Below are 55,921 nucleotides of genomic sequence, written 5' to 3'. Positions count from 1 at the left end.
CGGCGTCGACACCGAGGATTTTTGCCAGATCGTTGCAATAGTCGACGTCAAAGCCGGCTGGCTTGTTGGCTTCGTCACGAAAGCCCATCGGTGGAAAGTCGAGGGTGACGGCGCAGCGCAGCTTGCCGGAGCCAATAATATCGTCGAGCTTGTCGGCCTGGGCGTTGGCGATACAGGCAGTACTGAGAACAGCGCTGAGGGCTACGGCAAATGTGCGGTTTTTCATAGATGCCTCGTGGTCTGGGGGGTGCTGTTAGATATCGTATTGGTAATTTCGTATACGATATTTTCTTAGCAATGGGCGTGCCTGTTTTTGTCCGGAACCAGCAATTGGCCGGCAGCCCGTGAGTTAGGGCGCCTGTAGGAAAGTGGAGTTTTGTAGGGTGGTTTCAGTGCGGCGGGTCGGCTGCAGGACGGGTGTTACGTATGGGAGCACCGCCCTTACGCGGCGCCCCATTTAGGAACACTCAGCGTTGGCCGTCGCGGTACTGGCTCGGCGAAAGGCCGGTGAGCGCGCGGAATTGGCGGCTGAAGGCACTGTGGTCGGTGTAACCGCAGCGCAAAGCGATTTCGGTAATGGGCAACTCGGGGTCTTGCAGCAAGCGTGAGGCTTCTTCCAGCCGTGCCTTGTGGATCAACTGACGCGGCGTGAGCTGGAAGATGCGTTTACAGTGACGCTCCAGTTGCGCCACGGAAAGCCCGGCGATTGCGGTCAGTTCGGCGAGACTGATCGGGCGGGTGAAATGGTGACGAATGTGCGCATCGACGGCGGCGAGCTTCTGGAACGCCGGGTGGTTGGATTGTGGTAACTGCAAGTCGCGGGAGATACCGGCCAGCCCCACGACATTGCCTTGGGCATCCTTGAGCGGGCGTTTGTGGGTCAGGCACCAGATCGACTGGTTGCCGAAATACAGGTGCAGCTCAAGCTGGTCGGCCAACTCCCGGCCACTGCTCAATACTCGCCGATCTTGTTCGGTATACAGAGGCCCGAAGCGCTCGGGGAAGACATTTTCGGCGGTCAGTCCGAGTAGGTCATCGCTGTGTTTGCGCCCGCAACGGCGTGCCAGGGTCTGGTTGACGAAAACGTAGCGCGCTTGCAGGTCCTTGATGAAGAACACCACGTCGTTCAGCGTATCGAGCAGGGGCGCAATGGGCTGTAGGCTGTCGAGCAACGTAGGCAAATCGCAGGGGGCGAGGCTGTTGAGTGTGGCGTGCATGGCGCTGACGGTCCGTGGGCGACCGTCGGGATCATAGTGCGCCCCCGCTATTTACCTCAAGCACCGGGCGTTTCGTCCAGGCACAGCAAGGTCTCGATGCGCGCCGGGCTGAACGGTGGGCGGGGTGCCGAAGGCTGCCAACCGAACAGGTATTCGGCGGCCGCACCGCATACTCGACCTTGGCAGGCGCCCATGCCGCAGCGGCTGGCCAGTTTGGCTTCACGCCAGTTGGCATGCCCGACAAGGGCCGCGTAAGGCACGTCCTCGCAGCGGCACACCAGGGTGTCGGCGCTGGCCAGCGACTTCAGCGTCGGGTCGAGGGCGAAGGCTTTGTTCAAGGCTGCAGCAAAACCATGCCAGCGCGCGCGGCGAGACAACAATGCCTGCGCCGCCGGACGGTCACCAACCGCCGCATGGCCGGCAATGGCACCCTCGACCAGGGCCCGTTCACTGCCACCGAAACCGGTGCATTCGCCCGCGGCGTAAATGTCGGGTTGTGAGGTGGCTTGCCAGGTGTTCACGGCTATTGCTTGCTGGCGCACTTCACAGCCCAAGGCTTGACCTAGTTGGCTATTGGCAATCAGACCGAAGCCGCAGGCGAGTCTATCGCAGGCTACTTCCACGATTTTGCCGTTTTGCTTCAGACGCACACCTTCCAGGCGATCGCTGCCCAAGGCAGCAAGCACATGGCTGCCCGTACGGTAACTGCGGTCGAACAGGGTGAAGGATTGCAGCAACTTGTGCGGCCAGCGCGGCAATTGCGCGGCAAAGCCGGCAACTGCTGCCAGCGATGCCTGCTCGGCAATGGCCAGCAGCTTGGCGCCGTTGTCTTTGGCTGTCGCAGCGCTGGCCAACAGCAATGGCCCGCTCCCAGCGATCACCAGGCGCTGGTCGCGCACCGGCAAGCCAGCTTTGATCAGCGCTTGCAAACCACCGGCACCGGTGACACCGGGCAGCGTCCAGCCGGGGAAGGGCAGGAGCAATTCGCGAGCGCCGGTGCAGAGGATCAGTTTGTCGTAACGAATCTGCCAACCACGCTCTGCATCCTCAACCAGCAGGGTCTTCGGGCCGGGGCAGGCAATTACCCGTGTACCGCTGTGGTAGCGCACATTGGTACAGGCCAATACGCGTTCACGCAGTTGACGCGCCTGGGCGGGAACCTTGGCGTGCGGACCGTCGCGCCAGATTTGCCCGCCCGGAAGCGGGTTGTCGTCAAGCAGCACGATGCGTGCGGTGGTAGACGCGGCGGCCAAGGCGGCCGCCAAACCGGCAGGGCCGGCGCCGATAATCAGCAGAGGGGTGTATTCGCTCATGCCCGGGTCTCCACGTGCATACCCTCGCGGCACAGGGTTTGGCAGGCCAGGCGCCGGCGGCCGTCGATGTTTACGCGGCACTCCTGGCAAATGCCCATGCCGCATAGCGGCGCGCGGCGGTGACCACCAACGGCGGTGCGCGAGCAGCCATCGCCGCCCAGTGCCAGGGCCGCGGCCACGCTGGTACCTTCGGCCACAGACAGTGGACGGCCATCGAGGATCAAGTCAGGCATGCATGTGTGCTCCCAGGAAGCGGTGGGGCAGATAGGGTTGAGCGGCCAGGGGCGGGGTTTCGTCGAACAGTTGCGCGACCAGCAGGTCCGCCGTCGCCGGCGCCGTAGTGACGCCCAACCCTTCATGGCCGACGGCCAGCCACAGGCCGTCCTGCTGCGGATGCCGGCCCACCAGTGGCAGGCCGTCGGGGCTGGCGGCGCGAAAGCCGGTCCAGGCGCGAATGCCGTTCAACTGCGCAAGGCCGGGCATGTACTCGGTGGCGCGCTTGAGCATGCGTGCCAGCATCCAGCCTTCCACGCCCGGATCGGTGGTGCCGAACTGACGTGAGGCACCGATGAACAGTTGCCCGGTCGGACGCGGCTGGATATTGCAGGCGGTAGAAGGTCCGCTGGCATTGTGGGCACTGGTGACATAACCCAGTTCCACCAAGGTATGGGTGACGCTACCGGGGTAGCGGTCGGTGATTAGCAAATGGCCTTTCTTCGGTTCAATGGGCAGCTCCGGGCACAGATCGGTGGCCTGGATGCCGTTGGCCAGCACCACTGCCTCGGCGCTGAGCCACTGACCGTCCTCCAGGCGCACACTGTTACCCTGTACCGCCGTGACGTGCGCACGGCGCTGCTCGATCCGGGGCGACTGCAACATCCAACGTGCGGTAGCGGGGGCGTAGAGAATGCCATCGCCATTGATCAACAGACCTCCCTCCAAGCCTTCACGCAGGGCTGGTTCACGTTGGCGCAAGCCGCGCCCGCTAACGCGTTCGCAGACAATGCCTTGTGCGTGCAGCACACCGTATTTGTGTTCGGCCACGGCCATTTCTTCGGCATTGGCCGCTAGCCAGAGGGTGCCATTACTACGATAGGCGCAAGCGTCGGGCAGTTGCCTTGCCAATTCACGCCAGCGTTGCAACGAGTACTGGCTCAACGCTAATTCCGCGGCGTTGTCATCGAGCACCAGCAGATGGCCCATGCCGGCTGCCGTGGCGCCATGCAGCCCGGCATCCAGGACCAGCACGCGCAGGCCGCGCGCAGCCAGCGCCTGGGCACAAGCTGCGCCGATAATTCCGGCACCAATCACGATCACATCGGCCACGGCAGCGCCGCTCACGGGCGAATGCCCCAGGCGAACGGGTCGTCTTCCTGAAGGATGAGCGTAGCCTCGGCACTGATATGGGCGCGACCGCGAATGGTGGGAATGATGCGCTCGCCAGCCGTTTCGAACGAACCTTCGAAGACACTGCCAATCACGCTGGCCTGCTGCCAGGGCTGGCCGGGTTGGAGTTTGCCGTCGGCGGCCAGGCAAGCAAGCTTGGCGCTGGTACCGGTGCCACAGGGCGAACGGTCGTAGGCTTTGCCGGGGCAGAGTACAAAGTTGCGGCTATCTGCGTGAGGGTCGTCGGCAAACAGTTCGATATGGTCGATCAGGCCACCGTCTTCGCCGCGAATGCCTTGCTCATCCAGTGCCTGCTGTACTGCATAGGTGTAGGCGGTCAGCGCCTCGATGTTGTCGCCCGCGACTTGCAGGCCGTGATCGGCAATAAGAAAGAACCAGTTGCCGCCCCAGGCCACGTCGCCGACCACCAGACCAATGCCCGGCACCTCCAGCGAGAGGTCCTTGCGGTAGCGGTAGGCGGGTACATTGCGCACGCTGACAGAGTGGTCTTCATGCAGCGTTGCCTGCACGGTACCCACGGGGGTTTCGATGCTGTGCACACCCGGTCCGATACGCCCCAGGTGCGCGAGGGATACTACCAGGCCGATGGTGCCGTGGCCGCACATGCCCAGGTAGCCGGTGTTGTTGAAGAAAATCACCCCGGCGCAGGCACTCGGATCAACTGGCTCGCACAGCAGGGCGCCAACCAGTACATCGCTGCCACGCGGTTCGAGCATGCAGGCGCTGCGCCATTGGTCGTGTTGTTGGGCAAGAAGCTGGCGGCGCTCGGCCATGCTGCCTTTGCCCAGGGCAGGGAAGCCGTCGGTGACCAGGCGGGTCGGTTCACCGCCGGTGTGGGAGTCGATCACGGTAATGCGTTTCATGGGGAGGCCGCGTCCGTTCTGGGGGAGTGATCGACAGAGTGGCTTGTTGTCGGGGGCGCCGGCTTGATGCCTTTGAATCAGCTGAACGACGAAATCGGCACAGTAATGACGCTGGGTCTTTTTGGAGGGTGTGGCTTGGGTGTCGATGGGCATATCCGTTTGATGGGGTGGCGCTATTGACTGGTTTCGCCTTTACGTGGAGGGCGCAAAGGTGACTCCAAACCGCCCACGCCAATGGATCAGCGTCTGGCTGTATGCGTCACTGAGCGGGTGAGCACCGAAAATGTGGCTCGAGTGGCGATGGGCATATCCGTTTGACGCAGTGGCACCACTGGCTGGTTTCGCCTTTACGGCGACCCACTTTTGTCGGGGCAAAAGTAGGCAAAACCCCTTGTCCCTGCATCCGGCCCTACGCTGCGCTCCGGGTTCCCTCATTCCACCCTTGCTCCCGTGGGGACCGCGCCGAAGGGCCGTCCCTGGCCCTGCGTCGCTCGCCGGCCATCCATGGCCGTCGCCCCACTCCGCAAGGGTTCCATTCGGCCTGCTGAAGGGACGATTTGTGGCGTCTGCACGATTTGTGTAGGGAGAAGCACAGCAACAGCAACAGCAACAGCGCCGCGCTGGTGTTCAGCTTTTGTTGTTGATCTGGCTCTTCGTACATCGTCAGCCCAGACACCTGGATCGTCCCTTCAGTAGGCTGAGCGTAGGTATTGCGTAGTCGGGTGCAGGCCATGGATGGCCTGCGAGCACCGTAGGGCCAGGACGGCCCTTCGGTGCGGTCCCGACGGGAGCAATGCCGGAGCGAAGGGACCCGGAGCGCAGCGTAGGGCCGAATGCAGGGACACACGGTTTTGATTCCTTTTGCCAAGACAAAAGGGATGCGCCGTAAGGGCGCAAAGGTGACTCCAAACCGCCCATGCCAATGGATCAGCGTCTGGCTGTATGCGTCACTGACTACGCATCGGGCCTGTTAGCGGGTGAGCACCGAAAATGTGGCTCGAGTGGCGATGGGCATATCCGTTTGATGCAGTGGCACCACTGGCTGGTTTCGCCTTTACGGCGACCCACTTTTGTCGGGGCAAAAGTGGGCAAAACCCCCTGTCCCTGCATCCGGCCCTGCGCTGCGCTCCGGGTTCCCTCATTCCACCCTTGCTCCCGTGGGGACCGCGCCGAAGGGCCGTCCTGGCCCTGCGGCGCTCGCCGGCCATCCATGGCCGTCGCCCCACTACGCAAGGGTTCCATTCGGCCTGCTGAAGGGACGATTTGTGGCGTCTGCACGATTTGAGTAGGTAGAAGCACGGCAACAGCAACAGCAACAGCAACAGCAACAGCAACAGCAACAGCAACAGCAACAGCAACGGCAACGGCAACGGCAACAGCGAGGCGCTGGTGTTCAGCCTTTGATGTTGATCTGGCGCTTCGTACGCCAGCCCGGATACCTTGGGTCATCCCTTCAGTGGAGTAGGGTGTGCAACATTCGGGGTCGGTTCATTCGCGAGTGAGTGAACGCATTTACCGGTTATGTCGGGGTTTGCGGCAGGTGCTCGAACAGTGTCCTGCATACACCTGCAATGTGCTCATCGAGCAACGTCACCGCGCGTTCGACATCTTTGGCGCGGCAGGCGTCGAGGATTTCACGGTGCTCGTGATCGGCGCGCTCCTTGCCCGCGGACAGGCTCATCTGCATGCGCAGGTAACGTTCAAGCTTGTCGTTCACCGAACGAATCATATTCACCAGAAATGGCCGCTGCGCCGGTTCGTACAGGCAGGCGTGCAGCTCCCAGTTCAGTTCAGCCCAGCGCCCGACGTCGTTCTCGCCGACGAATTCCTGGCAGATGCGCTCGGCGCGTGTGAAGGTGTCCTCGGTCATGTTCGGGATGGCCAGGCGCAGCGCCTTGTCTTCAAGCAGCATGCGCACCTCGAACATCTGCGCCAGTTCAGGCTCCGACATACGTGTGACCATTGCCCCGCGATTGCGCTGGAACATGACCAGACCCTCGGCCTCAAGGCGTTTGAGTGCCTCGCGCACGGGGATCTTGCTGACGTTGAACTGGCGGGCGATGTCGTCTTGGCGAATCGGCTCGTCCTCGCCGAAATGCCCGGCGATGATCGCATCGCGCAGATGACGAGTGATAATTTCCGAAGTCGAAGGCGTATTGCCCAAGTCCGGGGCGTTGAGGCGAGGTACGGTCACGGTGGCGTCGTCCGAAGTTCTTTCTGGATATGGTATACGAATTTATTCGAACTCGGTGTCGCACACGCCCGACGGCGAACGTCGTGATCCCGCCACCTTTGGATTCAGCGGATGAAATGCACTTTACCGGTGTCGTCGTTGCCCATGTAGATCCCATAGACCCCAGCTTGGCGCTCCTCGATATAGCGTTCGAGAATCTGCCTGATGGCCGGGTAGTAGATCTCGTCCCAAGGAATATCCTCCGGGGCGAAGAATCGGTAATCCAGGGTCTCCGGACCATATTTTCCGGTAATTTCCAGGGCGATGGCGCGAAAGATGATGTACACCTCGCTGATCGTCGGCACGCTGAAAATAGAATACGGCGAGACAATTTCACCGCGTACGCCACTTTCTTCCCAGACTTCGCGCAGCGCCGCCTGTTCGGTGGTCTCGCCGCTTTCCATGAAGCCTGCAGGCAAAGTCCAGGTGCCGGGGCGCGGCGGTATGGCGCGCTGGCACAGCAGGTACTTGCCATCCTGCTCGATGATGCAGCCAGCGATGATTTTGGGGTTCAGGTAATGGACGTAGCCACAAGCGCTGCACAGCAAGCGTTCGTGAGTATCGCCGCTGGGCCGTCCCTGGTGTAGCGCGGCAGTACAGTGCGGGCAGTAACGTGGGACGGCGGGCATGATCAGCGACCTATGCGGGGTTCTTTGAGTGCAATGGGCGCAGCGATGTCGCGCACCTTGCTGTTGTCATTCTGTTTCAGCCGTAGGTACTCCAGGGCCACCTTGGCCGCGGCACGTACGTGATCGACCGATGCCTGGTGGGCAGCCAGAGGGTCGCCGCTCTTGATCGCTTCAACGATCTTGACCATTTCCTGGTTGCTCGCCCCGCGACGGTTTTCCTGGGAGACCGAGGTAGCACGCAGGTAGCTGATACGTGCCTGCAATTGGCGCAATTGCGTGGCTGCTACATGGTTGCCGGAGCCTTCGAGCAGCACATCGTAGAAACCCTGTACCGAGTCGATCACCTGTTGCAGTTCACCTTCTTCGAGGGCTTGGCGGTTCACGTCCAAGGCTTTTTCCAGGGCGCGGATGTCCTTGGCCTTGGCGTTCAGGGTGAACAGCTGGACGATCAGCCCTTCGAGTACGCAACGCAGTTCGTAGATATCTCGGGCGTCTTCCAGGGTGATGATGGCCACGCGTGGCCCCTTGGCGTCGGCGAACTCCACCAGGCCTTCGGATTCCAGGTGACGCAGCGCTTCACGCACCGAAGTGCGGCTGACACCAAGACGGTCGCACAGGTCGCGTTCCACCAGGCGGTCGCCCGGCAAGAGCTGGAAGCTCATGATCGCCCCGCGCAATTTGTCGAGCACGATTTCACGCAGGGTTACAGGGTTGCGGTTGACCTTGAAGCTGTCGTCGAGGGGCTGGCGTTTCATCATCTGTGCTCTGAAATTGGCTGTTGTCACAAGCGTCGCCGAGCACCTCGAATCGCGGTGCTCCGTGCGGCGGTTTCGAACAGCCAGTCGTTAACTGGTTGCCTCCAAATCGGCTTCGGCGAACGCCTCGCGGGCCAGACGGAAACTGTCCACGGCCGCAGGCACACCGCAGTAAATGCCGACTTGAAGCAAAATTTCACGTATTTGCTCACGACTCAGACCGTTACGCAAGGCGCCGCGTATGTGCAGCTTGAGTTCGTGAGGGCGGTTGAGTGCCGAAATCATCGCCAGGTTGATCATGCTGCGCTCTTTGAGCGACAAACCGTCGCGACCCCAGACGTGGCCCCAGCAGTATTCGGTGACCAGTTCCTGCAGCGGGCGGGTGAAGTCATCGGCGTTCTCGATCGATTTGTTGACGTATGCTTCGCCGAGCACCTGGGTGCGGATTTGCAGGCCTTTTTGATACTTCTCGTTGCTCATGATCAGCTCCGAAAAAATGGGGGCGCAACCGAGGGTATGGCGCACGCCCCCCAAGGGAAATCAGCACAGCGGCGGCAGGGCGCCGAGCTTGCCTTTGTGGTAGACCATTGGTGTTGCGGGCTGCTCGGGCAGAATCAGGTTCATCACCGAGCCGACGATGATGGCGTGGTCGCCACCGTCGTATTCGCGCCACAGCTCACACTCGATGACTGCCGTGGCATTGCCCAATAGCGGATTGCCCAGCTCGCTCAAGTGCCAGTCGATGCCTTTGGCCTTGTCCTTGCCTTTGCCGGCAAAGGCATAGGCTTCGGCGGTTTGCCCGGCCGCCAGCAAGTGAATGGCAAATTGCTTGCTGTCACGCAGAATCGGATACGTGTCGGAGGCGTAGTTGGGGCAGAACAGCACCAGCGCCGGCTCGATCGACAGCGCGCTGAAGGCGCTGGCGGTGATCCCGACGATGCCACCTTCGGCGTCCAGGGTGGTAACCACCGTAACACCGGAAGGAAAGGAGCCCATCACGTCTTTGTAGATGCCAGGTTCAATCATGGCGCAGGTCTCCTAACGCATGACAAAGGGGTCGGGCATGGGCGCGGTCGAGAGGTTGATCCACACCGTTTTCAATTCGGTGTAGGCCAGTACCGAGTCGATGCCGCTCTCGCGTCCGTAGCCGCTGTTCTTGAATCCGCCAATGGGCGCCATGGCTGACACCGCGCGGTAGGTGTTGACCCAAATGATCCCTGAACGTACATCCCGGGCCAGACGATGGGCGCGGCCCAGGTCACGGGTCCAGATGCCGGCTGCCAGGCCAAATTGCGAGTCGTTGGCCATGGCCAGCGCCTCGGCCTCGGTCTTGAAGCGGATGACTGCCGCCACCGGGCCAAAGACTTCTTCCTGCATGATGGTCATCGAGTTGCTGTCGCACTCGAACAGGGTTGGCTCGTAGAACCAGCCCTCGCTGTCGATCTGGGCACGCTTGCCACCCAGGCGCAGCTTGGCACCTTCGGCTTGAGCGGCGGCAACCAGGTGTTCGACCACCGCCAATTGCTGAGCAGTCGCCATCGGCCCCATTTCGCTGGCATCATCCTGCGGGTTGCCAATCTTGATGCGCTTGGCACGTTCAACCAGGCGCTCGACGAACGCGTCGTAGATTTCGTCTTGCACCAGCAGGCGTGAGCCGGCAACGCAGCTCTGGCCGGAGGCGGCGTAGATCCCGGCGACCGCGCCGTTGATGGCGCTGTCCAGGTCGGCATCGGCGAAGATGATGTTCGGCGATTTGCCGCCTAGCTCCAGCGAGAGCTTGGCGAAGTTCTCGGCACTGCTGCGCACTACATGGCGTGCGGTGGCGGCGCCGCCAGTGAAGGCGATCTTGCGCACCAGCGGATGGCGGGTGAGGGCTGCGCCAGTGCTTGGGCCGTAACCGGTAACGACGTTGACCACACCCGCCGGAAACCCGGCTTCAAGGGCCAGGCGGGCAAGCTCCAGAATGGTTGCCGAGGCGTGTTCCGAAGGCTTGAGAACAATCGTGTTGCCCGCCGCCAGCGCGGGCGCGAGCTTGATTGCGGTAAGGTACAGCGGACTGTTCCAGGGAATGATCCCGGCGACCACGCCAATCGGCTCATGCACCGTGTAGGCAAACAGGTCGGGCTTGTCCAGCGGCAAGGTACCGCCTTCGAGCTTGTCAGCCAGGCCTGCGGTGTAGTGGAAGAATTCTGGCAGGTAGCCCACCTGACCGCGGGTTTCACGGATCAGCTTGCCGTTGTCGCGGCTTTCGAGCTGCGCCAGGCGCTCCTTGTTGTCGCTGATAAGGTCGCCCAGACGGCGCAGCAGCTTGCCTCGGGCGGTGGCGGTCAGGCTGCGCCAGGCCGGATTGTCGAAGGCGCGCTGTGCAGCCTGGACGGCAAGTTCGACATCAGCTTCATCGGCATCGGGCAGTTGTGCCCAGGCGCGCGCCGTGGAAGGGTCGAGGCTGTCGAAGGTCTTGCCGCTGACGGCACCGAGCCATTGGCCGTCGATGCACATCTGAAAACTTGCGAGTGTCATGCAACGATCCCCTTGGCTGAGTCGGAGAGGGTTCGGGCGTGCCCGAGGAAGTCCAGCAGCATTTGGTTGACCAGGCGCGGCGACTCCACTGGCATCATATGCCGTTGTTCGGCAAGTACCATGCTCTGTGCCCCGGGGATGCGCCGGGCCAACTGATGGGTCATGTCCGGTGTCGAACCCAGGTCCCATTCACCGGTGGCGATCAGGCTGGGTGCCTGGATACTGCCCAGGTCTTCGGCGCGGTACATATCCTGGGTGGCGAATAATTCGTAGGTGGTCAGGTAGCCCTGCGGATCGTTGCTCGCCAGCGTCTGGCGCAGCGCAGCGATCTGTGCGGGGTTGGCCGCCTGGTACTCGCGGCTGAACCAACGAGCCAATGCTGCTTCAGCGTTGGCATCCGGACCATGTTCGGCCGCTTGGGCTGTGCGTGCGATGACCCCGGCGCGTTGTTCGACGCTGCGGTTGAACACGCTGTTGAGCACCACCAGCGCGGACAGTCGCTGCGGGTAGTGCAGGGCGAAGGCACGCGCCACCAGCCCGCCCATGGAAAAACCGATGATGGTCGCCTGGGGCAATTGCAGGTGATCGAGCAATTCGGCCAGTTGCTCGGCATAGCCGGGCAGGCCGCAGCCGGGTTGCGGGCGCGGGCTCTGACCATGGCCGAGCATGTCGTAGGCGATCACCCGGTAATCGTTGGCCAGGCCAACGATCTGCCCGCCCCACATTTCTTTGTTCAGGCCCACCCCGTGGATCAGTACCACGGGGTGGCCTTGGCCGGTCGCCAGATAACTGGTGCCGGCCGGGGTGCGTTCAGCAGCAGGCTGAATCATCGGTCGCTCCTAGGCGTACTTATTGTTATTGGGCCTTTTCGGCTGCCAGTTCTTCCAGGTCGATGTAGCGGTTGCCAATGCGTGGATGCAGGCGGCCACCATCGGCGCAACCCAGAACCACGACGATTTCGTCGGCGCGGGGGGCGTCTTCGATTTTCATCTCCAGGGTGATGTAGTGCGAGCGCAGGCCTTCATCATCCTTGTGCATCATCGGGATCTGGATCGAAGTGCCAGGGCCGCCGCGCTTGTTGGTGAAGCTGAGGTAGCTCTTGGCGTTGACTGCTTCGCGGTAGTGGTTGCCGAAGCGCAGGGTGTGGATGACTGCGGAGGCGTGTTCGATTTCGCCGTCGGCGCCGACCACGGCGGCCTTGCCATAGGCTTCGATTTTGTCTGCACCGCCAATCGCGGCGCACAGGCGTTCGACCATTTGTGCACCGAGCTCAGAGCAGTTGGCGCGGATTTCCGGCTTGAGATCCTCGACAAAGCCGCGGCCCAACCATGGGTTTTTCATGACGACGGCCAAGCCCACCATGGTCACCGGGGTGTCGGTAGCCTTGCCACCTTCTATCAAGGTTTCTTCGGCGTAGGTGACGATTTTGCGGATTTCAAAACTCATGGGTGGCTCCTGTGGAAGGGGATGCTTTGTCTTGTTGTCTGATGGTATACCATAATACTTTGCGTGCAAGTGCTTCTTGCAAATTTCTCTGCAAGGGCGACGGACGTGGAGAGGGGCTGTTCTGACGGTAGGTTGCTGAAACGCGGAGTTGGTGCGGATTTGAATTCAACCGGTGGGCGTGTGCTTGCCCTAGCTCAGCGTGCCTGCCCCGAAGCGCGCTCACGCAGGTCTTTGCTGACCTGGGCCTGGATTTCATAGGCGGGTGCTTCCACGGCATTGAAGTCGCGCGAGTAGCGCCTGGCAAACTCCGTCACGCCCCACTGTTGATACTGCTGCACATGATGCAACTCGTGAGCCCAGAGGGCGACATTGTCCTGGGCATCGACTTCGTTGCGAAAGATGATGATGTCGATCAGGGTCACGGCATTGACATCGGGGTTCTGCAACAGCGCGTTGGCGCTGTTCAGGGCTTGCTGGTCACCGACCTTGTAGCGCGCCGCGTCCAGCACCTGAAAGTCATAGTAAGGCTCAAGCTGAGCTCGGATATGCAGGGGGATCGGCAGTACGTTGCTGCTGGCGGCGCTGTCGCGAGCCTGTTGCAGGGCTGCTGCCAGGGTGCTGCTGGCGATGCGGCCGAGGTCGTCGAGCATGATTCCGGCCTGGCCAGGGTCGAAAGGTGAACAAATACAGCTGCCCAGGCAAACTTCATACTGTCCGGCGGGGCAAGCGCCAAACGCATGAAACGGTGCGACCAGGGCAAGGCCAAGCAGCAGGTCAGCGGCTCTCATGCAGGGCCCCGGCGAGAAACTCACGGGAGGCGTTGAGCACTTCGTGTTGGCTGGATTCATTGGCCAGCATGCGTGCGATCACCAGTGCCCCTACGCACTGGCTAAGCAGGGCCCAGGCCAGGTCCGGGTCTTCCAGGGTGTCGGCCCAGGCTTGTTGCAAGGTGCGCAACCAGTGCTCGGCTTCCTCGCGCACGGGCAGCGGTGCCTGGGCGATTTCAGCGCCAAGGGCAGGGATGGCGCAGCCACCTTCGGCATTGTGCACATGGGCCAGGCTCAGGTAGTGGTCCAGGCAACGCTCTAGCCGCTGACGGTTCATCGGTTGCTGGGCCATGGGGCTTAGCGACAATTCACGGCGCACCACCTCGGTAAACAGATCGTCCTTGGACGGGAAATGATTGTAGAAGGCCCCGCCAGTCAGGCCGATAGCCTTCATCAGGCCCGCCACGCCGGTAGCGTTAAAGCCCCCGCGTTTGGCCAGGGCACCGCTGCTTTGCAGCAGTCTCTGCCGGGTTTGCTCTTTGTGGTGGGTGGAGTAGCGCACGCCGATCTTCTCCAAATCATTGGCTTGACGAAGGTTGAATCATAGCATAGCGTTCGTTTACTAAATGATCGTTTACTAATGGGGCGATGAATGAGTCAGGGCAAGAAAGTGGTGTTGGTGGTGGGGGCCGGTGATGCTACCGGTGGTGCAATTGCCAAGCGTTTTGCCCGGGAAGGCTACATCGCCTGTGTCACCCGGCGCAGCGCCGAGAAGTTGCAACCGCTGGTCGATGAGATTCGTGCCGAGGGCGGACAGGCTCATGGCTTTGCTTCCGATGCGCGCAAGGAAGAGGAGGTCACGGCATTGGTCGAGCAGATTGAAAGCACCCTGGGGCCGATCGAGGCCTTTATCTTCAATATTGGCGCCAATGTGCCCTGTAGCATTCTCGACGAGACGGCGCGAAAGTACTTCAAAATCTGGGAAATGGCTTGCTTCGCCGGCTTTCTCACCGGCCAGGCGGTGGCGCGGCGAATGGTCACCCGTGAGCGCGGGACTATCCTGTTTACCGGTGCAACTGCCGGTTTGCGGGGCGCGGCGGGGTTCGCAGCGTTCGCTGCTGCCAAGCATGGCATTCGTGCGCTGGCCCAGAGCATGGCGCGGGAGCTTGGCCCACGTAATATTCATGTCGCGCATGTGGTGGTGGATGGTGCCATCGACACGGCGTTTATCCGCGACAGCTTTCCGGAGCGTTATGCACTGAAGGACCAGGACGGCATCCTCGATCCTGCGCATATTGCCGACAGCTATTGGTTCTTGCATGCCCAGCCGCGTGATGCCTGGACATTTGAGCTGGATCTGCGGCCCTGGATGGAACGCTGGTAACACTAACCACAACAATAAGGACACCGTGCAATGAGCAAAAGCGTAGAGTTTTTCTTTGATCTGGGCAGCCCGGCCAGCTACCTGGCCTGGACCCAACTGCCGGCGCTGTGCGCCAGCCACGATGCGCAATTGGTGTATCGGCCGATGTTGCTGGGCGGGGTGTTTCAAGCAACTGGCAATGCGTCGCCGGCGATGGTGCCGGCCAAGGCACGCTATGTGTTCGCCGACTTTCAACGGTTTGCCAAGCGCTATGGCGTGACTCTGGCCTTTCCCCCGGGCTTTCCGATCAATACCTTGGGGCTGATGCGCGGGACCATTGCCGTGCAACGCTATCAACCTGAACGCTTCGAGGCCTACCTGACAGCCTTGTTCCAGGCAATGTGGGTACAACAACGCAATGTCGCCGACCCGTACGTGCTGGCAGCGGTACTGCAAGAGGCAGGCTTGGATCCCGAGCAGATCCAGGCTTGGACAACCGAACCCGAGGTCAAGGCAGCGCTCAAGCAAGCCACCGATGACGCTGTTGCCCGCGGTGTCTTCGGCGCACCGACCTGCTTTGTGGACGAACAGATGTTCTTTGGCCAGGACCGTCTGGAATTTGTCGCCCAGGCGCTGGGCTGAGGCGGTATAGCCAAGTGTAGTGGCGTTATTTTTGGCAACTGTATAGTCGACGTGGATCAGTACTCCGTTAGTGTCAGTGCAGCCAATAAAAAACTGGATGCCTGCCATGCTCAGTTCACTCGACCTGATCACCGCCTTCGTGCTGTTTGCCTTCGTCTCATCGATCACCCCTGGGCCCAACAACACCATGCTATTGGCTTCGGGGGTGAACTTTGGCGTGCGCCGCTCGATTCCGCATGCCATTGGGATCAGTGTCGGTTTCATGATCATGGTGTTGGCAGTGGGTTTCGGCCTTGGCGAGGTGTTCAAGGCGTATCCGCCGATCTACACCGTACTGCGCTACGTGGGCGCGACCTATCTGCTTTATCTGGCGTGGAAAATCGCCACTTCCGGCCCGTTATCGGTAAGCAACCCGCAGAGTCGCAAGCCATTGGGCTTCTGGGGGGCGGCGGCGTTCCAGTGGGTCAACCCTAAAGCGTGGGTCATGGCAGTGGGAGCGATCACTACCTACACACCGGCCCAAGGCTACGTCACCAATGTGATCGTGATTGCTGCGTTGTTTGCCTTGGTCAACCTACCGAGTGTGTGCGTCTGGGTCATGTTTGGCAGTGCCTTGCGCACGGTACTGCAGAACCCGCGCTGGCTGATGCTGTTCAATTTGCTGATGGCGGCGCTATTGGTGATATCGCTTTACCCGCTGCTGTTTGTAGAATCGAGCTTTTCTTGAATGAGTACGCTGGCACATGCAGTTGAATCCCTGGTCCCACGACACAAGTGCCGGCTTTACCTTGCGCGGCTGGCGGTCACCTGCCAGCGGCAAACCGCTGCTGCATTTTCTTCACGGTAATGGTTTTTGCTGCCTGGCTTACCAGCCCATGCTGGCACGTCTGGCCGAGCACTTCGATTTGTGGTTGTGCGATGTCCAGGGCCATGGCGACAGTGATCATGGCGGCGTCTTCCAGGGTTGGAACCGCACTGCAGAACTTGCCATCGAGGCTTTTGACGCCGGACGTGGCGACTATGCCGATGTGCCGCGCTTTGCCGTCGGCCACAGTTTTGGCGGAGTATTGACCGCGCTGATGCTGGCGCAACAGCCGCAGTTGTTCAAACGCGCAGTGTTGCTCGACCCGGTGCTGTTCAGCCGTTCGATGATGGGCATCATGGGGGCGGCGGCATTGGTTGGCCTGCACCGCCGCCATGCCTTGGCGCGTAAGGCCGCCACTCGGCGCAGTCATTGGCCGGATCGCACCGCCGCGCGCGCCTCGCTGGAGGGTAGGGGCATTTTCAAGGGCTGGAGCGAATCGGCGCTGCAAGCGTATATCGAGCATGCAATCGGTGACTGTGGCGAGGGCGTAGTTCTCAAGTGCCGGCCGAGCCGCGAGGTGGAGATTTTCAGCTCGTTCCCGCGGCGAATGTGGGCGTCCTTGACCAAAGTACAAACGCCAGCACTGGTGCTGTATGGCGAGCATACCTATCCCTTCGTGCCTCAATCCGTGCAGCGCTGGGCACAGGACAATCGCCATGTCACGGCAGTTCAGGTAACCGGCGGCCATTGTTTCATGCAGGAAGATCCGGCAGACGGCAGTGAGCGCGTCCAGGCTTTTCTGCTGCAACAGTAAGCGCATGGCTCGCCCTGGTTGAGGTCAGGAAATATCGCTGGCCTCGAACTCGGTAGCGAGAAAGTCCAGCAAACTGCGCACGCCCGGCAGCAACCCGCGGCGCGAGGCGAATACCGCGTGCACCACGCCACATTCCGGCGCCCAGTCAGGAGTGACCTTCACCAGTTTGCCGCTGGCAAGTTCGTCTCTCACCACCACCAGCGGTACATGCACCACACCCACGCCGGCCACTGCCGCCTGACGTAACACCAGTAGATCGTCAGTGACCAGCCGCGGCTGATAGCGCAGGCTGGCGTGCACCGCGTCTGGGCCCACCAATTCCCAGTGATAATCCCGTTGCGGCCTGCCCCAGTGCAGGCTTGGCAAGGCGTTGAGGTCTGCGGGCACCGGCCGGGCCGGCAACTGCTCGAGCAGTGTCGGCGCGGCCACCAGGCATTGGGTACTGTGGGCCAGGGTCTTCATCACCAGATCACTGCTTTCCAGTGGTGGAAAGCGCACGCGCAAGGCGATGTCGATGCCTTCTTGAATCAGATCGACCTGGCGGTTGGTACTTTCAATGTGCAGTTGCACCAAGGGGCACTGCACCATGAAGCGGGCCAACATTTCGCCTACCCAGAAGTTCAGCAGGGCGGTTGGGCAACTCAGGCGCACGATGCCCTGGGGTTCTGCGCGGTTGCGCTCGATGAGCTCGGCGGCGCCCTCGGCTTCTACCAGCATGGCCACGCAATGACGGTAATAGGCCTGGCCGATCTCGGTGACTGAAAAGTGTCGGGTCGAGCGCTGAATCAAACGGACGCCGAGGCGCTCTTCCAGCCCGGCAATGCGCCGGCTGAGTTTGGATTTGGGCATGTCCAGGGCTCGGCCAGCAGGGGCAAAGCCGCCGTGATCGACTACCTGGGCAAAATAGTAAAGGTCGTTGAGGTCTTCCACCAGTGTTCTCCATATGGAACGCTGAAGTCAGTTTAACTGATCTACCGCCAATGTCGTCTCGCTCCTATTGTTATAGCCATACACGAGAGGAGACCATCTCATGAAAAAGATCCAAGGCGTCTACAGCAGTCCCAACCCGCATTGGGTCGGCGACGGCTTCCCGGTACGCAGTTTGTTTACCTACGACAACCTGGCCCAGCACATCAGCCCGTTCCTGTTGCTCGATTATGCCGGTCCCCATGACTTCACCCCGACCACGGCGCGTCGCGGTGTCGGCCAACACCCGCATCGCGGCTTCGAAACGGTGACCATTGTCTACGAGGGCGAGCTGGAACACCGGGACTCCACGGGTGCCGGTGGCCTGATCGGTCCTGGCGATGTGCAATGGATGACGGCGGCCAACGGCATCCTCCACGAAGAGTTTCACTCCCCGGCGTTCGCCGCCAAGGGCGGTACGCTGGAGATGGTGCAACTGTGGGTCAACTTGCCGGCCAAGGACAAATCGGCACCTGCCGGTTATCAGACCCTGTTGAGCCGTGACATTCCCGTGGTGCCCCTGGGTGCCGGTAGCGGCAGCCTGCGGGTTATCGCCGGTGAGTACCGTGGTCATCGTGGCCCGGCGCAGACCTTCACCCCGATGGATGTTTGGGACATGCAGCTCAAGGCTGGCGCGCACATCCGCTTGCCCAGTGCCGCAGGACGCAGCACTGCGTTGGTGGTTCTGCGCGGCAAGGTCCTGGTCAATGGCGAGCGCGCGGTAGGTCCGGCGCAGTTGGTGCTGTTCGACCGTGCTGGCGACGAGTTGCTGCTCGAAGCGCAGACCGATGCATTGGTATTGCTGCTCAGCGGTGAACCACTGAACGAACCCATCGTGGGTTATGGCCCGTTCGTGATGAACAGCGAAGCAGAGATTGCCGAGGCATTCGAAGACTTTCGCGCCGGTCGTTTTGGCCAGATGAGTGGCCCAAGCGGATCTCGCCACGACAACTAGTATCAATAACCCGAAGGCTACCCCTCGGGTGGCCTTCGACCCTGGCTGCAGGCACAACCTGCAGCCAACCCTCAAGGAGAATGTGTCATGAGTACATTTGCCAACGTTGCCAATTTCAATGGCCAGGTCCCGCGTATCGATCCTGATAACGCCGCAATGCTGCTGATCGATCACCAGAGCGGTCTGTTCCAGACGGTCAAGGACATGCCGATGACCGAGCTGCGCGCCAACGCCATCACCCTGGCCAAGGTCGCAAGCCTGGCCAAGATTCCGGTGATTACCACTGCTTCCGTACCACAAGGCCCGAACGGTCCGCTGATTCCGGAAATTCACGAAGCCGCGCCACACGCCAAGTATGTCGCTCGCAAAGGTGAAATCAACGCCTGGGACAATGAGGAATTCGTCAAGGCGGTCGAGGCCACGGGCAAGAAGCAATTGATCATTGCCGGCACCATCACCAGCGTCTGCATGGCCTTCCCAAGCATCAGTGCGGTCAATGCCGGCTATCAGGTTTTCGCCGTGATCGACGCCAGCGGCACTTATTCGAAGATGGCCCAGGAAGTCACCCTGGCGCGCATCATGCAGGCCGGTGTGGTGCCAATGGACACCGCTGCCGTCTGCTCGGAAGTACAGCGCACCTGGAACCGTCCGGACGCGCAACAGTGGGCCGAGGCCTATAGCGCAGTGTTCCCGCACTACCAATTGTTGATCGAGAGCTACCTCAAGGCGCAACAGGTAGTTAAAGAGAACGAACAGCTCGATTCCGAACGCTGATCCCTGAGGCCCGGTGTCGAAGATGCCGGCCTACCACGCTAGGAGTAAGACCATGAGCAAACCTTACGTTCGTCTGGACAAGAACAACGCTGCTGTGCTGCTGGTGGATCACCAGACCGGGCTGCTTTCTCTGGTGCGCGATATTGATCCTGACAAGTTCAAGAACAACGTATTGGCCGTGGGCGATCTGGCCAAGTATTTCAACCTGCCCACTATTCTGACTACCAGCTTTGAAACCGGTCCTAATGGTCCTCTGGTGCCAGAGCTCAAGGAGCAGTTCCCCGAGGCGCCGTACATTGCGCGCCCCGGCCAGATCAATGCCTGGGACAACGAGGACTTCGTCAAAGCAGTCAAGGCTACCGGCAAGAAGCAGCTGATCATTGCTGGCGTGGTCACTGAAGTGTGTGTGGCTTTTCCGGCGCTGTCGGCACTGGCAGAAGGCTTTGATGTGTTCGTGGTTACCGATGCATCCGGTACCTTCAACGCCTTGACCCGCGACTCGGCGTGGGATCGCATGTCCCAGGCCGGTGCCCAATTGATGACCTGGTTCGGCCTGGCTTGCGAGCTACACCGTGACTGGCGCAACGATGTCGAAGGCCTTGGCACCCTGTTCTCCAACCACATTCCTGACTACCGTAACCTGATCACCAGTTACAACACCCTTACCAACGGCAAATAAGGTCATTGATCAATCGTCGGCCGGGCGCTCACGCAGCCCGGCCGTCGTCTTTTCTGGTTCCTGTTCAGGGGCGTCACCGTTGGCAGCAATGTCCTTGTATTCCTGTAACAGGCTCTTCAATTGACGTGCATCCAGGTCGTCGAGGTTGAGCATGGCGTTGTGTGCAGCCTTGGTCGCCCGCAGTAGCTCATCGATTTTCAAGTGCAACACATCGTTGTCGCGGTTCTGGGTGTTCTGGATCACAAAGACCATCAGGAAGGTAATGATCGTGGTCGAGGTGTTGATTACCAACTGCCAGGTATCGTTGTAGTGGAACCATGGGCCGCTGGCTGCCCAGATAACGATCAGCATCAGCGCGAGCATGAAGGTATGTGAACTGCCAGCGCGTTTAGCCAGGTATTGGGCGAAACGTTCGAATTTCATGGTAGGGCTCCAGCGTGGCGGTAATAAATAGACCACGGGAGCTTGTTGAAATTCTTTGAAACATCATCGCCGGTGCTGGCGTCGAATCGGCGAGTCAGGCGATGATCTGTCTATGAGCCCATTCCCTGCTAGGTACGGTTACCAGCGTAGTGTGCGCACGTACGGTGCGATAACGCTCTGGCTGCGCTATCAGCCGCCTTTTCATTGGCCGTCGTTGCTGGGGTTTCTGTCTGCCCGCTGTATTGGTGGTATCGAGACCGTGGTCAACGGTGTGTACACCCGAACCGCCGAATTCAATGGCAGGCATGCGCTGATCCAGGTAAGCGCCGGGCGGGGCCACCATTTGGTATTGACTGTTCGCGGTCTGCCCCCAGCGGTATTGCCTGTGTTAGTCGCCAAGGTACGGCGGGTTTTTGCCCTGAATGCGCAAATTGCCGAGGTAGAAGCGCAACTGGGAGACGATCCATTGATGGCCAGGCTCATAGCGGCGCGTCCGGGTTTGCGTGTGCCGCAGGGGTGGGATAGCTTCGAGCAGGCCATGCGCACGGTGCTTGGCCAGCAGATCAGTGTTGCCGGGGCCATGACCCTTGCCGGACGCCTGGTGGCTCGTTATGGCCAGGCACTATCGCTGCCGCTTCAAGGCATCGGACTTACCCATGTATTCCCGCAACCCATCGCTATCGTCGAGCAAGACCTGAGTGCTCTGGGGATGCCGCGGTCGCGCGCCGCGACTTTGTCGACTCTGGCCAGGGCCGTGCTCGACGAACCGCGGCTGTTACATCCTCAGGCCGATCTGGAGCAGTGGCTGCGACGTTTATGCCAACTGCGGGGTATTGGCCCCTGGAGTGCCCAGTACCTGGCGCTACGTCAGCTAGGCGCAGCCGATGCCTTGCCGCTGGGAGACGTCGCCTTGATCAAAGCATTACGCCTGTTGGAAGGTCCGGACGCACAGTTGGCGGATCGAGCCCAGGCCTGGAGTCCTTGGCGCGCTTACGCTGCCCAGCACTTGTGGGCCTCATTGAGCTGAATCAGCTGGACTGGCGCCATTTGACTTGGGTAATGCCATAGCGCTCTGCCATCGGTTTGCTGACTTTATTGACTTTCTCACGACCGAAGCGACCGATTCGACCAACCCCGGCATCGCAGCAAGCCCAATGCCAGGCTTCGGCGCTGTCCATCATTTCGGCGCGGATGATGAAGGACTTGGGCTCACCGTGCTGCACATAGTCGATGATGAAATATTTGCCGTTGTTCATGGGCCTTTAACGTTCCTTTCCAAGCAGTGACGAGAAAATCCATTCAATGCCTTTAGTGAGTCCCGCAAGGCTGGAAAAATTCCATTTGATTTGGCCCTAGTGCGAACCTTTGATCGTCAAATGACGGGCATCCCGCTCGAACACCACTTGTTCCAGGCGATGGGCAATACCGCAAGCCAAGGAGTCGTACGCAGGAATGACTTTTTCTTCTGCCGAGAGGCAATGGAAGATGTCCAGTTTGCGTTCGGCGTGATTGGTTTCCAGTTCAAAGATGCGCACATAGCGCTCCAGATCGTTATTCAAACTGGAGAGGTATTCACGCAGGCGTGAATGGTCCACCGCGCTCTGACTGAAGTGCCAGGTCATGGGGTGGATCAGAAAGCGCGAGTGGGGCGCGGCGATGCGCTCGGCCGCGGCCAGGTACATGATGATGCCCATTGACTCGATATTGCCGGCGTTCACCGAGCACACCGGCACCGGCAAGGATTTTAAAAAGCTGTAGATCGAGAAACCGAAGTTGGTACTGCCGCCTGTGGTCGACAAAAACAGCAGCAACGATGTAGCCCCTTCATCCAGGGCTTGCAGGCACCGGTCGCGAAAGCGCTCGGTAGTGTCCTGATCGATCTGGCAATGAAAGTGGATCACCTGTTGGCTCATTGCATTGGCCTCAGGACCGACGCACATTGAGTGCGCCGGTCTTTTCTCCGTTAGCTACGGCCGCCACCACTTGGCTTGCGGGTCTGGTCCTTATCCATTTCAGGTTTGCGGGTCTGGCCCCCAGATTGGCCTCCGGAAGCCTGGCCGCCTTTTTTGCCGGCGTCGGAGGCTTTCTGTTTGTCGTTGGCGAAATTCCCGGGATTCGAAGTGTCTTTATTAGCCATGATTCTCTTCCTCTTCTGGATATTCGCAGGGCGTATGCCCTACACAAGGTGGGAGACAGGCGAGGTGGGCAAAGTTTGAAAAATCTGCAGCGCTTGGGACGAACGGTCGGACGCTGCCGTCCATCTGCACGTTATGAGTTTGCTTTGAACTTGGCGACAGGCTTGAGGCTCCTCTGAGAACCGCATTGCCTACTGTCGCGCTTCATGGAGTAAACGGCGGGGCATGAGGATTTTCAATTGGTAGCGAAGGCTCGCCAGGTAGTTACTGTCGGTCGGGCCCTCCGAGATGAGGATCGAAACATGTCTTTGATTGGCGTTTCCAACCTGGAGTTGCGCCTGCTTATTGAACAGGCGTTTTTACCTGACCGTTGTGTCGTGTCCTGCACCGATAATGAACACCTTACGATCCAACTGGGGCAGGGTGACAGCCTTGATGATTGCATCATCGTCACCGGGGTTCGGGTACACAGCCTCACCAGTTGCCAGGAACTGGCCGCACTCGTCGCTCAAGTGCGTGAGCAGCAGCGCCTGGGACGAAGCCCGGATCGGGCCAGGCCCCAGGGTGTCTACTGAATCAATGCTTCGCCCGGTTCAACCAAGCGTAGCCGGGCGAAGATATTCAGGTCCCAGTACGTTGAACCAGAACAGGATCATCGATACCAGAATGGTCACCAGCACCAACAGTCCTACAGCCCAGACGCTGGTCGAGTACAGCAGGCCGGCTTCCTTGCGCAGGCGCAGGAATGTCGGCAACCCCACGTACAACAAGAACGTTGCATAGGCCGAGGCTGTCAGTAACACGATCAGCGCCAGCCAGCGCCCGGGGTACAGACCCGCAACACCGGCGACGAAATAGGGCGTAGCGGTATAGGCTGCAAAACCTATGCACTGGTTGAGGGAGGGACGAGCATCGAACGTGCGCGACATCCAGCGAATGAACACCCCCATCAACGCCACGCCCAGCACGCTGGTGGCGTAGAGCAGCACGCCCAGTTCGGCTGCACTGGCAATGCTCAGGCGTACTCTTTCCGTGTCCACCAGGCTCCAGCCGACACTGGTGGTGCCAATGAACAAGCACAGGGCGGGAATCAATGCCATCAGCAGCAGATGCGGTAAATAGTGGCGGGGGTGCTGCTCTTCTTCCTGGCGGATTTGCATCCAGGCATCGTCGGGGTGGGTGAAGAGTTGGACCAGATGCGAACTCATGGTGACCTCCGGGTGCAGGGTGATAAACACATGTCCCTGTCTTATGGAGGCTTGCGCAACGCCGGGGTTTCATTTTTTTGAACCATCCCTGGCGCCGCTGAGTCACTGACATGTGACGACCACAACCCAAGGAGTCAAATGCCATGAATGAGCAAACCTGTGCCTGCCCTGGCTGCAACTGCAGCGTTGGCGATCATCCGGTAATGAGGGAAGACAAGGCGTATTGCTGTCAGGCCTGTGCCGAGCATCACCCATCTGGTAAACCCTGCAACAGCAGCGGCTGTGGTTGCGCGGGCGAAGCAACTTCGCCGCGCGACCCGGCCTGATTTCAGGCCACATCCATCAGCACGATCTCGCTGTCCTGCAGGGCCGTAACCCTGAGTACCTGCTCATCTTCAATGGCAACGCCGTCGCGGGCTTCGGCCCGCAGGCCATTGACTTCAATCAGGCCCTTGGCAGGCACCAGATAACCGCGCCGACCGCTATCGAACTGATACTCGGCGCTTTCCCCTGCGTGCAGGGTAGCCGCAACCAGACGGGCATCGGCGCGAATACGCAGGCTGTCTTCATCTGCATCACGACCACTGGCCAGGGTTACGAAACCTTCGCCGCGTTCACCTGTGGGGAAGGGGCGAGTGCCCCATGAGGGCGCCTGACCCACGCGCTCGGGCACAACCCAGATCTGAAAGATGCGCGTGTCAACCTTCTCCAGGTTGTATTCACTGTGGGTGATGCCGGTGCCGGCGCTCATGACTTGAACGTCACCGGCTTCGGTGCGGCCCTTGTTGCCCAGATTGTCCTGGTGACTGATGGCACCTTCGCGCACATAGGTGATGATCTCCATGTCGCGGTGTGGATGCGGTGGGAAGCCACTACCGGCTGCAATAAGATCGTCATTCCAGACCCGCAAGTTGCCCCAGTGCATGCGTTGTGGGTCGTAGTATTGGGCGAAGGAAAAATGATGGTGGGCGTCGAGCCAGCCGTGGTTGGCGTGGCCAAGGCTCTTGAATGGGCGCAGTTGCAGCATGATTGGCTCTCCAGGTGAGTCGGTTGATGGGGTGATCATCACTGAATCTATTATCGAAAATAAGCGTAAATTTTGGCTTTAAATAATCTGGTAATTCGATGATTAAGCTAGGGTGATTTATGCGTTTCATCGTCTAATTCACTGATCTGCAAGCATTCAGCTGGCGATTTGTGGCGGTTGGAGCGAACATGTGCGCAGATTATTTTTTGTTGGAGTCTGTGTGTCTGAAGAGCGTCCTAAGCTACCCCTGGAGTTGACTCCGCCTGCGCAGATGCCGTGGATCAGGCGCCTAGTGGCGCGCATGCTTGGCCGAGGTTTGAGCCGCTTGCAGGCTCAGCATCGTGACTCGTGGTTTCAAGGCCATGCCAGCGGGCAACGCACCGGGCATGCTGACGGCCTGCGGGAAGGTTACGAGGAAGGGCGGGTCGACGGTTATGAAGCCGGACGTCAGGTTCTGGTGATCCGCGATAGCCGTGCACCGGGACATGCTGTACCGGGTCAGGACGACCATCTGTTTGACGACTGGCGCCTGCCTCTTACTCCTGAATTGAAAAAGCGCTTCAAGGCGGACGTCGCCTTGCGCCTGCCTGCGCATGCCCAGCCAAGTACAGCGCAATGGAAGATGATCTTCAGCGATACACCGTCCACCTGCGTGATTGCAGGCGCCGGGGCGGGCAAGTCGACCTCGCTGGTGTTGCGTATCCTACTGTTGCGCCATTACCTGGGCTATGAGTTGGACGCCATGACTGTGGTGACCTTCACCCGCGAGTCACGCAAGGACTTCATCGCTCGGCTGCGTCAGGTATTGGCCCTGTGGCAAATCGAACTTGGTCCGGTCCAGGCCCGTGAGCTGGTGCGCACCTTCCACTCGCGCATCCTGCCACTGGTCCGAAGCTTGCCAGGATTCAGCCAAGTGCGCGCGTTCGAGACCCTGGGCAGCGAAATGCCTGGGGGCAGTGAAGCCAATGCAGACAGCAATCCATTCGATCTGCGCATCAACGATGCCCAGCGCCAGCAGCTGAACCTGTGTTATCGCGACCTGCTCAACGACAGCCCGCGCTTTGCCGCACTGATAGCCAGCATGCGTCGCGAGGCATTGCAGTTAAAGGCACTGGACCGGGATCATCCCGATGTGCAGAAGCGCGTGGCGGTGACGCAACTGTCGGCCAGTCGCGACGAAGAACTCTGCGATACCCTCGAGGATCTCTGGTTTGCAGCCGGGGCCTGGCCGATCAAGGGCATTGAGCCGAGCCGAGAAACGGTCGAGATCAATGGCAGCCGTTTCCATTTCCATGGCCACATCGCCGAATTGGACGCCTGGGTTGTGCTTGGTTTCGACCCCGCTGAAAACCAGCAGTACAAGCGCCCCGGCGCCAAGCTTCCGGTGTGGGCTGAGTGGGTAATAAAGCGCACCTTGTTTCAAGCTTTCTGCGATAAGCCTGTGATTTGGTTAGAAAATTATGCTGCAGCGAAGCGCCTGACCTCATCCTTGGCCGGTGATGCGGTGGCCGGTCCGGGCTTCGATTACAAGGTCAAGGGTGAACTGTCGGCAGCACCGCTACTTGATGCCTTTGTTGGGGCTGCGGGTTTTATCGAGAACCTGGGGCTTGAGGTCAGCAAGGCGGTGGCGGCGATGAGCTTCCCGGCAGGCGACAATGATGCCCAGTTCTTTGAAGCCCTGAGTCTCTATTGGCGGGCGCTGGAGGCGCATCTACTGAGCCAGTCGCCACCGATCATGAGCTACAACCGCATGTTCGCCTTGCTCGCGGAGAACAACCCGGAAAACCTGCGTTTGCTGCCTGACCCGTTGTTGCGGCCACTGGCGCATCTGATGATTGACGAGTTCCAGGATGTTTCTCCGCAGATCGTCTCCTGGCTTCGTGCTAGTTTGCGCGAGATCCGCCGTCGTGGGCCGGCGCTGCACGTAGGGCGCGTGGCTCAGCATTCCTCGCTGCTATGTGTGGGGGACGACTGGCAGTCGATCTATGGCTGGCGCGGCAGCTCGCCCAAGTTCTTCATGGAGTTCAGCAAGGAGTTCGCCTCGCCGAGCAATACCCGGGTCATGCTTGCCGATAACTACCGCAGTCATCAGCACATCATCGATGCGGCCGAACATATTGTTAAATCAGCACCGGCAATCACCGGCAAAAAGGCTAAGGCGTGTGGCCCGGTTGCTGCGCAACCGCTGCCGGTGAAGGTGTTGGATCGTGACGAAGGCGCGCTGGCTGAAACATTGATGGAGCATTATCGGCGGGGTGAGACGGTGATGATATTGTTTCGAAAAAGTAGTGATAAGTCATTGATATCTGAGCATATAAAGTCTCTCGTAAATCATGAAGCTGGGTTGCCGAGTGAGCAGCGACGGTTCCGGCAGTTGACCTATCACAGTGCCAAGGGCTTGCAGGCGGATGCGGTGTTCATGCTTGGTGATTGCCAGCATTTGACCAGTTCGCCCTACAAGAACCAGGTGTATCGCCAGGCAGGGTTAGGGCGTGCCGGCGATGCGCTGGCGTTTGATAGTGCCCAGAAGGATGAAGTGCTGCGTTTGGCCTATGTCGCTATTACGCGGGCGGCAAAGCATTGCTATTGGTACGTGGAAAAACCCTCGGGCGAAGCAGCCAATTTGCCACGGGCCTCGAGCCAGGTGGATGGGCGCAAGGCGTTTTTCGAGGATGGCCGGGAAGTACAGGGCTGAAAGCTATACCGCGCACTCAGGGTTACAGCGGCAGTGCAGCCGGTCGCGGGCTTGCCCCGCGATCGGCCGTAAGGGCACAAACCCTTTTAACCACTGCAATCAAGCTTTCAACGCAGCATCCGGGGTCACCGCCGGCACCGGCTTGCCAATTGCCTTTTCGACGCGTAGCGCCGCTGCCGGGTCATCGGCAAAGGGTATCAAGCTGACCTGGTCGTCTATCTCCGGGCTGTGCCCGCGCAGGCAGGCACTGGTAACCCAGTAGAAGAACAGCACCCCGGTCAGGCAGTAAAGCGCATACAGCCACTGATCCATTCGCGTGCTCCTCAGGCCATGCTGGCGTTGGACAGGGCCAGCTTTTCATCCGCCACTCGCACTGTGCGCCAGGTGTTGTAGGCCATCAGCAACATGCCGGTGAGGAACAGCACGCCGCCAATGAAGCGCACCAGGAAGCCCGGGTGACTGGCAACCAAGGCTTCGACGAAGGAATAGGTGAGCGTGCCGTCTTCGTTGGTGGCACGCCACATCAGGCCTTGGGCGATGCCGTTGACCCACATCGATGCGATGTACAGCACGGTGCCGATGGTCGCGAGCCAGAAATGCGCGTTGATCATGCCGATGCTGTGCATCTGCTCGCGACCGAAGACTTTCGGGATCATGTGATAGAGCGAGCCGAAGGTAATCATCGCCACCCAGCCCAAGGCCCCGGCATGTACGTGGCCGATAGTCCAGTCGGTGTAGTGGGACAGGGCGTTGACGGTCTTGATCGCCATCATCGGGCCTTCAAAGGTCGACATGCCGTAGAACGCCAGGGACAACACCAGAAAACGCAGGATTGGATCGGTGCGCAGCTTATGCCAGGCGCCCGAGAGGGTCATCATGCCATTGATCATGCCGCCCCAGCTCGGTGCCAGGAGAATCAGCGACATGGCCATGCCCAGCGACTGGGCCCAGTCGGGCAGGGCGGTGTAGTGCAGGTGGTGAGGGCCTGCCCAGATGTACAGGGTGATCAGCGCCCAGAAGTGCACGATCGACAGGCGATAGGAATACACCGGTCGCCCGACCTGTTTGGGGACGAAGTAATACATCATGCCCAGGAAACCAGTGGTGAGGAAAAAGCCGACGGCGTTATGCCCGTACCACCACTGGACCATGGCGTCAGTGGCACCGGAGTAGACCGGGTAGGACTTGAACCAACTGACTGGAATCGACAGGTGATTGACCACGTGCAACATGGCAATGACCACGATGAAAGCACCGAAAAACCAATTGCCCACATAGATGTGCTTGGCCTTGCGCCGCATGAGCGTGGCGAAGAAAACCACGGCATAGGCAACCCAGACGATGGCCATCCACACCGCCCCGGTGAACTCTATCTCTGCATATTCCTTGGTGGTGGTCAGGCCCAGTGGCAGGCTGATCAGCATAATCACGATAGTTGCCTGCCAACCCCAGAATGTGAAGGCTGCCAGTTTGTCGCTGTACAGCCGCACCTGGCAGGTGCGTTGTACCGCGTAGTAGCTGGCGGCAAATTGCGCGCTGCCGGCAAAGCCGAAAATCACCAGGCTGGTGTGCAGCGGGCGTAAGCGGCCGAAGCTGGTCCAGGGCAGTTCGAGGTTGAGTTCCGGCCACACCAGTTGCGAGGCGATCCAGACGCCCATCGCCATGCCGACGACTCCCCAGAACACCGTCATGACGACGAATTGCCGGACCACCTTGTAGTTATAGGCTTGGGCCTGTTGATGTGTGTTCATGGCTAGTTTCCACAGTTCCTGTAAGGCTCGTCCTGCCTAGAGGGGGCAAGACATCGGCGCCGACTGTAGGAAGCTGCCGTATTTCAAAACAGACTCAGAAACCCGACAGAAAACCGGATCAGATAAAGCCCCTGTATTTGCTGGGTGTAAACCCTACTGATATGGACCGGGTGCGACGAAATATCTCTGTTTTGTAGGAAATAACCTCTGGCGAGGTGGCTTTATGCCGCACTCTCAAGTCAGTGGAATTACCTTGACATCACCTTTGGCCCACCCGCAGAATTTCCACAAACTTTGCGCGCAAAGTATTGGCGAGGGTCGCAACGGCCCGTCAGTGATGTGCGCTTAGACAAGAAGCCAATCCGCCATCGAACGTGTGCGACGGCGCTTACACGCCGACATAAGCACCGTCGCTGCCGCGGGACACTATAAGAACGATGGGAGCAACAGATGAAGCTTTCCAAGGAACTCGTCACTCAGGCCAAAGCGACGTTCGGGACACCGACGTACCTCTACGATGAAGCGGTGTTACGTAGCAGCTTCAACGAGTTGCGGGACGCATTGCCGGAGTGCGTGGATATCTTCTATGCATTGAAGGTCAACCCGAACCTGTCCTTGGTGAAGTTGATCCGTTCATACGGTGGCAACACCGAAGTGTGCTCGCTGGCAGAGCTGGAAATTGCGCTCAAAGCAGGAGTGGCAGCGCAGGACATCATTCTGCTCGGTCCCTACAAAAAGCCCGAGGAACACCGTCGGGCCCTGGAAGTAGGGGTGTTCGCCATCGTTGTCGAATCTGAAAGCGAGCTGCGCAAGCTCTCGACCCTGGCTGGGGAGCTGGGTTGTGAGGCTCCAGTGGCTATTCGCATCAATCCAAATTTTTCAGCGGCAGGTTCGCCCTGGAAGATGGGCGGGCGGCCCACCCACTTTGGCATCCAGGAAGACACTGCGGTGGCCAACTTCGGCGACTATGTGGCGATGCCGAATATCAAGATCAAAGGTATTCACGTCTACAACGGCACCAAAATCCTCGACGCTCAGTCGGTATACGACAACTCGGCGTACATCCTCGACCTATTCCGCAGTCTCTCTTTGCGCTACCAGTTGGACATGCGCATGGTCGATGTGGGGGGCGGTCTGGGTATCAAGTACTACGAGAATGAAACAGAACTCGACGTCGCCCATCTCAAGCAGCTGATTGCACCATTGTTCAATGCCTTCCATCACGAATTTCCGCGTACCCGGATCATTCTTGAATCGGGCCGTTTTATCGCTGGCAAATGCGGGTCGTTGCTGGTTACCGTCGACAATATCAAGGACAACCACGGCAAGGTCTTTGCTGTCACCGATGGTGGAACCAACTGCCACGGTGCTGCAGCAGGCAGCGGGCAGGTACTCAAGCGCAACTTCCGCATTGTCAAAGCCTCGGGAAGCACCGGCGCGCCGTTGTCTACCTACCATATCTCCGGGCCGCTCTGTAGCCCCGATGACTTGCTGGGGCGCGACGTTCAGCTCGAAACCTTGCAAGAGGGTGACCTGCTGGTCGTGACGGCTTCGGGCGCGTACGGGCCAACCGCGTCGCCCACGCTGTTTCACAGTCATGGCCATCCGGCCGAAGTGGTGGTCAGCCACAACCAGCTATTTCTTGCTCGGGCGCGGCAGACCGCCCTGGATATTCGCGACAGCCACACCGATGTATCCCTGCAAGCCATGTTGCGTCCGGCCCCTGACGCTGAACCGGCCGTTGACACGCAGTTGGCCACCCAGCGCCAACTCGGCGACATTTTGCGCGTGGTACTGAAATTGCCGGAACATACCGTCATCAACAGCGACTCCCACTTGCGTGACGACCTGGGCCTGGACTCGCTTACCTCCATGGAACTGCTGATCAGCCTGGAGGACGAAATCGACGGTTTCTTTGTCAATCCGGACACCATAGTCCCGGGGCACTTCAACACCGTCGCGACGTTGGCCGGTTATATCGATGCGCATCGACAGACGCGCTCAGCGTCGCGGTCTTCGGAGGTGGTCGAGGTGCAACATGAAAGCGCCTGAAGTGCTCCTGCAACATGTACTGGAGACGCGCAACGGCTTGCATCCGGACAAAGCTGCGATCATCTACGCCGATGAGACCTACACCTACGCGCAACTGGACGACGCCAGCGCGCGTCTGGCTGCCGGTCTGCAGGTCAACGGCTTGCAGCGCCAGGAGCGGGTGGTGGTGTGCCTGGGTAACCGGGTAGAAACGGTCTGTGCTTTCTGGGGCATCCTCAAAGCGGGCGGCGTGGTAGTGAATGTCGGCCTTGAGACCCCGGCGGACAGCCTCGATTATATTCTTCGCGACGCCGAGGCCTCGGTGCTGATCACCACCACCGAGAAAATCGGCAGCCTGGGAGACCGTCTGGCCGAGCTCGGACACCTGAATTCGATCGTGTTGCTCGATGGCGAGGCCGGTTCAACACACGCCCAAACCTTTGAAAGCCTGCTCGGCCAAGGTGCAGGTGTACCGCTGCCCTGTGGCAATCTTGACCTTGACCTTGCCGGGATTATCTACACCTCAGGGTCTACCGGTGCAGCCAAGGGTGTGATGCTGACCCATCGCAACATGCTCGCAGCGCTGCACTCGTTGAACACCTACCTTGGCTACAACGAAAGCGACAACGTGCTGTGTTCGTTGCCGCTGTCCTTCGACTACGGCTTGTACCAGATGATCATGGCCATTGGCGCCGGAGCCACTCTGGTGCTGGAAAAAGAATTCACTTGGCCGATTTTCCTGATTCGCAAGATCCGCCAGTACCAGGTCAGTGTGATTCCATTCGTGCCGACCATGCTCATGTTGTTGCATGAGTACGCGCACAAACGCGAGGCGGTGTTTGCCGATGTACGTATGGTCACCAATACCGGTGCAGCGCTCAAGGCGCCGCATATCGCCCAGATGAAAGCGCTGTTTCCCCAGGCGCAGATCTACTCGATGTACGGTTTGACCGAATGTAAGCGCTGTACCTACTTGCCACCGGAAGACATCGACACCAAGCCCGGCAGCGTCGGTATCGCCATTCCCAACACCGAACTGTGGCTGGTGGACGATGAAGACCGGCGTATCGATGAGCCCCATCAGGTTGGCCAGTTGGTGATTCGCGGGGCTACGGTCATGGCCGGCTATTGGCGCAATCCCACTGCTACCGCAATGAAACTCAAGCCCGGGCGCTATCCCGGAGAGAGTGTGCTGTATACCGGTGACTACTGCAGTCTCGACGAGGATGGCTATTTGTATTTTCGCGGACGCATGGATCACATGATCAAGTCCCGTGGTATGAAGGTCAGTCCCAATGAGGTTGAAGGCTTTCTCTATGCCATCGACGGGGTGGAGGCCGCTGCGGTGGTCAGCGTCGAGCATGCTGCCGTTGGTGAAGGGCTCTGCGCGTTCGTGACCCTTGGCCAGGATGTGAGCCTTAGCACCGAGCAGCTACTCGAACACTGCAGGCTAGGCCTTGAGGCACACAAGGTGCCGTTGTGCATCAGTATTGAAGTCAGCCTGCCACGTACTGCCAACGGCAAAGTCGATTTGCTGCAGTTGCAGCAGTCGGCGCGCAATGCCCCGCTGGCGGTGCCCGGATGAAGCTGGGGCAGTCAGGTCGCGATCAGTCACTGGACGTCAACGGCAACCATTTTGCCTTGCGCACCTGGGGCAAAGAGGGCAACCATCCGGTGCTCGCCCTGCACGGCTGGCTGGACAACGCGGCCTCGTTTGAACGCATTGCACCCTGGTTGCGCGATTGCTTTGTGGTAGCACCGGATATGGCCGGACACGGACGCTCCGATCACCGCCGGGCCGACAGCGGCTATTACTTGTGGGAACACGCCGACGATATGAACGCGTTGGTCGAGTGCTTGGGCTGGAAGCGCTTTTCTGTGCTGGGTCACTCCATGGGCAGCGGCGTAGCGTCGATTCTTGCCGCCATGAACCGCTTCATTACCAGCGTGGTGTTTATCGACGGCATGGGTGCGCCGTTTGCCCTGGACGACGGCAACACCGTTGAGCACCTGCGCAAGTCCCAGCGTTTGCTGCGATTGGCCCTGCGCACGCGTATGCATGGCTTCAGTGGGCCTGAAGAGGCACAGTTCAGCAGCCTGGAGATGGCGATCAAGGAACGGCAGAACAGTGTCTCTGGCAATCTGAGTAGCGAAGGTGCACGGTTGTTGGCCCAGCGCGACCTGCTCAATCTTGGGCATGGCTATCGCTGGCGACATGACCCGCGCCTGGTACTGCCCGAGCTGATGCAACTGACCGAAGGCCAGGCCTGCGAGTTCTTGCAGCAGATCAGTTGCCCCCTGCACCTGTTGCTCGGGCGCCAGGGATTGTTTGCTGGCGCAGCGTTCGACAAGCGTAAGCACGCCTTGCCCGCGCAGACCCAGGTGCACTGGCACGAGGGCGGCCATCACTTTCATCTGGACGTACCAACACCGGAGTTGATCGCACAGCTCAGCGCTGCCTTGGGGCAGGGTGGGTCAGGGTCGCGGCAACGATTAGTCAATGAGTAATGGAGTACACCCGTGAAAGAGTTCTGGATCGCACCGTCGATATTGGCAGCCGATTTCGCCCGGCTGGGCGAGGAGGCCGAGCAGGTACTGGCAGCCGGTGCCGACGTCATCCACATCGATGTAATGGATAACCACTATGTACCCAACCTGACGATGGGCCCGCAGTTCTGCAAGGCCTTGCGCAGCCACGGCATTACCGCGCCGATCGATGTGCACTTGATGGTCACGCCGGTAGACAGCATGATTCAGGCGTTCGCCGAGGCCGGTGCCGACTACATTTCAATCCATCCCGAGGCAACCTTGCACCTGGACCGCTCGGTGCAGTTGATCAAGGATCTGGGTTGCAAGGCTGGCTTGGTGTTCAACCCGGCAACGACCTTGGACGCCGCACAATACCTGCTGGATCGGCTGGATCTGATCCTGCTGATGTCGGTCAATCCTGGTTTTGGTGGTCAGCGCTTCATCCCCCAGGTGTTGCCCAAGATTGCCGCAGCGCGCAAGCTGATCGACCACAGTGGCCGCAGCATTCGCCTGGAGGTGGATGGGGGCGTCAATCTGGAAACCATCGGTCAGGTTGCTGCAGCGGGCGCGGACATGTTCGTTGCCGGAACAGCGATATTCGCCCAGCATGACTACCGCAGCACGATCTCGGCCTTGCGCGGCAAAATTGCCGATGCCGTTGCCGGCCGCCACCAATAATAAGCGCACATACCCATGATTCTCGCGAATCCAGCATGAGTTATCTGTCCTTGCACAATAAAATTGAAACCACCTTGCAGTCGTTCAGTCGAGCCGAGGGAGACGGGCATGCTTGACCCGACCTTCGACTTTGACAAGATGCTGTGCTTCTCGCTGTACTCGACCGCCAATGCCATGGTTCGTGATTACGCCGAACCATTGAAACAGCGTGGCATCACCTACCCGCAATTGCTGGTGATGGCTGGGTTGTGGGGCCAGGACGATGTGTCGATCAGCGCCTTGAGCGAACTGACCTTGTTTGACCTGGGTACCCTGACGCCTATCGTCAGGCGACTGGCTGACAACGGTTTTATCACCATCTACCTGGATCCGAACGACCGTCGCCGGCGCAACCTGCTGCTGACTGATAAAGGGCGCGAGCTCAAGGCTGAAGCAGCAAAGGTGTTCAACAGCATGGCCTGCAAGATCGACCTCGGCGAGGGTGAGGTTCAGCAAGTGCTGCAGGTCTGCCAGCGGATTCGGTCGCGGTTGCGCTGATTCGCCCAGGCGCGATTCAGCGCTGGAGAAACGCTGGGGTGTTGAAGTTGCTCAGGCGTGGGTCATCTTCGCCGTACTCCAGTGCCCGCACCGGGTGCTTGAGCAACGCGCGCTGGATGCCGCGGTCACCTTGTTGCCAGGCGTGTTCAAGGTCGGCGCGCAGTGCGCAGGGAATCAGGCTGAACATGGGTTGCCAGAATCCACCCTGACGGACCATTGCCGGCTGATCTTGCTCATTGGCCTGGTTCATGAGGTCACCGATAAGTGCCTGGTCGATCAGTGGCGCATCACAGGCTAGTACCAGCATCCAGCGGTGCCGTGCCACCGCAAGGCCGGCCAGGACGCCCGCCAGTGGCCCTGGGAAATCTGCGTGGGCATCGCTGACCAGTTGATCGGCAAAAGGCCGGTACTGGTCGTGATTGCGATTGCAGGAAATGATCAGATCATCGGTGAGCGGGCGCACCACGGCCTGGATGTGGGCAATCAATGGTTTGCCCTGCCAGGACAGCAAGCCCTTGTCTTCGCCGCCCATGCGCTGGCCGCGACCACCGGCAAGCAGAAGGATGGAGCAGGGGGCAGTGGCGGCGGGCATCGGTAAGGTTCCAGGTAGAGTCAGTTGCCCACCTTCCCATGCACGCCGCTGTCTGTCCAGATCAGTGCTGCTGGACCTGGGCCTGGGTGTTGCTGGTGCGCGCCCGACGCTTGCCGGTCAGGCGCATGACCACAACGAAAAACACAGGCACGAAGACCACGGCCAAGGTCGCACTGAGCATACCGCCAATAACACCGGTGCCGATGGCCTGTTGGCTAGCTGAGCTGGCGCCGCTGGCAATCGCCAGAGGCACTACACCGAGGATGAAGGCCAGCGAAGTCATGACGATTGGACGCAAGCGCAAACGAGCGGCCTGGACCGTGGCGTCGACCAGGTCATGGCCTTCATCGACCAGGCTCTTGGCGAACTCGATGATCAGAATCGCGTTCTTTGCCGAAAGGCCGATCAAGGTGATCAAGCCAACCTTGAAGAACACATCGTTGGGCATGCCGCGCAAGCTCACCGCAATCACGGCGCCCAGCACACCCAGCGGCACCACCAGCAGCACCGAGGTCGGAATTGACCAGCTTTCGTACAGCGCCGCCAGGCAGAGGAAAACCACCAGCAGCGACAGAGCCATCAACATCGGCGCCTGGGCACCTGAGAGTCGCTCTTGCAGCGACAGGCCGGTCCACTCAAGACCCATGCCCGCGGGCAGTTGGTTGACCAGGCGCTGGACTTCCTCCATGGCCTGGCCCGAGCTGAAGCCCGGTGCCGGTTCGCCAGACACGGCAATCGCCGGGTAGCCGTTGTATCGCGTCAACTGCACGGGGCCTGTGATCCATTTGGCCTGCACAAACGCGGACAACGGAACCATCTTGCCGCTGCTGTTTCGCACGTGGATTTTCAGCAGGTCTTCGACTTGGGCGCGTTGATCGCCTTCGGCCTGAACCACCACGCGCTGCATACGCCCCTGGTTGGGGAAGTCGTTGACGTAGTTGGAGCCCACCGCCGTGTTGAGTACGTTGCCGATGTCGGCAAACGACACCCCCAGGGCGTTGGCCTGTTTGCGGTCGACTTCCAGTTGCACTTGCGGGCTTTCGGCCAGGGCACTTTCGCGCACGTTGATCAGCAGGGGGCTCTTCTCGGCGTTGGCCAGCAACTGGTCACGTGCAGCCATCAGCGCGGCATGTCCGAGGCCACCACGATCCTGCAGGCGGAACTCGAAACCACTGGAGGTACCCAGGCCATCGATCGGCGGCGGCAACACGGAATAGGCGATCGCGTCCTTGAGTTGACTGAAGGCAGCGTTGGCCCGGTCGGCAATCGATTGGGCGCTGTCGTCTGCACCACGCTCGGACCAGTCCTTGAGGGTGGTGAACGCGAGGGCAGCATTCTGACCGTTACCGGAGAAACTGAAACCAAGGATCAGGGTGCTGTTGCCAACGCCTGGCTCAGTGGCGTTGTGCGCTTCGATCTGCGCCGCTACCTGTTCGGTACGGGCGCGGCTCGCGCCTGGCGGCAACTGGATGTCGGTGATGGTATAGCCCTGGTCCTCGGTGGGCAGGAACGAGGACGGCAGTTGGCTGAAGCCGTACACCAGGCCTGCGATCAGTACCACGTACACCATCAGATAGCGCCCGCTGCGCTTGATCGCCTGGATGACCCAGCGCTGATAGCCATTGGTTAGGCTGTCGAAGCGGCGGTTGAACCAGCCGAAGAAACCACGCTTCTCGTGGTGTTCGCCCTTGGCAATCGGTTTAAGCAAGGTGGCGCACAGGGCAGGTGTGAGGCTCAGGGCGAGGAATGCCGAGAACAGGATCGATACCGCCATGGACACCGAGAACTGCTGGTAGATCACCCCAACGGAGCCTTTCATGAAGGCCATTGGCAAGAACACCGCCACCAGTACCAGGGTGATGCCGACGATTGCGCCGCTGATCTGGCCCATGGCTTTTTTGGTTGCGTCGCGCGGTGACAGGCCTTCTTCGGTCATGATGCGTTCGACGTTTTCCACCACCACGATGGCGTCGTCCACTAGAATACCGATAGCCAGCACCATGCCGAACAGGGTCAGCACGTTGACCGAAAAACCCAGCCCCAGCATCACCGCAAAGGTGCCCATCAGTGCCACTGGCACCACCAGGGTCGGGATCAGGGTGTAGCGGATGTTTTGCAGGAACAGGAACATCACCGCGAACACCAGGGCCATGGCCTCCAGCAGGGTGGTGATCACTTGCTGGATCGACACTTTGACGAACGGCGAAGTGTCGTAAGGAATGTCGAATTTGGCCCCAGGCGGCAGGAAGCGGGACAACTCATTGAGTTTATTGCTGACCAGGGTGGCCGTTTCCATGGCGTTGGCACCTGGCGACAGTTGCACGCTGAAGGCACTGGTCGGCTTGCCATTGAGGCGGGTGCCGTACTGGTATTCCTGGCTGCCGATTTCGACACGGGCGACATCACCAATGGTGACTTTGGAACCGTCCGGATTGGCGCGCAGGACAATATCGCTGAACTCCTGCACGGTGCTCAGTTGACCCTTGATCACCACGTTGGCGGTAATTTCCTGGGTGCCGGTACCAGGCAGGTCACCGATGCTACCAGGAGCAACTTGGGCGTTCTGACCGGCAATGGCTTCGTTGACATCGTCGGGCGTCAGGTTGAAACCGATCAGTTTCTGCGGGTCGAGCCAGATCCGCATGGCACGCTCGGAGCCATACAACTGGGCCTTGCCGACGCCCTTGAGGCGGCGGATTTCGTTCATTACGTTGCGCGCCAGAAAGTCGCTCAGCGTCACTTCATCGAGGGCGCCGTCCTCGGCAGTGAGGGTAACCAGCAGCAGGAAACCCGTTGATACCTTCTCTACCTGCAGGCCTTGCTGGGTGACCGGGCGTGGCAGGCGCGACTCCACCACCTTGAGACGGTTTTGCACATCCACCTGGGCAAGGTCCGGATTGGTGCCCGGTTCGAACGTCGCGGTAATGGTGGCGCTGCCGAGGCTGCTTTGAGAGCTGAAGTACAGCAGGTTGTCGGCACCGTTGAGCTCTTCCTCGATCAAGCTGACCACACTTTCGTCGACCGTCTGTGCCGACGCACCCGGATAGACAGCGTAGATCTCGACCTGCGGTGGTGCCACGTCCGGGTATTGCGCCACTGGCAACTGCGGGAGGGCCAGAGCACCGGCGAGCAGGATGAACAGCGCGACCACCCAGGCGAAAATCGGGCGGTCAATAAAAAACTGCGGCATGAATCAGGCCCTCACTGGCCGATGGTCTTGGCGATGGAAGGGGCGTCCTTGCCCGCGTTATCGACCTGTACCTGGTCGCCCGGATTGACGTGCTGCAAACCCTCGACCACCACCCTGTCACCCGGGGACAGGCCTTGGCTGACGATCCAGCGGTCGTTCTGCACGCTACTGAGTACCACTGGCCGCTCGCTGATACGCTGCTGGGCATCCACCAGCAATACCCGTGGATTGCCCGCGCTGTCACGCAGGATGGCCCGTTGTGGCACGCTGATCCCTTGCTGCTTGATGGCTTGCTCCAGGCGCACGCGGATAAAACTGCCGGGCAGCAGGTCGAGGTCTGGATTGGGGAACTCGCTGCGCAGGGTGATCTGCCCGGTGCTTGGATCGACGCTGATGTCCGAGAACAGCAGCTTGCCGGGCAGCGGGTAAGGCGTGCCGTCGTCCTGAATCAAGGTGGCGCTGGCCTGGTCCCGGCCAACCTGCTGCAATTCGCCAGCGCGCAGGGCTCGCCGCAGGGCGTTGAGTTCGCGGGTCGACTGAGTTACATCGGCGTGGATCGGGTCCAATTGCTGAATGGTCGCCAGTGGGGTGCTTTCGTTCTGCCCCACTAATGCGCCTTCAGTCACCAAGGCACGGCCAATTCGGCCGGAAATCGGTGCCGTTACGGTCGCGTAGCCAAGGTTTAGCCTGGCCCGCTCCAGCGCAGCTTTCGCTTCGGCTACGGCGGCATCGGCCTGCATCATTGCGGCGCGTGCGTTGTCGTGATCCTGGCGGCTGATGGCATTGATGGTGATCAGCTCGCGATAGCGTTGATCCTGCAGGCGTGCTTGGTAGCGCGTCGCTTCGGCCTTGGCCAGGATGGCACGCGCGCTGTCGAAGTCGGCCTGGAAAGGTGCAGGATCAATTCGGAACAGCACATCGCCCTGCTTGACGTCGCTGCCTTCACGGTACACGCGCTTGAGTACCACGCCCGCAACACGTGCGCGAACTTCAGCGACACGGGGCGCCAGGATGCGACCGTTGAGTTCGGTGCTGATGGCCAGGGGTTGAACGGTCACCGTTTCGATACTGACGGTGCTGGGCGGCGCTTTCTGTTCTTCGGGTACGCCGTCGTTACAGGCGCCAAGGGACAACATGACGACCAGCAGCGGCAACAGGGTGCGCGGACGGACGGGGCTTGAACTGAACATGCGGATCTTCCATAAATGACCCGGCAATGCTAAGGCAGGAGGCCAACGTCCAACTGTTAAGCTGTGTAGGCCGAGTGTGAAAAAGTGTGAAGGGTTGCGCTGGCGGCGCGCAAGGTCCTATATCCTTGCCTGACTTTCCCATCCTGTCAAATTGCCCATGCCGAACATCCTCCTGGTCGAAGACGACTGCGCCTTGTCCGAACTGATCGCCAGCTACCTGCAGCGCAACGATTTCTGTGTCACGGTAATTGCCCGTGGCGACCACGTGCTGGCGGAGGCTCGACGCAACAAGCCGGACCTGGTGATTCTCGACCTGATGCTGCCGGGCCTCGATGGACTCCAGGTGTGCCGCTTGTTGCGGGCAGAGTCGCAGTCCTTGCCGATTCTGATGCTGACCGCTCGTGATGACAGTCATGACCAGGTGCTAGGTCTGGAAATGGGTGCTGACGACTATGTCACCAAACCTTGCGAGCCTCGGGTACTGCTGGCCCGGGTGCGCACCTTGCTGCGCCGCAGCAGCGTCAATGAACCCCGTATGGAGACCGACCTGATTGTGGTTGGCGGTCTGCGAATCGACCTGGCGGAGCGCAATGTGTTCTGGCGTGAACAACTGGTCGAGCTCTCCAGTGGCGAGTACAACTTGCTGGTGGTGCTGGCGCGCAATGCCGGCGTCGTGCTTAGCCGTGACCGGATACTGCAACAGTTGCGTGGCATCGAATTCAATGGCACCGATCGCTCCGTGGACGTGGCGATCTCCAAGTTACGGCGAAAGTTCGACGACAGTGCCGGCGAGGCCCGCAAGATCAAGACGGTGTGGGGCAAGGGTTATTTGTTCAGTCGCGTGGAATGGGAGTTCTGACGCCGCATGCTGAAGATTCTGGTTCGCCTGTACTTGGTGATCATCGTCGCCTACGCCGGAGCGCTGCTGCTGATTCCCGACGCCATCGTCGGCGCCTTTCATGAGCGTTTTATCGCCTACAACCTGGATCAGGCCAAGGGTGTGCAAAAGCTCATTGTCGAGCGCTTTCACCAGGTACCGGCCGAGCGCTGGCCGGCCGTGGCGCGGGAACTGGCAGCCGATTTCGACCCGTTGCAAATTGAACTGCGGCGTCAGGACCAGATCGGCTTGTCGCCTGCCGACCGCGCGCGCCTGGCGAGCGGTGAAAACGTCGTGCGTCTGGGCGATTGGGGCTATTACGATTCGGCGTTGGCGCCGCTTGATGCGACCTGGGCAGTGGAATTGCGCAGCCCGCCGGACCCCATGGACATCAACCTGCTGTCCTGGGGCGTTACGGTACTGATAGGTGCCGCCATGCTCGGCTGTTTGCTGCTGTGGGTGTGGCCGCACTGGCGTGATCTGGAACGCCTTAAGGTGACTGCTCGCAGCCTGGGGCAGGGGCACTTGTCGGAGCGTACGCAGATACCCGCCAGTTCGAACATTGGCGAGCTGGCTCAGGTGTTCGACACCATGGCCCAGGACGTCGAGCGCTTGCTGACTCAGCAGCGTGAGTTACTCAATGCAGTTTCCCACGAGCTGCGCACACCGCTGACCCGCCTTGATTTTGGTCTGGTGTTGCTGTTCGACGAAGTGCCCTTCAACTGTCGCAAGCGCTTGCTGGAGTTGGTCGGGCATGTGCGCGAGCTGGATGAGCTGGTGCTTGAACTGCTGTCCTATAGTCGTTTGCAGAATGCTGATCAGGCGCGCGAGCGGGTCGAGGTTTCGTTGCTGGAACTGGTCGACAGCATACTTGGCAGCTTTGCCGAAGAACTCGATGGTCGCGGTATCGAGTGGCAGGTCCGCGCCGATGACAACTTGCCGCGCTTTATCCTTGATCCGCGCCTGACGGCACGGGCAGTGCAGAATCTGGTGCGCAACGCCATGCGTTACTGTGACCGGCAGCTATTGCTACGCTTGAGCCTGGACAGCGAAGGTCACTGCCTGTTGACGGTCGAGGATGACGGTATCGGTATTCCCCCCGACCAGCGCGAGCTGATATTCCAACCGTTCTATCGCCTGGACCGTAGCCGGGATCGCGCTACCGGTGGGTTTGGTCTTGGCCTGGCAATCAGCCGACGGGCGATCGAAGGGCAGGGCGGTACCTTGACCGTGGCCCAGTCAGCCTTGGGTGGCGCGCAGTTCCGGATTCGTCTACCGCGAGGTTGAGTGGTCGTTGTTAGCGCTCAACTTAGCGAAGTAGCTTGGCCTGCTCAAAAAAGGTTCTTCACGAAATCCCGGGGGCATGATCTTTGGGCATGATCTTTGGGCTGGGCTGGGCTGGGCTGGGCTGGGCTGGGCTGGGCTGGGATTTGAGGCTGTGAGCTTATCCATTCGATGCGGCGGCGCTGTTGGCCCCTTCCGCCCTTACGGCGGGTCCCTTTTGTCTTGGCAAAAGGAACCAAAACCGTGTGTCCCTGCATTCGGCCCTGCGCTGCGCTCCGGGTCCCTTCGCTCCGGCATTGCTCCCGTCGGGACCGCACCGAAGGGCCGTCCTGGCCCTACGGTGCTCGCAGGCCATCCATGGCCTGCACCCGACTACGCAATACCTACACTCAGCCTACTGAAGGGACGATCCAGGGTGTCTGGGCTGGCGATGTACGAAGAGCCAGATCAAAAGCAAAAGCTGCACACCAGCACCTCGCTGTTGCCGTTGCCGCTGCTGTGCTTCTACCTACACAAATCGTGCAGACGCCACAAATCGTCCCTTCAGTAGGCCGAATGGAACCCTTGCGTAGTGGGGCGACGGCCATGGATGGCCGGCGAGCGCCGCAGGGCCAGGACGGCCCTTCGGCGCGGTCCCCACGGGAGCAAGGGTGGAATGAGGGAACCCGAAGCGCAGCGTAGGGCCGGATGCAGGGACAGGGGGTTTTGCCCACTTTTGCCCCGACAAAAGCGGGTCGCCGTAAAGGCGAAACCAGCCAGTGGTGCCACCACATCAAACGGATATGCCCATCGACACCTGAGCCACATTCCGGTGCGTAGGTGGTGCCCCATTCAGCCAGTGCTGATCCATTGGCTTAGGCGGTTTCGGATCTCCTTTGCGCTCTTACGGCGCATCCCTTTTGTCTAGGCTGCACCCGACTACGCAATACCTACACTCAACCTACCGAAGGGACAACCCGGATGGCAGGCGATAATGTGTCAACGATGTCTCCGTACACGTGTCCACCATGTGTCCGGTCCATACACCCCGACGAAAGTGGGTCGCCGTAAAAGCGAAGCCGGCCAGTAGTGCCACCCCAACAAACGGATATGTTCATCGCCATTCGAGCCACATTCCGGTGCTCACTCGCTAGCAGGCCCCGGTGCGTAGTTCCCGGAATTCCGTGAACAACCTCAAAAAAGCCGCCCGCCTCCGTTGGCACGTTCCTCGAGCCAGCGGCTCAAACGTTCGGCAATACGCTCACTGGCATGGCCATCGCCATAGGGGCTGAACGCGCGGTTCATTTTTTTATAGGCGTCAGGGTCGTCGAGCAAAACACTGGTTTCCTTGACGATTCGTTCGGTCTGGGTGCCGACCAGTTTTACTGTGCCGCCCTCAAGCACCGATGGCCGTTCAGTCACCTTGCGCAACACCAGCAGTGGCTTGCCCAGGGCAGGCGCTTCTTCCTGGATGCCGCCGGAGTCGGTAAGTATCAAATAGGCCCGGTCCATCAGCCAGACGAAATGCTGGTAGTCCTGGGGTGCCACCAGCAGGATGTTCGGCTGATGCGAGAGCAGGGCGTACGCAGCCTTTTGTACCTGTGGGTTCAGGTGTACCGGGTAGACGAATTTCACCTGCGGGTAACGCAGGGCAAGCTCGGCCACGGCCAGGCAGATACGCTCGAACGCAGGGCCGAAGTTCTCCCGTCGGTGGCCGGTGATCAGCACCATGCGCTGGTCATCGCGCAGTTGTGCCAGGGGTGAGTCGGGAGAGGGTTTCCAGCGACTCTTGTTCAGGTGTTCGCGCATCCACAGCAAGGCATCGATTACCGTATTGCCGGTCACCTCGATATTCTCAAGCGGCACGCCTTCGCGCAGCAGATTGTCGCGGGACTTGGTGGTCGGCGCGAAGTGCAGGTCGGTGATGACGCCGGTCAGGCGGCGGTTGGCTTCTTCTGGCCAGGGCTCCTTGAGGTTGCCGGTACGCAGGCCGGCCTCGACGTGAGCGATGGGGATCTGTTGGTTGAAGGCGGCGAGGGCCGCGATGAAGCTGGTGGTGGTGCCGCCATGAACGAGGACAATGTCCGGCTTGATCTGCGCATAGGTGGCGCTCAGTTGCTCCAAAAGCTCCTGCGACAAGCCGTTGAGGGATTGGTTTTGGGTCATGACGTGCAGGTCTTCATCGACACTCAAGCCAAAGTCCCTAAGCACTTGTTGGAGCATTTCGCGGTGTTGGCCAGTGGAGCAGATGTTCAGGTCTATATCAGGCCACTGGCGAAGCAACTGGGCCAGGGGCGCCATTTTGATAGCTTCAGGGCGTGTGCCAAATACCATCATGACTGTGTACGCCATTGCTCCTTCCTCGTCCCTTGCCAGGGTTCTGCGCGGCGCGCTTTCGGTACTCTGTAGGCCTTAGATACAAGCAGCAGAAGCAGTGCTTGTCCAATGAGCGAGAGGGATTTGGACGCTTGACTTAGCCTGGGTGACTACGCTAGTTTCGCTGGCATGAACACATTCCTGCACTTGCCTCAGCACAGCATTATTACCGCCATTATCGAGTTGGCGGGCTAGCTGGCACTTGCACAGAACCCGCCCTGGAGGCGGGTTTTTTCTCTCTCTCCTGGGCACTTTAAAAAAACCAGGAGTCACTGATGACCAGCCTTGCCGTTAGCCCTCGCACACCGTCCGCGTCGCTGAATCTGCTGTCCGACTATGTGCGGCGCATTCTTGCTGCCCCGGTGTACGACCTGGCCATCGAGACGCCCTTGCAACGCGCGCCTGCCTTGTCCGAGGCCCTGGACAACCAGGTACTGCTCAAGCGCGAAGACTTGCAGCCGACCTTCTCGTTCAAGATCCGTGGTGCCTACAATCGCCTAAGCCGACTCAGCGCCGCTCAACGTGCCCGTGGCGTAATCACTGCCTCGGCCGGTAACCATGCCCAAGGCGTAGCCCTGGCCGCCCGTGAGCTGGGCATGCGCGCAACCATCGTCATGCCAACCACCACCCCCGAGCTTAAAGTGAACGGCGTACGTTCACGCGGTGGCGAAGTGGTGTTGCATGGCGACAGCTTTCCTCATGCGCTGGCCCATGCCTTGAAACTGGCCGACAGCGAAGGCGCGACGTTTGTCCCACCGTTTGACGACCCGGATGTGATTGCCGGCCAGGGCACCGTGGCCATGGAAATCCTGCGCCAGCAACCCGGGGCACTGGATGCAATCTTCGTCCCGGTCGGTGGCGGTGGGTTGATCGCCGGGATTGCCGCCTATGTCAAATACCTGCGACCTGAAGTGAAAGTCATTGGTGTCGAGCCCCAGGACTCCAATTGCCTGCAGGCCGCCATGCTGGCTGGCGAGCGGGTGGTGCTCGCGCAGGTTGGCAGCTTTGCCGAGGGCGTGGCGGTGGCGCAGATCGGTACCCACTGCTTTGAGGTGTGCCGGCATTATGTGGATGAGGTCATCACGGTCAGCAATGATGAGCTGTGTGCCGCCATCAAGGATATCTACGACGACACCCGCTCGATCACCGAGCCCTCCGGTGCTTTGGCAGTAGCGGGGATCAAGAAGTACGTCGCGCGTGAACACATCAGCGGGCAGACGCTGGTGGCCATCGATTCGGGCGCCAATGTCAATTTTGACCGCCTGCGCCATGTTGCCGAGCGTGCCGAGCTGGGCGAGCAGCGTGAAGCGATTATCGCCGTGACCATCCCCGAGCAGCCCGGGAGTTTCAGGGCTTTCTGCCAGGCGCTGGGCAAGCGTCAGATTACCGAGTTCAACTACCGCTATTACCCAGGCAAGGAAGCTCGCTTGTTTGTAGGCGTGCAGACCCACCCCCAGCATGACCCTCGTGATCAACTGTTGGCCAGCCTGCGTGCCCAGGGCTACAGCGTGCTTGATCTGACCGACAACGAACTTGCCAAGCTGCACGTGCGCCATACGGTAGGCGGGCATGCCGGGCCGGATGCCGACGAGCGCGTGTTGCGCTTCGAGTTCCCGGAGCGTCCGGGCGCCTTGCTGGGCTTTCTCGAACGTCTGGGCAAGCGCTGGAACATCAGCCTGTTCCATTACCGGAACCATGGTGCTGCCGAAGCACGAGTGTTCGCGGCGCTGGAGGTGCCTGAAGAGGAGCAGGCAGACATGCCGGCGACCCTCGATGCCATGGGCTATCGCTATTGGGATGAAACCGATAACCCGGCCTATCGGTTGTTTCTTGGCTGAGCTAGGTTTGCCCCAGATCAACACGGCGCACGGAGGAGTGGCGGATCCTTGAGGCAATGGAATTTTGCATGAGGATTTCGCCATGAGCAGCACGTTCTTCATCCCCGCCGTCAATATCATGGGCATCGATTGCCTGGACGAAGCGATGGCCGCCATCGCCGGTTATGGATTGCGCAAGGCCCTGATCGTTACGGATACAGGCTTGGCCAAAGCCGGCGTTGCGGAGCGCATCGCCGAAATGCTGGCAATGCGCGACATCGACTCGTCGATTTTCGACGGTGCCAAACCCAACCCCAGTATCGCCAACGTCGAGCAGGGGCTGGCGCAGTTGCAGCGTGAGGGCTGTGATTGCGTGATTTCCCTGGGTGGCGGCTCACCGCATGACTGCGCCAAGGGTATTGCCCTGTGCGCCACCAACGGTGGGCATATCAGCGACTACGAAGGCGTCGACCGCTCGGCCAAGCCGCAACTGCCGCTGATTGCGATCAACACCACGGCTGGTACAGCCAGTGAAATGACGCGTTTTTGCATCATCACCGACGAAGCCCGTCACGTAAAAATGGCCATTGTCGACCGTAACGTCACGCCCTTGCTCTCGGTCAACGACCCGGCGCTGATGGCTGGCATGCCCAAGGGCCTGACTGCCGCGACCGGGATGGATGCGCTGACTCACGCCATCGAGGCTTACGTATCCACTGCCGCTACACCGATTACCGATGCCTGCGCAATCAAGGCCATTGAACTGATCAGTGCCAACCTGCGTCAGGCGGTAGCCGCTGGCAGCGACCTGCAGGCGCGGGAAAACATGGCCTATGCCCAGTTCCTTGCGGGCATGGCATTCAACAATGCCTCGTTGGGTTATGTGCATGCGATGGCTCATCAGTTGGGTGGTTTCTACGATCTGCCGCATGGAGTGTGCAACGCTGTTCTGCTACCTCACGTACAACGCTTTAATGCCAAGGTCAGTGCCGAGCGGTTGCGCGATGTGGGCAAGGCCATGGGTGTGGATGTATCGGGTATGAACGCGCAGCAGGGCGCCGCGGCGGCGATTGCTGCGATCGAGCAATTGTCTCGCGAGATTGATATTCCGGCGGGGTTGGCGGTGTTGGGTGCCAAGGAGGCTGATGTTCCGACGTTGGCCATCAACGCATTGAAAGACGCCTGCGGCCTGACCAACCCTCGGGTGGCCAGTCAGGAGGAGATTGAGGCGATTTTCAAAGCGGCGTTCTGACCAAGGTGTAGTTCAGGCGTAGATGCAGTCCTCAACAGACTGCGCTACGCCTGCATTGCGTCTCAGACCACCAGTGACAGCAGCATGATGAAGATGATGCCGACCACCGAGAGGATGGTTTCCATCATGCTCCAGGTTTTGAAGGTCTCTGCCACGGTCATGTTGAAGTACTGTTTCACCAGCCAGAATCCGGCGTCGTTGACGTGAGAGAGGATCAACGATCCAGCGCCGGTCGCCAGTACCAGCAGCTCGCGATTGACGCCGGGCATCATGCCAATCACCGGCGCGACGATGCCGGCACCGGTAATCGTTGCCACCGTCGCCGAGCCGGTTGCGATGCGAATCACCGCAGCAACCAGCCAGGCCAGCATGATCGGCGATATTTGCGCCTGCACCGCCATTTCCCCGATGACATTTCCCACGCCGGTATCCACCAGCATCTGTTTGAAGCCACCTCCTGCACCCACGATCAGGATGATGGCGGCGGTGGGGGCGAGGCTCTGATCAAGCAGTTTCATGATCTGCTGGCGGGAGAAGCCGCGAGCCGCACCGAAGGTGTAGAAGGCCAGTAACAAGGCGGCGAGGAGGGCGGTGATGGGGTGGCCGATCAGGTCCATCCATTGCCGCACGATGTGCTCGGCAGGAAGTACCACGTCAGCGAAGGTTTTCAGCAGCATCAGGAACACCGGCAGCAGCACGGTAATCAGCGTCACGCTGAAGCTGGGCAGGTTTTTCTGTTCTGATTCGCGGGCAATCTGGTCCATCAACTCTTGCGATGGCGATCCCGGTATATAGCGGGAAATGAAATTGCCATACAACGGCCCGGCAATAATCGCCGTGGGCAGGGCGACGATCAGGCCGTAGAAAATAGTCTTGCCGATATCGGCGTTGAAGATACCAATCGCCAGTAACGGGCCCGGGTGTGGAGGAACCAGGCCATGCACCACTGACAAGCCAGCCAGCAACGGAATACCGATCTTGATCAGCGACACCCCTGAACGCCGGGCGACGATGAATACCAGTGGAATCAGGAGCACGAAGCCGATTTCAAAGAACAAGGGGATGCCGACCAGAAACGCGGCAAACATCATTGCCCAGTGCACTTTTTGTTTGCCAAACGCCCGAATCAAGGTTTGCGCGATCTGGTCGGCGCCGCCGGAATCGGCCATCAACTTGCCGAGCATGGTGCCCAGGGCCAGGACGATACCGACGAAGCCCAGTACGCCGCCAAAGCCGTCCTGAAACGATTTCATGACTTTGGCCACGGGCATGCCGGAGGTAAGTCCGAGAAATCCGGCAGCCAGGGTCAAGGCGACGAAGGGGTGGACCTTGAAATGGGTGATCAGTAGCACCAGGCCGACGATGGTGACTACCGCATCAAGCAGCAGGTAGGTATCAGTTGCCAAACCGAACATGGTTCAGTGCCTCATCTTGTCGTTGTTGTGGGCGGAGCATTTGCAACGTTTACGGGTCGAGATAGCGCTATCTCGGGTGAGCTGGAAAACCGCCTGTTCAGGCTGTTCGCGCCAACACCGGCTCACCGCAGGGCTTTAGCCACAGGTCTACCTGCATGGCCAGTTGCTCCACCGGCAAGGTGGCGTCCAGTGGCAAGGTCAGGCCTTCGCCATCGGGGCGCTCGAGGGCGGCGAACTGGCTGTCGATCAGGCTTGCGGGCATGAAGTGCCCGGGGCGGGCGAGTACCCGGCGGCTGGCTTCTTCGGGCGTCAGGTCGAGAAACACGAAACCGAGGTCTGGCACTGCATGACGCAGGGCATCGCGGTAGCGTTTTTTCAGGGCCGAACAAGTAAGGATGGGGCGTGCGCCGGACTTGAGGGTGGCCTGCAGCTCTTCGCCCAGGCGAATCAGCCAGCCGGCTCGGTCGTCATCGTCAAGGGGAATGCCGGCACTCATCTTGTCGATGTTGGCCGCGGGGTGAAAGGCATCGCCTTCGATCAGGCGACCACCGCTGAGGCCGGCAATGGCGGCACCGACGCAGCTTTTGCCGCAGCCAGCTACGCCCATTACCACGATCGCGGACAGGGATGGATTCATCGGTACCTCCTGCAGGGAAAGATAGCGCTATCTTGAGCCGAGACAAGTACTGCTCGGGCGCTTCTTACCCAGATGTTATTGATCTTGTATTTAGCAGTCTGGATGCTCATTTCAGGTCACCTGCAGTTATGCATTGCCTGTGCTCTGAGACAGCGCTACCTTAGTGCCCGTTCCCAACAATTTGCAAGTCGAAAATAAAAATCCATGACCCGCATCGGCTCTCGTACTACCGGTCGTCCTACCCTGGCGGAAGTGGCCAGGCTCTCCGGGGTTTCCCCGATCACCGCTTCGCGTGCCTTGCGTGGAATCAGCACGGTTGCCCCTGAGCTGGTCGAAAAGGTCAAGCAGGCGGCGACTACCTTGGGCTACGTCGCCAATCCGGCTGCCCGGGCACTGGCATCGGCCCAGAGCGAGTCAATCGTGGTGTTGATCCCGTCGCTGTCCAACCAGCTGTTCATCGAGACGCTCGAAGCGGTCCACGAAGTGATGCGCCCGCGCGGCCTTGAAGTGCTGATCGGTAACTATCACTACGATATCGCCGAAGAAGAAAACCTGATTCGCAACTATCTGGCCTACCAGCCGCGCGGCATGCTGCTGACAGGTTTTGACCGCAGCGATGCGGCCAAGCAGATGCTTGCCGCCAGCGGCGTTCCCTGTGTGCACATGATGGAACTTGGGGTCCAGGAGCAAGGCATGTCGGTGGGCTTTTCCCAGCACCAGGCCGGCGGGGCCGCGGCGCAGCATTTGCTCGACCGGGGCTGCCAGCGCCTGGGTTTTATTGCTGCACAGCTGGATCCGCGGGTAATGCAACGGGCCGAAGGGTTTCGTCAGGCGCTGGTTGACGCCGGTCGCTATGCCAGTGAGCTACAGCTGCTCTCGTCGCAGCCGTCTTCGATTGGCCTGGGCGGTGAGTTGTTCCGCCAGTTGCTGGCGCAGCATGCTGATGTCGATGGCATTTTCTTCTGCAACGATGACCTGGCCCAAGGGGCAATCCTGGAGGCCCTGCGCCTGGGGGTGAAAGTCCCGCAGCAGGTGGCCATGGTTGGATTCAATGACCTTCCGGCCTCGGCGCACATGGTTCCGCGCCTGACCTCGATACGCACACCACGCGCTGCCATTGGCCGTTGTGCAGCGCAGGCTTTACTCGGTTTGCTCGATGGCAAACGCGGCACGGTACATAACCAGGATCTGGGATTCGAACTGGTCGTGCGGGAGAGTAGCTAAGACGGCAAATGGTCCGCCGATAGACGGTGATGTCAGAGTGCTTGCACGGTGCCAAGCCCCATCTATGCTCAGCAAACCTAAGCAAACGAGGGCGGTACGATGTTTGATTTTCATCGCAAATCCGATCTGGCCGAAATAGAGCAGTGCAACCGTTTGCTTGGCACCATCACTGCGAAGTTGGCAGCCATCAGCCGATCCATGGCGATGATAGAGTTCAGTCCCGATGGCGTTATTCTCGATGCCAACGATAATTTCTGCAAAACCATGGGCTACAGCCTTGAGCAGATTCGTGGCAAACATCATCGGATTTTCTGTGAGCAGGACTACGTCAACAGCCAAGAGTACCGCCAACTGTGGCACGGGCTGGCACGTGGCGAGGCGCAGAGTGGAACCTTTGCGCGCATCGACCATCAAGGTCGCGAGCTTTGGCTCGAGGCCAGCTACATGCCGGTACTCGGGCCGCAGCAGCAAGTTACCAGCATCATCAAACTGGCATCTGACATCACCCGTCGCGTTCAAGAAGAGCACGAGAGTGAGAGCCTGATCAAGGCCATCAGCCGCTCCATGGCGATGATCGAATTTACCCCTGATGCCAAGGTAATCAAGGCCAACCAGAACTTCCTCGATACCATGCATTACCGGCACAACGAGGTAGTCGGTCAGCACCACAGCCTGTTCTGTCACAAAAGTGAGAGTGAATCGGCCTCCTACAAGGCGTTCTGGGCCTCGCTCAACCGTGGCGAATACCACTCGCACCGTTTTGAGCGCATCAACAAGGAGGGGCAGATGGTTTATCTGGAAGCCTCCTACAACCCGATCTTCGACATCCGTGGACGCCTGTACAAGGTGGTCAAGTTTGCCAGTGACATTACCTCTCAGGTCAGCACCCAGCAGACCGCCGCCGAGGCCGCGCATGCCACTTCGGTACAAAACGATGCCTGCGCGCGCAAAGGCTCCCAGGTCGTCCAGCAGACGGTGCAAGTCATCGAAGAGATTTCCCAGAACCTCAATGCAGCCGCGCGCAGCATCGATGCGGTTAGCAAGCAGTCCGAACTGATCGGACAGATTGTGCAAACCATTCGCGGCATTGCCGATCAGACCAACCTGCTGGCACTCAACGCTGCCATCGAGGCCGCGCGGGCCGGTGAGCACGGTCGCGGGTTCGCCGTGGTCGCCGATGAGGTACGTAACCTCGCCGCGCGTACCAGCAAGGCAACACTGGAAATTGTCGAGGTGGTGCGTCAGAACCATGACCTGTCGTTGACGGCGGTAGCGAGTATGCAGTCGAGCTTGAGCCGCACAGGGATAGGCGTGGAACTGGCCAACGAGGCTGGGGAGGTGATTCTGGAGATTCAGCAGGGTTCACGGCATGTGGTCGATGCCATCAGTCAAATCAACTCGACCTTACAGTTGCACTGAGTAGGGCGTTTTACACCGGAGCAGATTGTGCCAACTGCTTTTCCAGGGTCAGCAGGCTCTGCTCCAGCGTGTCGAGCAGCTCTTTGAGTTGAACATCCGTGGCCGCGCCGAGGCAGGCCTGTTCCAATGCTTCGCAGTTAGCCACCACGCCGCGCGCCTTGAGCATCTTGGCACCACCCTTGATCCGGTGCGCCAGGGCGCGCAGGGCATGGCGAGACGGGAGCGGGCCAAGCTGGCGCAACGCCTCGAGGTCTTCGTGATTGCTGCGCGCCAACTCACGCTTCAAGCGACGAATCAATCCTGGGTCACCCAACGTCAGGTATTGCAGGTTGTCGATGTCGAATCCGCTGCCATGCACAGGGTCTTTGGCGGTGCGCGGCGATGCGCCTTGAATGACTTTTACCTGTAGATGCTGGCGCAGTTCAGCCAGGCCGATTGGCTTGAACATGCAGTCGTTCATGCCATTGGCCAAACAACGCTCGCGCTCCTCAGCCTGGGCGTTGGCGGTCAGGCCGAGTATCAGGCAGGCGGGGCGGCGCTGCTGGCGTTCCTGCTCGCGGATGCGTCGCGCCAATTGATGACCGTCCATTCCGGGCATATGGCAGTCGGTGATAACCGTGTCGAAGTGGCCGTTCTGCCACAGGGCCAAAGCCTGATGACCGTGACTGGCCTGGCTCACGCGATGACCGAGCAGGCTTAGCTGACGCTCGAGCAACATCAGGTTGGCGGGGTAATCGTCCACCACCAGGATAGATTGCATTGGCATGCCCAGGGGCGTTTGTGCTGCCGCGGTATCAATGGGCTCTGCAGAGGCTGCCAGAGGCAGGTCGAGTCCAATCTCCACGCGCGTTCCCTCGCCCGGAGCACTGGTGAGGGTTAGATCCCCGCCCATCAGCTGGCACAAGGTACGGCTGATCATCAGCCCTAGGCCGGTACCTTGGCGGGCGGTTTGCGTACCGACCTGGGAAAAGTGCTGAAACAGCCGTTGCTGATCCTGGGTGCTGATTCCGATGCCGGTGTCATTGACTGCAAGCTGAATGTGCAGGCGCCCAGGCTGAGGCGCATCGCTGCGCAGGCTGACGGTAATAATCCCCCGGTCAGTGAACTTGATTGCGTTGCTGACAAGGTTCGACAGAATTTGCTTGAGGCGCAGGGCATCGACCGCAACCAGGCTGCCGGTGGGCTGCAAGTCGGTGTCGATAACCAGCCCTTTGAGCCTGGCGTTGCCCTCGAAGACGCGTACCGTGGATCTGATCAGGGCGTTAAGGTCCGTCGGTTTAGGCTCCAGCGTCATGTGCCCGGACTCGATTCGGACGATGTCGAGGATGTCGCCGATCAACTCCAGCATGCCATTGGCAGATTCAAATGCCACTTGCAGCGAGGTGCGGTCGGCACGGCCCTGTTCGGCATCCTTGACGGCAAGTTCCAACAAGCCAATGACTGCGTTCATTGGCGTGCGGATCTCATGGCTCATGGTTGCCAGGAAGGTACTCTTTGCATGGCTGGCATCTTCGGCCTGCTCCTTGGCCAGGCGCAGCTCGTCGAGCAAGCGTTTGCTGAAACCCAGTTCGGTCTGTAGCGCCTGTTCGGCTTCTCGGCGTTGTCGAATCAATTTGTGCAGGTAGCGATTCCACACCACAACCGCCGCAATCAGCAGGCTGGCACCGAACAGGATCTGCAGGATCAGGCCGCGGTAGTTGTACCAGATGTTGTCGCTGATCAACGCGTTGGTTCGCCAGCGTCCGGTCAGTTCGGTCATTTCGTCCGGGGGGATGCTGAGCAATGCCTTTTCCAGGATCGAGTGCAGCAGTGGTGTGTTGCGCGATACCGCAAAAGAAGCGACCCCGGGCTGGTCGCTATAGATAGAGGCGATCTGCAGTCGGTCCTTGAACATGCGGCTGATGAAGTAGGCGGCATTTATCTGTGAACTGATGGCGGCGTCGGCTTTGCCCTGTGTGACCAGCTCCATTAATGAGAGCGGATCGTCGACCTCCAGCAGCGCAGTCTGCTTGAGGTTCAGACGCGACTCGGGCTCGGGGGAAAAGTCGCGGATCAACGCCAGGCGCTTGCCCTTGAGTTGCTCGACGCTGCGCACATTGTGATTGTCGGCGCGGGTAACCAGCACCAGCGGGGTAATCAGGTAGGGGCGGGTGAACAACAAGGTGTATTCACGGGCGGGCGTTGGCGGCAGCAAACCGGCGATGTCAGCGCTGCCTTGCTCAAGCTGGCTGGCGACATCCGCCAGTGAGTCGGAAACATGGATGTCGAATTTAAGGCCCGTACGTAGACTGATCTGATCCAGCACATCGGCCGTGATACCGCGAAACTGCTGGTGGTCGTCGTAAAAGCTCATCGGCGCAAAGTATTTGTTGATCACTACCCTAAGCCGAGGATGCTCTTCTATCCAGGTACGCTCCGCGGCGCTGAGGCTCAAACTACTGCGGTTGAGCAACACCCGGCTGCTGCCGCTGGTCCAGCGTCGAAGGATGTTCAAGCGATCGTTATCACCAATACGATCCAGCGCTTGATTGACCAGGCGCAACAATACGGGATTGTCACGTGACAGGGCAAAAGCGAAGGTGCCACGCAAATTCTTGATGAAGTGATCAATCTGCACGCTTCCCATATAGATGCGGGTTATCAGGTAATCACTGCTCACCGCATCCCCCAGAAAAGCGTCTGCCTGACCGAGTGAGACGGCAGACAGACCCGCCAGGTTGGAGCTGTACAGTTGCAGTTTGGTCTTCGGGTATAGGGCATTCACTACGGCACTGGGCAGATAGTGATCGACCATGGCCAGGCGCAGCCCTTCAAGTTTGTCGTTCAGGCCCAGCGACTTGCCTGATCCAATCGAGATCACAGGCTGGTCTTCGGTGTAGGAACGGCTTAACACCAGTTGCCTATCGTCGGCCTCGAAGGCATTGGAGCTGCCCAGCAGATCAATTCTGCCGGCACGCAAGGCTGCGATTGCCTCGGTCCGGCTGGCAAAGCGGCGTACTTTGATACGAATGCCCAGAAGCTCGCTCAGGAGCCCAGCATAATCGGCGGTCAGACCTTCATAGTCGTTGTTGGAGGCATTGATATCGAAGGGGGGTAGTCTGGAAAAGTGGTGCCCAGCAGCAAGTGTTGCTTGTGCTTGAGCCATTGCCTGTCTTCGCTGGACAGGGACAGTGCCTCGCTGCTGCTGATCGAACGGGCCAGAAGTTGTCGAGGCTCGCCTACCTCCGCCGCAAGGGCACACAGCGATTGCAGGCTGAGCAGCCCGCCAATCAGAAAGGCCTTGAACAGGCTCATTGGCCGGGCAGATGACGGCGCGCCAGATCGACCAGTTCTACAAATGAGCCCACTTCCAGCTTCTCCATGATGCGGGTCTTGTAGGTGCTGACGGTCTTTGCGCTCAGGTGAAGGCTATCGGCGATAAGGTTGTTTGAATGCCCTTCGGTCAAGAGCCTCAGCACCGTCAGTTCCTGATTGGACAGCTTGGCCATGCGTTGCTGTTCATTCAGT

54 protein-coding genes and 2 pseudogenes (2 of these 56 running past the window's edge) are annotated in these 55,921 nt (G+C 59.9%); 23 read left to right on the top strand and 33 right to left on the bottom strand.

Annotation, left to right across the window (positions count from 1 at the left end; genetic code table 11):
* The 16 genes from D3Z90_RS14490 to D3Z90_RS14410 form a co-directional block, all read right to left on the bottom strand.
* Positions 1–226 carry the start of a transporter substrate-binding domain-containing protein gene (locus tag D3Z90_RS14490; RefSeq protein ID WP_136476688.1) on the bottom strand. 593 nt of this gene lie to the left of the window's left edge, so only the first 226 of its 819 coding nucleotides appear in the window; it begins with the start codon at positions 224–226; the stop codon falls past the left edge of the window.
* Between the two features lie 241 nt (positions 227–467).
* Positions 468–1,217, bottom strand: coding sequence for an AraC family transcriptional regulator (locus D3Z90_RS14485; RefSeq protein WP_136476686.1), 750 nt, complete (start codon positions 1,215–1,217; stop codon positions 468–470).
* Positions 1,218–1,273: 56 nt separating this feature from the next.
* Positions 1,274–2,530, bottom strand: coding sequence for an FAD/NAD(P)-binding oxidoreductase (locus D3Z90_RS14480; protein ID WP_136476684.1), 1,257 nt, complete (start codon positions 2,528–2,530; stop codon positions 1,274–1,276).
* Positions 2,527–2,763 carry a (2Fe-2S)-binding protein gene (locus tag D3Z90_RS14475; protein WP_136476682.1) on the bottom strand — a complete coding sequence of 79 codons (237 nt, stop codon included), beginning with the start codon at positions 2,761–2,763 and terminating at the stop codon, positions 2,527–2,529. Before D3Z90_RS14475 ends, D3Z90_RS14480 begins: the two co-directional genes overlap by 4 nt.
* On the bottom strand, positions 2,756–3,871 hold the full coding sequence (locus D3Z90_RS14470; protein ID WP_136476680.1) for an FAD-binding oxidoreductase: 1,116 nt from the start codon (positions 3,869–3,871) through the stop codon (positions 2,756–2,758). Before D3Z90_RS14470 ends, D3Z90_RS14475 begins: the two co-directional genes overlap by 8 nt.
* Positions 3,868–4,800 carry a 4-hydroxyproline epimerase gene (locus D3Z90_RS14465; protein ID WP_136476678.1) on the bottom strand — a complete coding sequence of 311 codons (933 nt, stop codon included), beginning with the start codon at positions 4,798–4,800 and terminating at the stop codon, positions 3,868–3,870. The genes D3Z90_RS14470 and D3Z90_RS14465 overlap by 4 nt, the downstream gene beginning before the upstream one ends.
* Before the next feature lie 1,519 nt (positions 4,801–6,319).
* Positions 6,320–6,994 (bottom strand): GntR family transcriptional regulator, encoded by a 675-nt coding sequence (locus D3Z90_RS14455; RefSeq protein WP_136476674.1) that lies wholly within the window; start codon positions 6,992–6,994, stop codon positions 6,320–6,322.
* A gap of 104 nt (positions 6,995–7,098) precedes the next feature.
* Positions 7,099–7,662, bottom strand: a complete 564-nt coding sequence (locus tag D3Z90_RS14450) for an NUDIX hydrolase (protein WP_136476672.1) — start codon at positions 7,660–7,662, stop codon at positions 7,099–7,101.
* A 2-nt stretch (positions 7,663–7,664) separates the two neighbouring features.
* Positions 7,665–8,417: a GntR family transcriptional regulator gene (locus D3Z90_RS14445; RefSeq protein ID WP_136476670.1), complete on the bottom strand. Its 753-nt coding sequence runs from the start codon at positions 8,415–8,417 to the stop codon at positions 7,665–7,667.
* A gap of 90 nt (positions 8,418–8,507) precedes the next feature.
* Positions 8,508–8,897, bottom strand: a complete 390-nt coding sequence (locus D3Z90_RS14440) for a carboxymuconolactone decarboxylase family protein (protein WP_136476668.1) — start codon at positions 8,895–8,897, stop codon at positions 8,508–8,510.
* 60 nt (positions 8,898–8,957) lie between these two features.
* Positions 8,958–9,443 carry a flavin reductase family protein gene (locus tag D3Z90_RS14435; RefSeq protein ID WP_136476666.1) on the bottom strand — a complete coding sequence of 162 codons (486 nt, stop codon included), beginning with the start codon at positions 9,441–9,443 and terminating at the stop codon, positions 8,958–8,960.
* Between the two features lie 12 nt (positions 9,444–9,455).
* On the bottom strand, positions 9,456–10,937 hold the full coding sequence (locus D3Z90_RS14430; protein ID WP_136476664.1) for an aldehyde dehydrogenase: 1,482 nt from the start codon (positions 10,935–10,937) through the stop codon (positions 9,456–9,458).
* Positions 10,934–11,767, bottom strand: coding sequence for an alpha/beta fold hydrolase (locus tag D3Z90_RS14425; protein ID WP_136476662.1), 834 nt, complete (start codon positions 11,765–11,767; stop codon positions 10,934–10,936). Before D3Z90_RS14425 ends, D3Z90_RS14430 begins: the two co-directional genes overlap by 4 nt.
* Positions 11,768–11,792: 25 nt before the next feature.
* Positions 11,793–12,383: an amino acid synthesis family protein gene (locus tag D3Z90_RS14420; RefSeq protein WP_136476660.1), complete on the bottom strand. Its 591-nt coding sequence runs from the start codon at positions 12,381–12,383 to the stop codon at positions 11,793–11,795.
* 194 nt (positions 12,384–12,577) lie between these two features.
* A complete protein-coding gene (locus D3Z90_RS14415; RefSeq protein ID WP_136476658.1) occupies positions 12,578–13,171 on the bottom strand; it encodes a DUF4157 domain-containing protein in 594 nt (197 codons plus the stop codon).
* A complete protein-coding gene (locus D3Z90_RS14410; protein WP_136476656.1) occupies positions 13,158–13,712 on the bottom strand; it encodes a TetR/AcrR family transcriptional regulator in 555 nt (184 codons plus the stop codon). The genes D3Z90_RS14415 and D3Z90_RS14410 overlap by 14 nt, the downstream gene beginning before the upstream one ends.
* Before the next feature lie 90 nt (positions 13,713–13,802).
* On the opposite strand from D3Z90_RS14410, the gene D3Z90_RS14405 reads away from it, so the two are divergent.
* From D3Z90_RS14405 to D3Z90_RS14390, 4 genes are all read left to right on the top strand, one after another.
* Positions 13,803–14,534: an SDR family oxidoreductase gene (locus D3Z90_RS14405; protein WP_136476654.1), complete on the top strand. Its 732-nt coding sequence runs from the start codon at positions 13,803–13,805 to the stop codon at positions 14,532–14,534.
* A gap of 30 nt (positions 14,535–14,564) precedes the next feature.
* Positions 14,565–15,155 carry a 2-hydroxychromene-2-carboxylate isomerase gene (locus tag D3Z90_RS14400; RefSeq protein ID WP_136476652.1) on the top strand — a complete coding sequence of 197 codons (591 nt, stop codon included), beginning with the start codon at positions 14,565–14,567 and terminating at the stop codon, positions 15,153–15,155.
* 97 nt (positions 15,156–15,252) lie between these two features.
* Positions 15,253–15,882, top strand: a complete 630-nt coding sequence (locus D3Z90_RS14395; protein ID WP_178084187.1) for a LysE family translocator — start codon at positions 15,253–15,255, stop codon at positions 15,880–15,882.
* Positions 15,883–15,898: 16 nt separating this feature from the next.
* Positions 15,899–16,774: an alpha/beta fold hydrolase gene (locus tag D3Z90_RS14390; RefSeq protein WP_136476646.1), complete on the top strand. Its 876-nt coding sequence runs from the start codon at positions 15,899–15,901 to the stop codon at positions 16,772–16,774.
* 24 nt (positions 16,775–16,798) lie between these two features.
* Here D3Z90_RS14390 and D3Z90_RS14385 read toward each other — a convergent pair whose 3' ends face one another.
* The gene (locus D3Z90_RS14385; protein WP_178084217.1) at positions 16,799–17,707 is read right to left on the bottom strand and encodes a LysR family transcriptional regulator; all 909 of its coding nucleotides are present in this window, start codon (positions 17,705–17,707) and stop codon (positions 16,799–16,801) included.
* A 97-nt stretch (positions 17,708–17,804) separates the two neighbouring features.
* On the opposite strand from D3Z90_RS14385, the gene D3Z90_RS14380 reads away from it, so the two are divergent.
* From D3Z90_RS14380 to ycaC, 3 genes are all read left to right on the top strand, one after another.
* The gene (locus D3Z90_RS14380; RefSeq protein WP_136476642.1) at positions 17,805–18,695 is read left to right on the top strand and encodes a pirin family protein; all 891 of its coding nucleotides are present in this window, start codon (positions 17,805–17,807) and stop codon (positions 18,693–18,695) included.
* Between the two features lie 87 nt (positions 18,696–18,782).
* Positions 18,783–19,469 (top strand): hydrolase, encoded by a 687-nt coding sequence (locus tag D3Z90_RS14375; RefSeq protein ID WP_136476640.1) that lies wholly within the window; start codon positions 18,783–18,785, stop codon positions 19,467–19,469.
* 52 nt (positions 19,470–19,521) lie between these two features.
* Complete coding sequence (ycaC, locus tag D3Z90_RS14370) at positions 19,522–20,148, top strand: isochorismate family cysteine hydrolase YcaC (RefSeq protein WP_136476638.1); 627 nt, start codon at positions 19,522–19,524, stop codon at positions 20,146–20,148.
* A gap of 9 nt (positions 20,149–20,157) precedes the next feature.
* On the opposite strand, the gene D3Z90_RS14365 is transcribed toward ycaC, so the two are convergent.
* Positions 20,158–20,571 carry a low affinity iron permease family protein gene (locus tag D3Z90_RS14365; RefSeq protein ID WP_136476636.1) on the bottom strand — a complete coding sequence of 138 codons (414 nt, stop codon included), beginning with the start codon at positions 20,569–20,571 and terminating at the stop codon, positions 20,158–20,160.
* A 112-nt stretch (positions 20,572–20,683) separates the two neighbouring features.
* Between D3Z90_RS14365 and D3Z90_RS14360 the strand changes: the two genes are divergently transcribed.
* Positions 20,684–21,598, top strand: coding sequence for a DNA-3-methyladenine glycosylase (locus D3Z90_RS14360; RefSeq protein WP_136476634.1), 915 nt, complete (start codon positions 20,684–20,686; stop codon positions 21,596–21,598).
* Position 21,599: 1 nt separating this feature from the next.
* Here D3Z90_RS14360 and D3Z90_RS14355 read toward each other — a convergent pair whose 3' ends face one another.
* The 3 genes from D3Z90_RS14355 to D3Z90_RS14345 form a co-directional block, all read right to left on the bottom strand.
* Complete coding sequence (locus D3Z90_RS14355; protein ID WP_136476632.1) at positions 21,600–21,827, bottom strand: DUF6555 family protein; 228 nt, start codon at positions 21,825–21,827, stop codon at positions 21,600–21,602.
* 96 nt (positions 21,828–21,923) lie between these two features.
* Positions 21,924–22,484, bottom strand: a complete 561-nt coding sequence (locus D3Z90_RS14350) for an ATP-dependent Clp protease proteolytic subunit (RefSeq protein ID WP_136476630.1) — start codon at positions 22,482–22,484, stop codon at positions 21,924–21,926.
* Positions 22,485–22,534: 50 nt separating this feature from the next.
* Positions 22,535–22,708, bottom strand: coding sequence for a KGG domain-containing protein (locus tag D3Z90_RS14345; protein ID WP_136476628.1), 174 nt, complete (start codon positions 22,706–22,708; stop codon positions 22,535–22,537).
* 300 nt (positions 22,709–23,008) lie between these two features.
* Here D3Z90_RS14345 and D3Z90_RS14340 point away from each other — a divergent pair, with 300 nt between their 5' ends.
* Positions 23,009–23,281 (top strand): DUF1652 domain-containing protein, encoded by a 273-nt coding sequence (locus tag D3Z90_RS14340; protein ID WP_136476626.1) that lies wholly within the window; start codon positions 23,009–23,011, stop codon positions 23,279–23,281.
* 18 nt (positions 23,282–23,299) lie between these two features.
* On the opposite strand, the gene D3Z90_RS14335 is transcribed toward D3Z90_RS14340, so the two are convergent.
* Entirely contained in the window at positions 23,300–23,914 is a 615-nt protein-coding gene (locus D3Z90_RS14335; RefSeq protein WP_136476624.1) for a Yip1 family protein, read from the bottom strand.
* 143 nt (positions 23,915–24,057) lie between these two features.
* Between D3Z90_RS14335 and D3Z90_RS14330 the strand changes: the two genes are divergently transcribed.
* On the top strand, positions 24,058–24,240 hold the full coding sequence (locus D3Z90_RS14330; RefSeq protein WP_136476622.1) for a metallothionein: 183 nt from the start codon (positions 24,058–24,060) through the stop codon (positions 24,238–24,240).
* A 2-nt stretch (positions 24,241–24,242) separates the two neighbouring features.
* On the opposite strand, the gene D3Z90_RS14325 is transcribed toward D3Z90_RS14330, so the two are convergent.
* Positions 24,243–24,941 (bottom strand): pirin family protein, encoded by a 699-nt coding sequence (locus tag D3Z90_RS14325; RefSeq protein ID WP_136478962.1) that lies wholly within the window; start codon positions 24,939–24,941, stop codon positions 24,243–24,245.
* A 271-nt stretch (positions 24,942–25,212) separates the two neighbouring features.
* Here D3Z90_RS14325 and D3Z90_RS14320 point away from each other — a divergent pair, with 271 nt between their 5' ends.
* Complete coding sequence (locus D3Z90_RS14320) at positions 25,213–27,636, top strand: UvrD-helicase domain-containing protein (protein WP_371922320.1); 2,424 nt, start codon at positions 25,213–25,215, stop codon at positions 27,634–27,636.
* Between the two features lie 99 nt (positions 27,637–27,735).
* On the opposite strand, the gene D3Z90_RS14315 is transcribed toward D3Z90_RS14320, so the two are convergent.
* On the bottom strand, positions 27,736–27,948 hold the full coding sequence (locus D3Z90_RS14315) for a cbb3-type cytochrome c oxidase subunit 3 (protein WP_136476618.1): 213 nt from the start codon (positions 27,946–27,948) through the stop codon (positions 27,736–27,738).
* 11 nt (positions 27,949–27,959) lie between these two features.
* Positions 27,960–29,387: a cytochrome-c oxidase, cbb3-type subunit I gene (gene ccoN, locus D3Z90_RS14310; RefSeq protein WP_136476616.1), complete on the bottom strand. Its 1,428-nt coding sequence runs from the start codon at positions 29,385–29,387 to the stop codon at positions 27,960–27,962.
* Between the two features lie 450 nt (positions 29,388–29,837).
* Between ccoN and D3Z90_RS14305 the strand changes: the two genes are divergently transcribed.
* The 5 genes from D3Z90_RS14305 to D3Z90_RS14285 all read left to right on the top strand — a co-directional run bounded on the left by D3Z90_RS14305 (position 29,838) and on the right by D3Z90_RS14285 (position 35,162).
* Positions 29,838–31,439, top strand: coding sequence for a phosphopantetheine-binding protein (locus D3Z90_RS14305; RefSeq protein WP_136476614.1), 1,602 nt, complete (start codon positions 29,838–29,840; stop codon positions 31,437–31,439).
* On the top strand, positions 31,426–33,003 hold the full coding sequence (locus D3Z90_RS14300; protein WP_136476612.1) for a class I adenylate-forming enzyme family protein: 1,578 nt from the start codon (positions 31,426–31,428) through the stop codon (positions 33,001–33,003). Before D3Z90_RS14305 ends, D3Z90_RS14300 begins: the two co-directional genes overlap by 14 nt.
* The gene (locus D3Z90_RS14295; protein WP_136476610.1) at positions 33,000–33,926 is read left to right on the top strand and encodes an alpha/beta hydrolase; all 927 of its coding nucleotides are present in this window, start codon (positions 33,000–33,002) and stop codon (positions 33,924–33,926) included. Before D3Z90_RS14300 ends, D3Z90_RS14295 begins: the two co-directional genes overlap by 4 nt.
* A 12-nt stretch (positions 33,927–33,938) precedes the next feature.
* On the top strand, positions 33,939–34,625 hold the full coding sequence (rpe, locus tag D3Z90_RS14290) for a ribulose-phosphate 3-epimerase (RefSeq protein ID WP_136476608.1): 687 nt from the start codon (positions 33,939–33,941) through the stop codon (positions 34,623–34,625).
* A gap of 108 nt (positions 34,626–34,733) precedes the next feature.
* Positions 34,734–35,162 carry a MarR family winged helix-turn-helix transcriptional regulator gene (locus D3Z90_RS14285; protein ID WP_136476606.1) on the top strand — a complete coding sequence of 143 codons (429 nt, stop codon included), beginning with the start codon at positions 34,734–34,736 and terminating at the stop codon, positions 35,160–35,162.
* Positions 35,163–35,178: 16 nt separating this feature from the next.
* On the opposite strand, the gene mobA is transcribed toward D3Z90_RS14285, so the two are convergent.
* The 3 genes from mobA to D3Z90_RS14270 all read right to left on the bottom strand — a co-directional run bounded on the left by mobA (position 35,179) and on the right by D3Z90_RS14270 (position 40,134).
* On the bottom strand, positions 35,179–35,754 hold the full coding sequence (mobA, locus tag D3Z90_RS14280; RefSeq protein ID WP_136476604.1) for a molybdenum cofactor guanylyltransferase MobA: 576 nt from the start codon (positions 35,752–35,754) through the stop codon (positions 35,179–35,181).
* Between the two features lie 61 nt (positions 35,755–35,815).
* Positions 35,816–38,944 (bottom strand): efflux RND transporter permease subunit, encoded by a 3,129-nt coding sequence (locus tag D3Z90_RS14275; RefSeq protein WP_136476602.1) that lies wholly within the window; start codon positions 38,942–38,944, stop codon positions 35,816–35,818.
* Between the two features lie 11 nt (positions 38,945–38,955).
* On the bottom strand, positions 38,956–40,134 hold the full coding sequence (locus tag D3Z90_RS14270; RefSeq protein WP_136476600.1) for an efflux RND transporter periplasmic adaptor subunit: 1,179 nt from the start codon (positions 40,132–40,134) through the stop codon (positions 38,956–38,958).
* A gap of 157 nt (positions 40,135–40,291) precedes the next feature.
* On the opposite strand from D3Z90_RS14270, the gene D3Z90_RS14265 reads away from it, so the two are divergent.
* Together D3Z90_RS14265 and D3Z90_RS14260 are read left to right on the top strand one after the other, a co-directional pair.
* Entirely contained in the window at positions 40,292–40,993 is a 702-nt protein-coding gene (locus D3Z90_RS14265; protein WP_136476598.1) for a response regulator transcription factor, read from the top strand.
* A 6-nt stretch (positions 40,994–40,999) separates the two neighbouring features.
* Entirely contained in the window at positions 41,000–42,298 is a 1,299-nt protein-coding gene (locus tag D3Z90_RS14260; protein ID WP_136476596.1) for an ATP-binding protein, read from the top strand.
* Between the two features lie 1,170 nt (positions 42,299–43,468).
* On the opposite strand, the gene wecB is transcribed toward D3Z90_RS14260, so the two are convergent.
* Complete coding sequence (gene wecB, locus D3Z90_RS14255) at positions 43,469–44,626, bottom strand: non-hydrolyzing UDP-N-acetylglucosamine 2-epimerase (protein WP_136476594.1); 1,158 nt, start codon at positions 44,624–44,626, stop codon at positions 43,469–43,471.
* 299 nt (positions 44,627–44,925) lie between these two features.
* Here wecB and ilvA point away from each other — a divergent pair, with 299 nt between their 5' ends.
* Positions 44,926–46,488, top strand: coding sequence for a threonine ammonia-lyase, biosynthetic (gene ilvA / locus D3Z90_RS14250; RefSeq protein WP_136476592.1), 1,563 nt, complete (start codon positions 44,926–44,928; stop codon positions 46,486–46,488).
* An 82-nt stretch (positions 46,489–46,570) separates the two neighbouring features.
* Positions 46,571–47,719 (top strand): L-threonine dehydrogenase, encoded by a 1,149-nt coding sequence (yiaY, locus tag D3Z90_RS14245; protein WP_136476590.1) that lies wholly within the window; start codon positions 46,571–46,573, stop codon positions 47,717–47,719.
* 62 nt (positions 47,720–47,781) lie between these two features.
* On the opposite strand, the gene D3Z90_RS14240 is transcribed toward yiaY, so the two are convergent.
* Together D3Z90_RS14240 and D3Z90_RS14235 are read right to left on the bottom strand one after the other, a co-directional pair.
* A complete protein-coding gene (locus D3Z90_RS14240; RefSeq protein WP_136476588.1) occupies positions 47,782–49,134 on the bottom strand; it encodes a GntP family permease in 1,353 nt (450 codons plus the stop codon).
* 97 nt (positions 49,135–49,231) lie between these two features.
* Positions 49,232–49,771 (bottom strand): gluconokinase, encoded by a 540-nt coding sequence (locus tag D3Z90_RS14235; RefSeq protein ID WP_136476586.1) that lies wholly within the window; start codon positions 49,769–49,771, stop codon positions 49,232–49,234.
* Between the two features lie 204 nt (positions 49,772–49,975).
* Here D3Z90_RS14235 and D3Z90_RS14230 point away from each other — a divergent pair, with 204 nt between their 5' ends.
* From D3Z90_RS14230 to D3Z90_RS27370, 3 genes and pseudogenes are all read left to right on the top strand, one after another.
* Positions 49,976–50,995: a LacI family DNA-binding transcriptional regulator gene (locus D3Z90_RS14230; protein ID WP_136476584.1), complete on the top strand. Its 1,020-nt coding sequence runs from the start codon at positions 49,976–49,978 to the stop codon at positions 50,993–50,995.
* 99 nt (positions 50,996–51,094) lie between these two features.
* A pseudogene (locus tag D3Z90_RS27375) lies at positions 51,095–51,877 on the top strand (PAS domain-containing protein); the annotation flags it as partial.
* Positions 51,878–51,970: 93 nt separating this feature from the next.
* A complete protein-coding gene (locus D3Z90_RS27370) occupies positions 51,971–52,414 on the top strand; it encodes a methyl-accepting chemotaxis protein (protein WP_371922319.1) in 444 nt (147 codons plus the stop codon).
* 10 nt (positions 52,415–52,424) lie between these two features.
* Here D3Z90_RS27370 and D3Z90_RS14220 read toward each other — a convergent pair.
* Both D3Z90_RS14220 and D3Z90_RS14215 read right to left on the bottom strand, forming a co-directional pair.
* Positions 52,425–55,708 (bottom strand): annotated as a pseudogene (locus D3Z90_RS14220) (transporter substrate-binding domain-containing protein).
* Positions 55,705–55,921, bottom strand: partial view of a response regulator transcription factor gene (locus D3Z90_RS14215; protein ID WP_136476580.1) — the end only. It continues 401 nt past the right edge of the window; 217 of the gene's 618 nt are visible here — the last part of the coding sequence; its start codon lies beyond the right edge, outside the window — the gene reads right to left on this strand; its stop codon occupies positions 55,705–55,707. Before D3Z90_RS14215 ends, D3Z90_RS14220 begins: the two are co-directional and overlap by 4 nt.

It is taken from the genome of Pseudomonas sp. DG56-2, assembly GCF_004803755.1.
Lineage (GTDB): Bacteria > Pseudomonadota > Gammaproteobacteria > Pseudomonadales > Pseudomonadaceae > Aquipseudomonas > Aquipseudomonas auratipiscis.
This window is presented reverse-complemented; position numbering and strand designations above follow the sequence as displayed.

Excerpts from the sequence above, each read along its gene's own strand:
- yiaY (WP_136476590.1), top strand. The coding sequence starts at position 46,571 with ATGAGCAGCACGTTCTTCATCCCCGCCGTCAATATCATGGGCATCGAT.
- D3Z90_RS14400 (WP_136476652.1), top strand. The coding sequence starts at position 14,565 with ATGAGCAAAAGCGTAGAGTTTTTCTTTGATCTGGGCAGCCCGGCCAGC.
- D3Z90_RS14300 (WP_136476612.1), top strand. The coding sequence starts at position 31,426 with ATGAAAGCGCCTGAAGTGCTCCTGCAACATGTACTGGAGACGCGCAAC.
- D3Z90_RS14445 (WP_136476670.1), bottom strand. The coding sequence starts at position 8,417 with ATGAAACGCCAGCCCCTCGACGACAGCTTCAAGGTCAACCGCAACCCT.
- D3Z90_RS14375 (WP_136476640.1), top strand. The coding sequence starts at position 18,783 with ATGAGTACATTTGCCAACGTTGCCAATTTCAATGGCCAGGTCCCGCGT.
- D3Z90_RS14395 (WP_178084187.1), top strand. The coding sequence starts at position 15,253 with ATGCCTGCCATGCTCAGTTCACTCGACCTGATCACCGCCTTCGTGCTG.
- D3Z90_RS14345 (WP_136476628.1), bottom strand. The coding sequence starts at position 22,708 with ATGGCTAATAAAGACACTTCGAATCCCGGGAATTTCGCCAACGACAAA.
- D3Z90_RS14270 (WP_136476600.1), bottom strand. The coding sequence starts at position 40,134 with ATGTTCAGTTCAAGCCCCGTCCGTCCGCGCACCCTGTTGCCGCTGCTG.
- D3Z90_RS14325 (WP_136478962.1), bottom strand. The coding sequence starts at position 24,941 with ATGCTGCAACTGCGCCCATTCAAGAGCCTTGGCCACGCCAACCACGGC.
- D3Z90_RS14390 (WP_136476646.1), top strand. The coding sequence starts at position 15,899 with ATGCAGTTGAATCCCTGGTCCCACGACACAAGTGCCGGCTTTACCTTG.
- D3Z90_RS14360 (WP_136476634.1), top strand. The coding sequence starts at position 20,684 with ATGAGCCCATTCCCTGCTAGGTACGGTTACCAGCGTAGTGTGCGCACG.
- D3Z90_RS14315 (WP_136476618.1), bottom strand. The coding sequence starts at position 27,948 with ATGGATCAGTGGCTGTATGCGCTTTACTGCCTGACCGGGGTGCTGTTC.
- D3Z90_RS14330 (WP_136476622.1), top strand. The coding sequence starts at position 24,058 with ATGAATGAGCAAACCTGTGCCTGCCCTGGCTGCAACTGCAGCGTTGGC.
- D3Z90_RS14355 (WP_136476632.1), bottom strand. The coding sequence starts at position 21,827 with ATGAACAACGGCAAATATTTCATCATCGACTATGTGCAGCACGGTGAG.
- D3Z90_RS14305 (WP_136476614.1), top strand. The coding sequence starts at position 29,838 with ATGAAGCTTTCCAAGGAACTCGTCACTCAGGCCAAAGCGACGTTCGGG.
- ycaC (WP_136476638.1), top strand. The coding sequence starts at position 19,522 with ATGAGCAAACCTTACGTTCGTCTGGACAAGAACAACGCTGCTGTGCTG.
- D3Z90_RS14435 (WP_136476666.1), bottom strand. The coding sequence starts at position 9,443 with ATGATTGAACCTGGCATCTACAAAGACGTGATGGGCTCCTTTCCTTCC.
- D3Z90_RS14430 (WP_136476664.1), bottom strand. The coding sequence starts at position 10,937 with ATGACACTCGCAAGTTTTCAGATGTGCATCGACGGCCAATGGCTCGGT.
- D3Z90_RS14340 (WP_136476626.1), top strand. The coding sequence starts at position 23,009 with ATGTCTTTGATTGGCGTTTCCAACCTGGAGTTGCGCCTGCTTATTGAA.
- D3Z90_RS14240 (WP_136476588.1), bottom strand. The coding sequence starts at position 49,134 with ATGTTCGGTTTGGCAACTGATACCTACCTGCTGCTTGATGCGGTAGTC.
- D3Z90_RS14265 (WP_136476598.1), top strand. The coding sequence starts at position 40,292 with ATGCCGAACATCCTCCTGGTCGAAGACGACTGCGCCTTGTCCGAACTG.
- D3Z90_RS14235 (WP_136476586.1), bottom strand. The coding sequence starts at position 49,771 with ATGAATCCATCCCTGTCCGCGATCGTGGTAATGGGCGTAGCTGGCTGC.
- D3Z90_RS14475 (WP_136476682.1), bottom strand. The coding sequence starts at position 2,763 with ATGCCTGACTTGATCCTCGATGGCCGTCCACTGTCTGTGGCCGAAGGT.
- D3Z90_RS14405 (WP_136476654.1), top strand. The coding sequence starts at position 13,803 with ATGAGTCAGGGCAAGAAAGTGGTGTTGGTGGTGGGGGCCGGTGATGCT.
- D3Z90_RS14425 (WP_136476662.1), bottom strand. The coding sequence starts at position 11,767 with ATGATTCAGCCTGCTGCTGAACGCACCCCGGCCGGCACCAGTTATCTG.
- ilvA (WP_136476592.1), top strand. The coding sequence starts at position 44,926 with ATGACCAGCCTTGCCGTTAGCCCTCGCACACCGTCCGCGTCGCTGAAT.
- D3Z90_RS14275 (WP_136476602.1), bottom strand. The coding sequence starts at position 38,944 with ATGCCGCAGTTTTTTATTGACCGCCCGATTTTCGCCTGGGTGGTCGCG.
- D3Z90_RS14230 (WP_136476584.1), top strand. The coding sequence starts at position 49,976 with ATGACCCGCATCGGCTCTCGTACTACCGGTCGTCCTACCCTGGCGGAA.
- D3Z90_RS14415 (WP_136476658.1), bottom strand. The coding sequence starts at position 13,171 with ATGAGAGCCGCTGACCTGCTGCTTGGCCTTGCCCTGGTCGCACCGTTT.
- D3Z90_RS14260 (WP_136476596.1), top strand. The coding sequence starts at position 41,000 with ATGCTGAAGATTCTGGTTCGCCTGTACTTGGTGATCATCGTCGCCTAC.
- D3Z90_RS14480 (WP_136476684.1), bottom strand. The coding sequence starts at position 2,530 with ATGAGCGAATACACCCCTCTGCTGATTATCGGCGCCGGCCCTGCCGGT.
- D3Z90_RS14420 (WP_136476660.1), bottom strand. The coding sequence starts at position 12,383 with ATGAGTTTTGAAATCCGCAAAATCGTCACCTACGCCGAAGAAACCTTG.
- mobA (WP_136476604.1), bottom strand. The coding sequence starts at position 35,754 with ATGCCCGCCGCCACTGCCCCCTGCTCCATCCTTCTGCTTGCCGGTGGT.
- D3Z90_RS14440 (WP_136476668.1), bottom strand. The coding sequence starts at position 8,897 with ATGAGCAACGAGAAGTATCAAAAAGGCCTGCAAATCCGCACCCAGGTG.
- D3Z90_RS14350 (WP_136476630.1), bottom strand. The coding sequence starts at position 22,484 with ATGAGCCAACAGGTGATCCACTTTCATTGCCAGATCGATCAGGACACT.
- D3Z90_RS14295 (WP_136476610.1), top strand. The coding sequence starts at position 33,000 with ATGAAGCTGGGGCAGTCAGGTCGCGATCAGTCACTGGACGTCAACGGC.
- D3Z90_RS14450 (WP_136476672.1), bottom strand. The coding sequence starts at position 7,662 with ATGCCCGCCGTCCCACGTTACTGCCCGCACTGTACTGCCGCGCTACAC.
- D3Z90_RS14365 (WP_136476636.1), bottom strand. The coding sequence starts at position 20,571 with ATGAAATTCGAACGTTTCGCCCAATACCTGGCTAAACGCGCTGGCAGT.
- D3Z90_RS14485 (WP_136476686.1), bottom strand. The coding sequence starts at position 1,217 with ATGCACGCCACACTCAACAGCCTCGCCCCCTGCGATTTGCCTACGTTG.
- D3Z90_RS14285 (WP_136476606.1), top strand. The coding sequence starts at position 34,734 with ATGCTTGACCCGACCTTCGACTTTGACAAGATGCTGTGCTTCTCGCTG.
- D3Z90_RS14320 (WP_371922320.1), top strand. The coding sequence starts at position 25,213 with ATGCCGTGGATCAGGCGCCTAGTGGCGCGCATGCTTGGCCGAGGTTTG.
- wecB (WP_136476594.1), bottom strand. The coding sequence starts at position 44,626 with ATGGCGTACACAGTCATGATGGTATTTGGCACACGCCCTGAAGCTATC.
- D3Z90_RS14380 (WP_136476642.1), top strand. The coding sequence starts at position 17,805 with ATGAAAAAGATCCAAGGCGTCTACAGCAGTCCCAACCCGCATTGGGTC.
- ccoN (WP_136476616.1), bottom strand. The coding sequence starts at position 29,387 with ATGAACACACATCAACAGGCCCAAGCCTATAACTACAAGGTGGTCCGG.
- D3Z90_RS14465 (WP_136476678.1), bottom strand. The coding sequence starts at position 4,800 with ATGAAACGCATTACCGTGATCGACTCCCACACCGGCGGTGAACCGACC.
- D3Z90_RS14335 (WP_136476624.1), bottom strand. The coding sequence starts at position 23,914 with ATGAGTTCGCATCTGGTCCAACTCTTCACCCACCCCGACGATGCCTGG.